Genomic DNA, 53999 nt, shown 5'->3' on the forward strand with positions numbered 1-53999 from the left:
GGTCGCTGATGTCGATATCGATTGGCGCTGCCGATGTGCTTTCCGCGATGACAGTGTCGTTCCCTGCGACCGGAATCGTGACCGCGATCTCGGTATCGCTGCAGCACGAAGCGGTGCTGAGACCGGTGTCGAGAGACGGAGCTGCTTCTGCAATGTCGGTGGTGACGGCGAGTGAATCGCTTGCGGCACTCGGTGCGACGTCGACACTGCCGCTGTGCGGCAGGGGCCGAAGCCGGGTGAACGCCCATTTCACCGCAGGGATGCGGCGCAGCAACGATATCAGTCTCGAAAGCACTGGGAGTTGTCCAAGAGGTACTCGGCGTAAGGCAATCGCTGATTCGTCAGCAATGTGAAAAACTGCCCCGGCCGTCACACCGATGTCAATCTAGGTGGGACCAATTGCAGAACATCCGTGCACCATCGTGCGCGTTGCGCGATCGTCTGACGACGTCCCAGCTCAGTTGGAAGAGCAAATTCCGAAGCGGACGCGTGCGAATTGCGGTGGTTAGCGATCGGCGTGAGCGGGGGGCTCGCGCTTGGCAGCGAACCCCCAGAAATCTTCAAGCTGCGTGCAGCTGCAACGTCTTCTCTCGCGCTATTTCCCGCCGGAGCCCGCACCGCCGCCAGAACCCGCACCGCCGCCGGCCTGGTTGCCCATGTTATTCGTATTGGTGCCGCCTGCGGATGGCGACTGTGCGCCCTTGCTGTCGCTGGCCTCGTTCTGCATGTTCGATGCGCGGCCCGTCGTCATACCTTTGGTCGCGGGGCCACGCGATGAGGGACCGACCTCGCCCTGACTGGATGCGCCTGGAGCGGGTTGTGTCTGCGCGAAGGCACTACCGGTCGCCAGCGCCATGATGCACGCGGATGCCAACATGAACTTCTTCATAGGATTCTCCCTTACTTTGCATCCCGGACAATCCGTCTGCGCCAGCGACGTTCCTGCCGATCTGTCGCCATCTCTTCAACTCTCTGCGGCCTAACGTCGGGGTTCCCGTCCTCATCGCCAGCGGCTATTCAGGACCGTCATTGTTTTGAGGGACGACGCATGAGGAAGATTGTCGCCATCGGAGCGGTTCTGCTCTGGTCCACCATCGCGTTCGCGCAGGATCGCACCATCACCGTGGCCTCGACGACGTCGACGGAACAGTCGGGGCTGTTCGGCTATCTGCTGCCGCTGTTCTCGAAGACCGAGGGCATCGAGGTGAAGGTCGTTGCCGTCGGCACCGGCCAGGCTCTCGACATCGGGCGGCGGGGCGATGCCGACGTGGTGTTCGTCCATGACAGGGCTGCCGAGGACAAGTTCATGGCCGAAGGCCAGGGCGTGAAGCGCTTCGACGTCATGTACAACGACTTCGTCATCGTCGGTCCCAAGAGCGATCCGGCGAAGATCGCCGGCGGCAAGGAAGTCACTGATGCGCTGCGCAAGATTGCGGCTGCGAAAGCGCCGTTCATCTCGCGCGGCGACAAATCCGGCACCCATGCGGCCGAGCTGCGATTGTGGAAGGAAGCGGGTGTCGATATCGCAGCGGGCAAGGACGGCTGGTATCGGGAGATCGGCCAGGGCATGGGACCGGCGCTCAACATGGCCTCGTCGTCGAATGCCTATCTTCTGTCGGACCGCGGCACCTGGCTCTCGTTCAAGAACAGGGGCGAACTTGCCATCCTGACCGAGGGCGACAAGCGACTGTTCAACCAGTATGGCGTCATGTTGGTGAATCCGGCAAAGCATCCGAACGTCAAGGCGAAGGACGGGCAGGCCTTCATCGACTGGCTCATCTCATCGAAGGGGCAGGATGCGATCGCAGGCTACAAGGTCGGCGGCGAGCAGCTATTTTTCCCCAACGCGTCCCACTAGCAAGAATGCGATGGTCGACACCGCGACGCTGAGCGCGAGCAGGATCAGCCCGAGCCCCAACGCCAGCGGCAGGTCGCCCTTGCTGGTCTCCAGCGCGATCGCGGTCGTCATCGTGCGCGTGAAGCCGCGGATGTTGCCGCCAACGATGATGATGGCGCCGACTTCCGCGATGGCGCGGCCGAAAGCCGCGAGAAAAGCCGTCAGCAGCGAGGTCCGGCCGAGTGCAAACAGCAGTGCCATGCTACGCAGGGTCGACAGTCCGTCGATCCGTGCCAGATCGCCATACTCCGCCCACAGCAGGCTGGCCGGACGGTGCACCAGTGCCACCACGATCGGCGTCGCGAGCAGCGTCTGTGCGATCACCATGGCGGTCGGTGTGAACAATAATCCTCCCGCCCCGAGCGGGCCGGACCGCGACAGCAGGAGGTAGAGCGCGAGCCCGACCACGACCGGCGGAAGGCCGAGCAAGGCATTGGTCAGGATGATGATGACCTGACGTCCGCGGAAGCGCGTGATCGCAAGCAGGGCGCCGAATGGTGCACCGATCAGCAGCGCGACGATGCTCGCGGTCAAGCTGACGCGCACCGACAAGGCGACGATGCCGAGCAGCTCGGCGTCGGCTTCGCCGATCAGCGTGAAGGCGGCACCGGTGGATCGTGCGAAATCGTTCATCCGGCCGGGCGCTTCCGCGTCGGGCAGGATGCCTCGGGATCGTCGATGTCGCGCAATCGCATCACGGGTTGGTCTCTGCGAGTCTTTTTGACATCGACAGAATACTCGGACGAGACGATTTGGACAGGCGATTTAGCGGAAAATAACCGTCAAGCGCCGCGTTATGCAGGCTTTCCCGACGCGGTCTGGGCGGCGTTCGGCTTTACAGAGGCTCGGCTCCAAAGCCAGCGCGCCAGCACAACGGCAAGAACTGCCCCGACGAATTGAGCGGCGATGAAGCCTGGCACGTCTCGCGGGGCAATACCCGCGAACGTATCAGACAGCGCGCGAGCGATGGTGACCGCAGGATTGGCGAACGACGTGGATGACGTGAACCAGTAAGCCGAAGTAATATAAAGGCCGACGGCATAAGGAACGGCGGCGGGTGTCCGATGCCGGACGCCAAGGATCGTCGACAGCAGGCCGAAGGTCGCCACGGCCTCGGCCAACCATTGTCCGGTGCCGGCGCGTTCCGTGAGCGAGCGCTGGAGGACTGGAAGCTCGAACATCAGGTGTGCGATCTCAACCCCGGCGATGCCACCGACGACCTGAGCGATAAGATAGATCGCGGCGTCCGTCCATGACATTTCGCCACGCCAAGCCAGAGCCAGCGTCACCGCTGGATTGAAATGCGCTCCCGAGATCGGAGCAAGCATCAGGATCAGCACGACGAGGATTGCGCCCGTGGCAATCGTGTTGCACAGCAGTGCCAGCGCGACGTTTCCGCCGGCGAGCTTTTGCGCCATGATCCCCGAGCCGACGACGGCGGCGAGCAGGAACGCCGTCCCAAGCGATTCGGCGAAGGCACGCTGTCCCAGGCCCGGCATCAGGCGCCGCGATCCAGCCTGACGCGCTCGCCGTCTTCCTTGACGAATTCGCCCTGTTGCGCCGGCAGCAGATCGAGCACGCGTTCGGAGGGGCGGCAGAGCCTGACGCCGTTCGGCGTCACCACGATCGGCCTGTTGATCAGGATTGGATGCGCCATCATGGCGTCGAGCAGCTGATCGTCGGTCAGCGCCGCGTTGTCGAGCCCAAGCTCCGCATAGGGCGCCGCCTTCTCGCGAACGGCCTCGCGCACCGAAATCCCCATGCGCGCGATGAGCTGCTGCAACAGCGCCCGCGATGGCGGCGTCTTCAGATATTCGATTACGTGCGGCTCGATGCCGGCGTTCCGGATCATCGCCAGTGTGTTGCGCGAGGTGCCGCAATCGGGATTGTGATAGATGATCGCATCCATGGTGGAGTCCTCGTGCTCAGCAGCACGCCTGCGACACGCTGGGCGCTGCCTGCGGCGCGCAGCAGGCCGATTGCTGCTCCTGCTTCTCGTGAGCGACCCGCGCCCGGTTCTCACCGCTGCCGTCACCGTAATCGGTGCTCTCGCCCGTGGTGTAGAAGGTTTCCCAGGCGATGCCGGCTGGATCATCAATCCAGGATTTTTCCGACTTGGCATAGCAGCAGGTGGTCTGCCCTTGCTCGACCACGTTGCCGCCGGCCTGGCGCAGCCGCGCATAGACTTCCTGGAGTTCCTCGCCGGTCTCGACCTGGATGCCGAGATGGTCAAGGCCAGCCGCGCGGCCACGCGTCGAGATCGCAAAATTCACGCGGGGGTCTTCCAGCATCCATTTGGCATAGTCGGATTTCACGACCGAGGGCTCGCTGGCGAACAAGGCCGAGTAGAACCCGATCGAATGGGAGAGATCCTTGACGGACACGTGAACGTGCAGGCGCTTCATGGTCGGTCCTTTCAGGCTGGCACTTTGCCGCGCTTTCGCGCGGGTTTCGAAGGCGTGGCCGGAGCGCACGACACGCCGCCGCAGCAGTTCTCGGTCAGGAAACCGACGAGCGCGTTCATGGTCTCGAACCGCGCCGCATAAATCATCGAGCGTCCCTCGCGCCGGACGGTCACGAGTCCGGCCGTCCGCAGCCGGTCGAAATGGAAGGTCAGCGTGTTGGGGGCGAGATCCAGCGTTTCGGCAATCGCGCCGGCGGTCATGCCGTCGGGGCCGGCCTGCACCAGCAGGCGGAAGACGTCAAGACGATTGTCCTGTGCAAGCGCGGCGAGCGCCGCGACGGCATCGTTCGTTTCCATATTTCAGCGATTATGGAAATAATGAGCGGCTGTCAATCGGGATTGTGCTGGGTCTACCCCAATCTCGATTTGATGGTCGGTCGCCGTCCGTTCAGCGCTTGGCGCTTTATTCCCGCCTCGGATGCTTTATGGAAGGGGCACGATCAGGTCGCACCCGCCCGATGGGGGTGCTAGACCCTGGTGCAGGAACAACAGGGCTGGGCCGTCCTGGCCCCCCAAGAATGAAGGATGTGACGCAATGATCCAAACCGTTGGCATCATCGGGGCAGGGACCATGGGGAACGGCATCGCGCAGGTCTGCGCGGCGGCCGGGCTTTCGGTCGTGATGGTCGACATTTCCGATGCTGCGGTGAACCGCGGACTTTCGACCGTCGGCGGCAGTCTCGAGCGGCTGGTCAAGAAGGAGAAGATGTCGGCTGCCGATCGCGAGGCGACGCTCAAGCGCATCACCGGCACCACCGACCGGTCGAAGCTATCGGATTGCGACCTCGTCATCGAGGCGGCGACCGAGAACGAGGAGCTCAAGGTCAAGATCCTGAAGGATCTCTGCGCGACGCTGTCGCCGCGCACGCTGGTCGCGACCAACACCTCCTCGATCTCGATCACCAAGCTCGCCGCGGCAACCGATCGTCCCGACCGGTTCATCGGCATGCACTTCTTCAACCCCGTTCCGGTGATGGCGCTGCTCGAGCTCATCCGCGGCCTGCAGACCTCCAACGACACCCACGCCAAGGCGCTGGATTTCGCCAAGCGCGTCGGCAAGGTGGCGATCACGGCCAAGAACAGCCCGGGCTTCGCGGTCAACCGCATCCTCTGTCCGATGATCAACGAAGCGATCTTCGCGCTCCAGGAAGGCATCGCGACGGCGGAAGAGATCGACGCCGGCATGAAGCTCGGCTGCAACCATCCGATCGGGCCGCTTGCGCTGGCCGATCTCGTCGGCCTCGACACCATGCTTTCGGTGATGGAGGTCTTTTACAAAGGCTTCAACGACCCCAAATACCGCCCAGCCCCTTTGCTCAAGGAAATGGTCGACGCTGGCCATCTCGGTCGCAAGACCGGGCAGGGCTTCTACATCTATAGCGCCTGATGAAGGCAACGGCGGCGGGCACTCAGCGTCCGCCGCCAGATCCCGCAATTTGCGCTGCGACAAAGACGCCGCGCGCAATTGGCTCGACAATGTCGAATGGGCGGCTCGCGGGAACATCGGAACGGATAACGAAGGACATGTCGGATCGACTGAAGGCCGAGCGCGAGGCGGCGGCTGCGCGGCGGAATCTGCTGACCCAGGATGCGATCGAGCGCACCGGGATCACCGAGGAGATGATCGGGGAGCTCGTCACCCGCTTCTACGGACGCGTGCGCGAGGACGCACGGCTCGGTCCGGTCTTTGGGATCGTCCAGAACTGGGATGAGCATCTCGCCAAGCTCAGGGATTTCTGGTCGTCGGTCGTCCTGATGAGCGGCCGCTATCATGGCTCGCCGATGCGGGCGCATTTGCCGCTGAGCCTGGTTGGCGATCATTTCGATCGCTGGCTCGACCTGTTCGAACAGACTGCGCGCGAGGTCTGCCCGCCGGCGGCAGCCGCGCTCTTCATCGACAAGGCACGGCGCATCGCCGACAGTTTCGAAATGGCGTCGGCGACAGTCGCAGGCCGTATCGCGTCTCCGCGTCACGTGCTCCGGTCCTGACGACGATCGGCCTGCCTGCAAAATACGCAGCTCCCTTGCTTCGCTTTTGCGTTGCGCGACTGAGATCGCGGTGCACCAATTCCAACAGCATCGGCCTGATCTGCAAAATCATCATGCCAATCGCGCGGCGTGACGTTGAAATTGCGAAAACGCGCTTGAATACGTTCATTCTCGCTCAATCAAAGCGAGCAAAGCCATATTGATGCACTGCGGCGCCAACTCTTCGCCTTTTTTTCGGCAGAGTTCCAGCGCCTGCTAGTGTGCATGTCGCGCTCATCGTTCACTCCCAATTCTGCATCCTCCGACAATTCCACGGAACCCGAAGTCGACGCGGGCATCGAGCGGACGCGGCGAACGCTGCTGCTCGGCGCGCTTGCGAGCACCGCTTGCCTCGGCTGTTCGCCACCGGCGCGCGCGGGTGAAGATCCGCCCGGCTCCGACGAACGGCCACAAAAGGGTGATGTGCTCGTCTTCTCCGAAGGCGACAAGGAGGGGAAACTCATCACTGCGGCTGATGTGCCGGCCGGCGGACCGCCGGTTCATGCCTGGCCGAAGGATCCCAACACGTCGGTGGTGCGCAGCGCCTCGCGTCTCAACGAGATCCTGATCATCAAGCTCGATCCCGCCGAGCTCGACGAGAAGACCCGTACGCGTGCCGTCGACGGCATCATCGCCTATTCGGCGATCTGCTCGCACGCGGGCTGTCCCGTCACCGCCTGGGTGAAGAGCGATGTCGGCGACAAGGAAGTGTTCAAGTGCATGTGCCACAACTCCGAATACGATCCCCGCGCGGGCGCGCAGGTCGTGTTCGGGCCGGCGCCGCGACGGCTTGCGGCGCTGCCGCTGGCGCTCGCTGACGGTTCGCTCAGCGTCGCCGGCAATTTCATCGGAAAGGTAGGTGGCGCGCAGCCAGGATGACGGACGGTGCGGGCCGTGCCTGCGTCACGAGAGGCCGCATCCGCCGATGGGCGGACGGGACGAACGACAAGAATTCACAACAAGAATTCAAACGGATGAAAAGGGGAACGTCCATGACCAGGAAGCCATGGTTACTGTCCGGCTTCGTCGCCTTCACGTGTCTTGCCTCGACCGCCGCCATATCAGGCCCGATCGAGAATTATTCTCCGGTCACCACGCAACGGCTGGAAAATCCGGAACCCGGCAACTGGATGCTCTATCGGCGCACCTATGACGGGCACGGCTACAGTCCGCTCGACCAGATCAACGCCTCGAACGTGAAAAACCTCACGCCGGCTTGGACCTTCGCTACGGGCGTCGTCGAAGGCCACGAGGCGCCGCCGATCGTCAACAACGGTGTGATGTTCGTGGCGACCCCGATGGGGCAGGTGATCGCGCTGAACGCGAAGACCGGCGACGAATACTGGCGCTACAAGCGGCAGCTCCCCGACGATCTGTTCCAGCTGCATCCGACCAGCCGCGGCGTCGGCCTGTGGGAGGACAAGCTCTATCTCGCCACCACCGACGACCACGTCGTCGCGCTCGACGCCAAGACCGGCAAGGTGGTGTGGGACACCAAGGTGCAGGACTACAAGAAGGGCCAGTACATGACCCTGATGCCGCTGATCGTCGACGGCAAGGTCATCGTCGGCGGCTCCGGCGGCGAATTCGGCGTGCGCGGCTATGTCGCCGCCTACGATGCCAAGGACGGCAAGGAGCTGTGGCGGACCTTCACCATCCCCGGCGAAGGTGAGCCAGGTCACGACACCTGGCAGGGAGAGGACTGGAAGAATGGCGGCGGCTCGGCCTGGATGACCGGCAATTACGACAAGGAGACCAAGACGATCTACTGGGGTGTCGGCAACGCCGCGCCATGGCCCGGCGAAACCCATCCCGGCGACAATCTCTACACCTCCTCGGTGCTCGCGCTCGATCCCAACAACGGCAAGATCAAGACCCATCATCAGTACCACCAGAACGATTCCTGGGACTGGGATGAGGTCGATGCGCCGATGCTGATCGACCTGCAGCGCGACGGCCGCAACATCAAGAGCCTGGTCCATCCGGGACGCGACGCCATCTTCTGGGTGCTCGAGCGCACGCCGACCAAGATTAACTATGTCGCCGGCTGGCCGTTCGTCTCCACGGACGTCTGGAAGGGCATCGAACCGGAGAGCGGCAAGCCGATCGTCGATCCCGCGCACAAACCGGTGATCGGCAAGCGCGTGGAGTTCTGCCCCTCACTCTGGGGCGGCAAGGATTGGCCGTCGGCGGCCTACAGCCAGAGAACCGGCCTCGTCTATGTGCCCGCCAACGAGAATTTCTGCGGCGGATTCACCGGCGAGAAAGTCGCGCTGAAGGCTGGCGAACTCTGGCTCGGCACCAAGCCGGAAGATATCGGCCTCAAGGCGAAGCCCGGCGCGGATCATTTCGGCGAGCTGCAGGCCTGGGATCCCGCGACGGGCAAGAAGGTCTGGCAGCACAACTTCCCGAAGTCGCAGCTGTTCGGATCGGTGACGGCGACCGCAGGCGATCTCGTCTTCGTCGGCGGCACCAACGACCGCAACTTCCGCGCCTTCAACGCCAAGACCGGCGAATTGTTGTGGGAGCAGAAGACCAACTCCGGCATCATGGGCATGCCGGTGTCCTATGAGATCGATGGCACGCAGTACATCGCAATCCAGTCGGGATGGGGTGTGGACGCACAGCGCATCCAGGATGCACTTGCGACCAACAACATCGGCATCGAAGCCAACGTCCCGCAGGGCGGCGTCATCTGGGTGTTCGCGCTGAAGAAATAGCTCCGCAGGCGGATCGAAAGAGGCGGAGCAGCCGGGGGGTGGCGAATGCGGCGGACGGCGACGTCCGCCGCATTTTTGCGTGTGTGATGGAATCGCGTGCGCGCTGAGAATCTCTTCCCTTCTCCCCTTGTGGGAGAAGGTGGCATAGGCGGCCTTCGGCCGCCGTTCTCGAGAACGCCGAAGCGAAGCTTCGGCTATGGCGCCGGATGAGGGGTTCTATCCACGCGCGCACTCATCGCGAGATTGACTCGCGGAGACAGACCCCTCACCCAAGCAAGATCGCATCTGCCAGCGTCGCTGCCCTCTCCCGCAAGGGGAGAGGGCACATCCATGCGCAGCCGTCAGATAATTTACTTGCCCTGGCGCTCGACCTTGTCCTTTTCCTTCTGGTTCATATCCCGAACCTTCGGATCAGGGTTGCGCTTCCCGGTGGTCTGGCTGGTCGAGGCGGGCGGGGCGTTTGCGTTCGGCAGGGAGTTCTGGTCCGGCGCGGTTGGGCGCGTCGCCGTGGTCGGCGGGGCGGTGTTGCTCTGGGCGAACGCGCCGGCGGTCGTCAAAAGAAAGGCGCCCGACAGCGAGACTGCGAGCGCCTTTGAGATGTTGGTCATCGATCCGCTCCTGTCAGATCGATGGAAACGGCCCGAGGCCGCTTGTGTTCCGGTTCACGCTTCCAATTGCTTGCCGATCGGAAGCGAGCGGATGCGTTTTCCCGTCGCGGCGAAGATCGCATTAATCAGCGCCGGCGCGAACGGCGGAACGCCGGGCTCGCCGACGCCGCTCGGCGGCGCGTCAGGTCCGGGCGGCACGATGTAGACGTTGGTCACCACAGGAGATTCGTCGATCCTGACGACCTGGAAGTCGTCAAAATTCTTCTGCTGCACCTTGCCGTCCTTGAAGGTGATCTCGCCGTATTTGGCGAGGCTCAGCCCCATGATCGCGGCGCCCTCGATCTGCGAGGCGATGCGCTCGGGGTTGACATAGGTGCCGCAATCGATCGCCGTATCGACCCTTGGCACGGTCAGCTTGCCCTTGTCGTCGACCGCGACCTCGACGATGGTCGCGATGTAGCTGACGAAGCTGCGGTGCACGGCGATGCCGAGGCCGTGGCCCTTCGGGACCTGACGGCCCCATTCGCCCTTTTCGGCGACCAGCTCGACCACCTTGCGCAGGCGCGCGGTGTCGATCGGGTAGCTGTCCTGGGGCTCGCCGTAGTTCCAGAGATCCTTCACCGCGGGCTTGACGATCCGCGGGCTGCCGATCAGCGCGAGCAGGGTTTCCTTCTGGTCGCGGCCGGTCGCCTGCGCGATCTCGCCGACCATCGACTGCACCGCGAAGGCACGCGGGATGTTCGAGACCGAGCGGAACCAGCCGATGCGGGTATGCGCGGCCGCCTCCGGATTTTCGCAGGAGATGTTGGCGATCTCGAACGGCATGTCGACGAGACCCATGCCGATCTCGAACGGCGCCTGGTGCACGGTGCCGGCGGCAAACGTCGAGGCGATGCTGGGCGCCACGCTGCGGTGGCGCCAGGCGATCACCTTGCCGCTCTTGTCGAGACCCGCCTCGATCCGTTCGACCGAGACGGTGTGCAGGAAGCCGTTGTGAATGTCGTCCTCGCGCGTCCACTGGACCTTGACCGGCGCGCCGAGCTCCTTGGAGAGCAGCGCGGCTTCGAGCGCAAAGTCGCATTTCGATTTGCGGCCGAAACCGCCGCCGAGCAGTGTGACGTTGACGGTGACGTTGCCCTCGGGAATGCCGAGCGTCTTGGCGACATCCTCGCGGGTGCCGCCGGGGCTCTGCACCGGCGCCCAAATCTCCGCCTTGTCGCCCTTAACGTCGGCGACAGCCACCGGCGGCTCCATGCTGACATGGGCGAGATGGGGGATGTAGTACTCGCCGACGATGACCTTGTCGGCGCTCTTCAAGGCGGCGTCCGCATCGCCCTCCTGGCGCAGGACGAGGCCGGGCTTGCGCGAGGCCTCCTCAAGCTCCTTGCGGTAGGCGACGGAGTCGTATTTGCCGTTGGGGCCGTCGTCCCACACGAGCTTAAGCGCGTCGCGGCCCTTGATCGCCGCACCGGTGTTGCGCGCGATCACGGCGACGCCACCGAGCGGCTGGAATTTCGACGGCCATGGCCAGCCGCGCACCTGCATCACCTTCTCGACGCCGTTGATCTTCAGCGCCGCGTCCGGATCGAACGAGACCAGCTTGCCGCCGGTCACCGGCGGGCGGGCGATCACGGCATATTTCATGCCGGGCAGCCGCACGTCGGCGCCATAGCGCGCCTTGCCGGTGGTGATGTCGTGGAGATCGACGATGCCGATCTGGCCCTTGGCGAGATAGCGGAAGTCCTTGGGGTCCTTCAGCTTGAGGCCTTCGATGCTCGGCACCGATTCCTTGGCCGCGTCGGCAGCGAGCTCGCCGAAGCCGAGCTTGCGGCCGCTGGCGTTGTGGACGACCTCGTGATTGACGGCCTTGACCTCGGTCGCCGGCACGCCCCAGCGCTTCGCCGCGGCCTGCTCCAGCATGGTGCGGGCCGAGGCGCCGATCTGGCGCATCGGGATCAAATAATGCCGCGTGCTGCGTGAGCCGTCGGTGTCCTGGTTGCCGAACTTGACCTCGTCGCCATGGGCCTGCTGCACCTTGACCCTGGACCAATCGGCTTCCATCTCCTCGGCCACGATCAGCGGCAGGCTGGTGCGCACACCGGTGCCCATTTCCGAACGGTGCCCGACGATGGTGACGATGCCGTCCGGCGCGACCGAAACGAACACGCGCGGATCGACCACGACGCCATGCGGCATCTTTCCGGCACCGGTTTCATAGGCGAATGCCTGGCGCGACATCACGGGCGCGGCAAGCACGAAGCCGCCGGTGACGCCGAGCCCCTTCAGGATGCTCCGGCGCGAGACTTTCTCGACCCTGACATGCTTTTCGAAGCCGCGAAGCTTGCGGGGATTGTCGATGAAGTTCATATCACACTCCCGTCGATGCGAGATGGACGGCGTTCTCGATGCGCTGGTAGCAGCCGCAGCGGCAGATGTTGCCGGACATCGCCTCGCGGATCTGGTCGTGCGAGGGCTTTGGGTTGTCCATCAAGAGTGCTGCGCCCTGCATGATCTGGCCGGCCTGGCAGAAGCCACATTGGGGCACGTTGAGCTCGCGCCAAGCCTTCTGCACCGGGTGATCGCCGGTGGGGTGCAGTCCCTCGATCGTCGTGACCTCGCGTCCGGCAACGTCGTTCACCGACGTGATGCAAGCGCGGACGGCCTGCTTGTCGACGATGACGGTGCAGGCGCCGCACAGGGCCTGGCCGCAGCCGTATTTGGTGCCGGTCAGTCCGGCCTCGTCACGCAGGAACCAGAGTAGCGGGAGATCCGGGTCGCCGTCCCAGCTCTGTTCCTGGCCGTTGATCTTCACCTTGATCATGATCGTCCCTCGCTCTTCATAAGCCTGTTCAATTCAAAACTAACGACGCCGCCGGGGTGCAATGCCGGTTGCGTCGTGCCGCCGCATATCCCGGCCGCGCTATCCCGCGCGGGCAGGTCCCGGCGGGCGGCAGGAATACGAATCGCAATGTCCGGATGTGCTCGATACCTCCCGTTTTGTTCTTATTTGATTGTTGTTCTTATTTGATTGCATTTCGTGCGGCATCGTGACGGCGCGAACGTAGCAGAGATCGCGCCGGCCCGGCGTTCACAGCCGAGTGTTCTCATCGGAAAAAGATTGCATCGATGGTTTGTCAAAAGCAGGGCGCGGCTTCGTGCCGCGCTGCTTGCGAAACGGGCGCAACCAAAAAAGCTTCGTCCGCGAGGAAGACTGCACGGACGAAGCAGGATGCCTCAGTCGAGGGAGGGAGAACGCAGCACCGCGAACTTCAAGCAGGAAGCCGGCGGCCCTGCGCAGTCATTCAGAGACCAGGACTGAGGAGCTGATGGCCCTCACATACGCGTGGTGCAGAAGCGCGGCATCGCCGCGATGGTCCCGGATGGGGACCGATCCGGTTCGCTGGCGGTGATAGGCACCAGCGAACCGATAGGACTTGAGAGGGCTCGGCGGCCCCGCTCGGGCAGCCTTCTTAGGCGGCTTTGGCTTTCGCCACGTGGGTCGCGATCGCGTCCATCAGCGCCGGCGACAGGCAGTCATAGGGTTCCAGCCCGATCTCCTTCAGCCGCGCACGGATGCCCGCCATCTGCTCCGGCTTCACGCCCGATTCGATCACCGAGGAGACGAAGGCGGCGAATTGCGGCGCCTGCGAGCCCTGCTCCTGGAACAGCTCAGGATGGATGAAGTCGAGCCCATAGAACGGATGGCCCTTGTTCTCGATGCGGCCGTACATGTGCGTGCCGCAGGCCTTGCAGGCATAGCGCTGGATCACCGCGGAGGGATCGACGATCTGGAGCTTGTCGCCGTTCTCGAGCACGGTGACGTTCTGGCGCGGCACCACGGCGACGACCGAGAAGGTCGCGCCCGGCGGCTTCCAGCACTTGGTGCAGCCGCAGGCGTGGTTGTGCGCGACGTCGCCCTTGATGCCGACCTTCACCGGATGGTCCGTGCATTTGCAGACCAGCGTGCCACCGGCGAAGTTGCCGCTGCCTTGTTTGATGCCGCTATCGATCGAGGGATGGAGTGCAACAGTCATGGGTCGATCCTCCTGGGGTGTGATGGCTGTAAGCTAGAACACGACGACGGAACGGATGGATTTGCCCTCGTGCATGAGGTCAAAACCCCTGTTGATTTCTTCGAGCTTGAGCGTGTGGGTGATCATCGGATCGATCTGGATCTTTCCGTTCATGTACCAGTCGACGATCTTCGGCACGTCGGTGCGGCCGCGCGCGCCGCCGAACGCCGTGCCGCGCCAATTGCGTCCCGTAACGAGCTGGAACGGCCGCGTGGCGATCTCCTTGCCGGCTTCGGCGACGCCGATGATGATCGAGGTGCCCCAGCCGCGATGGCAGGCTTCCAGTGCCTGGCGCATCACCGTGGTGTTGCCGGTGCAGTCGAAGGTGTAGTCGGCGCCACCGTCGGTGAGGCCGACGAGGTGTTGGACGACGTCGCCGGTGACCTTCTTCGGGTTGACGAAGTGGGTCATGCCGAAGCGGCGGCCCCAATCTTCCTTGGAATCGTTGATGTCGACACCGACGATCTTGTCGGCGCCGGCCATCTTGGCGCCCTGGATCACGTTGAGGCCGATACCGCCGAGGCCGAACACGACGACGTTGGAGCCCGGCTCGACCTTCGCAGTGTTGACGACGGCGCCGACGCCGGTGGTCACGCCGCAGCCGATGTAGCAGCTCTTGTCGAACGGCGCGTCCTCGCGGATCTTGGCGACAGCGATCTCCGGCAGCACGGTGAAGTTCGAGAAGGTCGAGCAACCCATGTAATGGTAGATCGGCTTGCCCTTGTAGGAGAAGCGGCTGGTGCCGTCGGGCATCACGCCCTTGCCCTGCGTCGCGCGGATCGCGGTGCAGAGGTTAGTCTTCTGGCTGAGGCAGCTTTTGCACTGCCGGCATTCCGGCGTGTAGAGCGGGATGACGTGGTCACCCGGTTTCACCGAGGTCACGCCGGGACCGATCTCGCGGATGATGCCGGCGCCCTCATGGCCCAGGATCGACGGGAAGATTCCTTCGCTGTCGAAGCCGTCGAGCGTATAGGCGTCGGTATGGCAGATGCCCGTGGCCTTGATCTCGACCAGGACTTCGCCGGCCTTCGGTCCTTCCAGGTCGACCTCGACGATCTCGAGCGGCTTCTTGGCTTCGAAAGCAACGGCTGCACGTGTCTTCATCGTAAACTCCTCAAATCTTCGTAGGACGCCAGGACGTCGTCGCGGCGATCCTGGCAACGTTCATTTCTTGCCCATGCAGGCGTCTTCCGCCTTGGTGTAGGCTTCTGTCTTCTCCTCCTTCTTGGAGGGACGCTGCCGGCCCCACGCGTCGGTGGCGCGGGCGCGCAGATAGACGTAGAGATCGTCCATGTAGCAGGCGACGTTCGGGTTGTCGCCGAAGGCCGGCATGACGTTCTCCTGCGCCGTCGAGATGTTCTTGCGACCGGAGGCGATCACGCCGATAAAGTCGCCATAGCTCATCGACTTGACGGAATCCTTCAGCGCCGGTGCGTAGGTGGATCCCATGCCGTCGGGGCCATGGCACACATGGCAGTCTGAGTGATAGCGGCGGTATCCGGAATAGGTGAACCAGTCCACGGTGCCGTCGGCCGAAATCTTGTAGGTCGGGTTTCCTTCCTTATCGAGCCACTTCCCGTCGTCTTCCTTCTTCACCGCGGTCGGGTCTCCCGGACCGTCCGCGACCGCAACTCCTCCGGACGCAACGAAGATCATCACAGCAATGACAGAGCAGATTTTACGCAAGAGATTTTTCCTCGAAGGCGTTCGGTGGAGACGAGCCGGCGCGTGGAGTTGATCCACGCGCCGGAGCGATGCTGAGCGGGGCCTAGTTCGGCAGCGAGAACACGGTCAGCGTGCCGCCGAGCGCCGTGTAGTTGCTGAGGGCCGCGTAGCCACCGACGGCGCCGAGACCGGCGGTCGGATCGGTCAGACCTGCTGCCAGACCGATGCCGGCCCAGCCACCCACGCCGGAGAGGACGGCAACGTACTGCTTGCCATTGTTCTCATAGGTGGTGACGTTGCCGATGATGCCGGAGGGAGTCTTGAACTTGTAGAGCTCCTTGCCGGACTTGGCATCGACTGCCTTCAGGTAGCCTTCGAGCGTGCCGTAGAACACCACGCCGCCAGCGGTTGCGAGCGCACCCGACCAGACCGAGAACTGCTCCTTGTTCGACCAGACGATCTTGCCGGTCTTGCCGTCCCAGGCGATGAAATTGCCCATGTGGCTTTCACCCTGCGGCGGATACATCGAGAGCGTCGCACCCACATAGGGCTGGCCCGCGGTGTAGCTCACCTTGAACGGTTCGTAGTCCATGCAGACGTGATTGGTCGGAACGTAGAACAGCTGCGTGTCCGGCGAGTAGGCTGCCGGCTGCTCGTCCTTGGTGCCGAGCGCGGCCGGGCAGATGCCCTTCACGTTGACGTCCTCGCCCGCCTTGTCGGTCGAAGCTGCGTCGAGCACCTTCGGACGGCCGTAGGTCGGCGAGCTCTTGTTCATGTCGACGCCGGAGGTCCAGTTCACCTTCGGATCGTACTTTTCGGCGACCAGCAGTTCGCCGTTCTCACGGTCCAGGGTGTAGGCGAGACCGTTGCGGTCAAAATGGGTCAGGAGCTTGCGAGGCTGCCCATTGATCTGCTGATCCGTGAGGATCATCTCGTTGACGCCGTCATAGTCCCACTCGTCATGGGGCGTCATCTGGTAGACCCACTTGGCCATGCCGGTGTCCGCGTCGCGCGCGAAAATGGTCATCGACCATTTGTTGTCACCGGGACGCTGCTTCGGATTCCAGGTCGAGGGGTTGCCCGACCCGTAATAGACCATGTTCAAAGCGGGATCGTAGGAGATCCAGCCCCAGGTGCAGCCGCCGCCGATCTTCCACTGATCGCCCTGCCAGGTCTTCAGGCTGGAGTCAGCTCCGACCGGCTTGCCGAGCGACGTCGTCTTGGCCGGATCAAGCTTGATCTGGTCATCCGGACCTTCGGAATAGGCGCGCCAGACCTGCTTGCCGCTCTTGAGATCGTAAGCGGTGACGTGGCACTGGACGCCGAATTCACCACCGGAGATGCCGACCAGGACCTTGTCCTTGACGACCAGCGCGGCCGACGTACCGGTCTCGCCCTTCGCAGGATTGCCGTTGGTTGCCGACCAGGCCACTTGGCCGGTCTTGGCGTCGAGCGCGACGAGGTTGGTGTCGGCCTGATGCAGGATGATCTTGCCGTCGCCGTAAGACAGGCCGCGGTTGACCGTGTCGCAGCACATCACCGGGATGACGTTCGGATCCTGCTTCGGCTCGTACTTCCAGATGATCTTGTTCTCGTTGGAAAGGTCAAGAGCGTAGACCTTGTTCGGGAACGGCGTGTGGACGTACATCACGTTGCCGATGATCAGCGGGCCGCCTTCGTGACCACGCAGCACGCCGGTCGAGAAGGTCCAGGCGACCTGGAGCTTGCCGACGTTCTGTGCATTGATCTGGTTCAGCTTGGAATAGCGGGTATTGGCGTAATCGCCCGCCGGCATCACCCAGTCTTTCGGGTTCTGCGACATCTTGATCAGCTCGTCATTGGCTGAGGCGCTGCCGACGGCGAGAGCCGCCGCGGAGCCAAGATAGGTCGCCAGTAGCACCTTGCGCATAGTTAATTCCTCCGTTGGTCGTTTATTGTTTCCGAAGCATTGCTTAAATCACCGGGCTTCTCGTCCGGCGTCTGCTCGTGCAGGGCGGTCACGATCGAGACCAGAAACGATGCTGTGCTGTTTCCTCCTCCTGATGAGAGCCACGGGTCCGTGTGCAGGGGCGGCCCGTTCTTGTTGTTCCTGCCGCAATCCCTAACGACTTCGTCAATGGGAAACTTGCCCAAGAGAGAAGCCGGTTTGCTCGACAGCGCACGGGCGCGAAGATTTTGATTTTGCAGTAGCGAATTCAGCAGTTTCCGCGCCGGCTTGCGCGGCGGCCCGCGCCTATGTTCCCCTTGACGGCGCTGCAACTAAGGCGGAGGATTAAGTTTCAAAGGTGGCAGTGGAACGGAGGCGCAAGTTCCAAAAGATCGCCTAAGTTTGAGGTAAACGTCACGCAATCACGGCTGAGGGCTCCAGCAGCGCTGGTCGCGATTCGCGTCGAATCTCCGGATCAAACCAGTGGCTGGATCAATGTCCGACACAATTCACACGCTCTCGACGACCGGGCTGACGCCGAAGCGGCAGATCCAGAGCTGGATCGATGGGCTGACGAGCCTGTGCGGCTATTTCGACGTCGATCCGCTGGAGGCCTCCTCGCTCGAAGGTCGCATCGACTACACCACCGTCTCGCGCCTGAAGCTCTGCCAGATCGAGGTGAGCCAGCACCGCATCGCGCACACAATGGCGCGCGCCAAGGCCAACGAACATCCCTACATCAAGATTCACTTCCAGACCTACGGCGTGTCCTATTTCGAACAAGAGGGCCGCCACATCGAACTCAACCCTGGCGACATCATCGCCTATGACGTCTCCTGCCCGCATTCGATCATCAGCCCCGCCTTCACCCGCCACGACGTGGTGATCGTGCCGAAGGCGCTGCTGCGCGACCGCGGCTTTCCCTCGCAGCGGATGCCGGCGTGCAAATTGTCGGCGAAGACCGGGACGGGGCGGATTGCCCATGATTTCGTCCACGCCACCTTCGACGAGGCGGCGAAGCTGTCGGCGAACAGCGCGGTCGGCGTTGCCGATTCGCTGATCGACCTCTTGCTGCTGCCGCTGCGCGAGGCCGACACGATGTTCGACCGTGTCGGACCGGAAGCGATGTATGTGCGTGCGCAGTTCTTCATCCGCGAGCATCTGCGCGATCCGGATCTGTGCATCGATCAGATCTCGACCGAGCTCGGCTGCTCCAAGCGCTATCTGCACATGCTGTTCTCGGAGCGCGGCACGACGGTGAGCGACTACATCTGGCAGGCGCGCCTGCAGAACTGCCGCCAGGAGCTCGAGGCCCACGCCGGCAAGACCATCACCGACGTCGCGTTCTCCTGGGGCTTCTCCAGCTCATCGCATTTCAGCCGCGTGTTCCGGAAATATTTTGGCGTGGTGCCGTCCTCGATCCACAAGGCGCAGCAGGGCACCGCGAGCTCGAACGAGCATTAGAGCATGATCCGGAAAAGTGTGCAGCGGTTATCCGAAAAGATCATGCTCAAACAACAACCTCAAGTGCGACGACGACTCGTCCTAATCCAATCGCGCTTTGGGCTCGTCGCGCTGCGGCCGGTCGCCGACAATGTTGTGCCGGCCGCGTAGCGTCGGCTGCGACGTCTGTCACGCCGACATGGCGATATAGGAAAGGCTGGCCAAGAGAGCGGCAAGCAAGCGCGACCGCGCCTTCTCCCGGTTCAAGCCGGCTCGAGGCCGAGCGACTTCGCGCTCTCGATCCAGACCGGCAATTCGCGCTGATACAGCGCATTGGTTTCCTTGAACCCCAGAGCCGGTTCGAGCACGAAGGTCGCGAGAACCTCCTTCACCTTCGGATCGTTGTTGGCCGCGACGCAAAGCTCGGCTAACCGGTCGACGACCGGCTGCGGCGTCGCCTTCGGCACCGCCCAGCCGGTGAAGCCGCTCACGGTGAAGAATTTCGACGTCGCGCCCTGTTCGGGGAGCGTCTTCACGGTCGAAATCGCGTCGACCTTCTTCGAATGCACCGCGAACACGGTGCCGCGGTCGCTTTGCAGGACTGATTGCGCCGCCGTATAGCTGCCCATCGCGGCATCGAGCGTGCCTTCCAGCATTCCGGTCCACATCGGGGCTTCGCCGCGATAGTGGACGGGCTCGATGGAAAGACCGTATTGCTTGTTGAGCTCGTTGATCGTCATGTGCGGGGCCGATCCGGCGCTGTAGGTGCCGAAATTCACCCTGCCACTCTTGCGCGCGAAGGCGACGAAATCCTCCAGCGTCTTGACGCCGGTCTTGGGGTTCGCGACCAGCAAGAGGCCAGCGCCGGGAATGACGCTGGCGAGGGTCAGGTCCCTGTCCATGTCGTAGCCCGGATTCTTCATCACCACCCGGTTCATGATGTAGGTGGTCGAGATCGAGCATAGCACGGTGTGGCCATCGGGCTCGGCGCGGGCGACCTCTGCGGTGCCGATTGCGCCCGAGGCTCCGGGCTTGTTCTCGATGACGACGGTCTTGCCGACCTGCTTGGCGATGAATTCGCCATAGGCGCGCGCCAGCAGGTCGGTCTGTCCGCCGGCGGGATAACTGCAAATCATGCGGATCTGCCGCGACGGCCACGCAGCTTGCGCCGAGGCGCCGCGCGAGACGAAAGGCATCGCGAGGGCGCTGGCGCCGGCTGCGACGAAGTGGCGGCGATCGAGCTTTGCGGACATGGTTCTCTCCCCGATTTGCTCCGAGGGTACTGCATCAAGCCGTCGCTGCCATGGCCGACAGGCGAGACAGATTGGCGCATTGGAGGAAGGCTGTCCTGTTCGGCTCGGGATGAACACCCAATTGCCGAGCGTGCAGAAATGTTCGCCATAGCGCGTCGCCGCCACCGCAAGGAAGCCGGCAAGTGCCGTCAGCATTACGAATAGCGGCTTGATGGGGCTTGCGAGGAAGAGAGCAGCAAAGGTGACGATACTGCGTGGCGGTCGTGGTTCAATCGATGGGCCGCGGCGTACTGGATTCCCCGCCTTCGCGGGGAATGACAGCGGAGTTGATGGATAGGCCCGCGTGCCATCGCTCTTCGCGACGAACACTCACCGCTGAATGATCTTCATCCAGACATCGCCGAGGATCGCAGGCTCGCGCGGCGGCAGATAGGTGAGGCCGGCCTGCCTACCGAATTCGGCGATCTTTCCCTCCGCGGCAAGCTCCGTCAGCGCCGTGTTGACGGCCTCGATCAGCGCGGGATCGCTGGCAAGCCCGACATAGCCGCGATTGGCGCCGATCGGATAATAGTAGCCGGACGCGGTGATCGCCGTATCGGGGTGCGCGGCGCGATGGGCGTCGAAGCGCGCAAGATCGACCAACGTCGCGTCATGGTCGCCGCGCTGGAGCGCGCCGAGGAGGTCGTCGCGGCCGGGCACGAGATGAGTGATGTTGTCGATCAGGCGGCCCTTGTCGAAGGTCATCAGGATGGCATCGCCGAGCGAGCCGCTTTCGATGACGAGGCGAAGGCCGGCGAGATCGCCGATGTCGCCGATCTTGCGGCCCTTCGCCTTCGGCCCGAGCACCACCGTCATCGGCGAATAGACGTAGGGCTGGCTCGGCGCGAGCACGCCGAGCGCGACGCGGCGGCGCCGGTCCTCGCGCGTGGCGCCGGCGAAATCCGGCAGGCGCGCCGTTTTCATGCCGGGCTTGACGAGCGAATCCTGCGTCAGCGCGTAGCCGCCGACCAACGCGCAGCGCCCGTCCGAGAGCAGCGCATTGGCCTCGAGCTGTGGGCTGGAATCCTCATCGAGCTTGCTCTCGAACCACTGGATCGTCACCGGCCGTCGCAGGCGCTCGGCGACCGCCTGCGCCAGCAGCATGTCGAAGCCCGCATCCGGCTTGCCCTTTTGATGCACCGAGAGCGGCGGCCGGCCTTCATCGAGGCAGATCCTCAGCGGATCATCCGCTGCGCGTGCAACCGTAGGCGCCGCCGCGAGGATCGCGGCAACGCTCCATGCGGCGAGCCAACGCCTCATGGCCGTCTCCGGCTGGAGATAAAGGCCCAGAGATCTCCGATCTGGTCGTCGCTGAGGATGTCGCCCCAGGGCGGCATCTTGTTGTTCTTGCCGTTCTTCACCGTGGTGACGAAGCGCGTCTTGTCGTCAGGGATCGCGCGCAGGTCCGGCGTGATGGTGCCGGAGTTCATCAGGTTGGGGCCGTGGCAGTGCGAGCACTTTTCGGCATAGGTCGATTTGCCGTGGTCGATCTGCGCCTGCACGGGACCACCGGTGGCGTCATCGGCGGCACGAACGGTCGCCGCGAACGCGACCGTCAGCACCGCGACGGCGGCGAAGATCGCCGCCGCCTTGTGAGATATCTCTTTCAGCATCGTACCTGTGGTCACTGCTTGACTGCAAAGACCCACAGCGAGCCGCCGGGCGGCACCTTGGCCAGCCGCTCGTCGCCGGAGAACAGCGAGTAGACGCCGCCATAGCCGCTCGTCACTGCGACATATTGCACGCCGTCCTGCTGCCAGGTGACCGGCTGTCCCTCGATGCCGGAGCCGGTCTGGAACTGCCAGAGCTTCTTGCCGCTTTCGGCATCGAAGGCCTCGAACTCGCCGGTCAGCGCGCCCGTGAACACGACGTCGCCTGCGGTCGATAGCACGCCGGAGAAGCGCGGGATGTCGACGGGAGCCTCCCACTTCGCCTTGCCGGTCAGGGGATCGATCGCCTTGAGATGGCCGCGCGGGCCGTCTCCGTACTCCCAGAGGTCGGTCAGGTCCATGCCGAGATACCATTCACCCTGCTTGAAGGTGACGGGCTCGGTCTTGTACCTGCCGCCGAAGGCGAGCGTGTTGGCATAGGCCAGTCCGGTCTGCGGATTGAACGACATCGGCTCCCAGTTCTTGCCGCCGAGGATCGACGGATAGACGGTCACCTTCTTGCCTTCGCGCGCGTCCTTCGAAACGTCGGTCTCGATCGGACGTCCGGTCTTCATGTCGATGCCGGTCGCCCAGTTGACCTTCACGTACGGGTTGGCCGCGAGCAGCTTGCCGTTGGTACGGTCGAGCACGTAGAAGAAGCCGTTGCGGTTGGCGTCCATCAGCACCTTGGTCGGCTTGCCCTCGACGTTCATGTCGGCGAGCACCATCTCGGCCACGCTGTCATAATCGAACGGATTGTTCGGCGAGAACTGGTAGTGCCACTTGATCTTGCCGGTCTTGGGATCCATCGCCAGCACGGAGCATGTGTAGAGATTGTCGCCGGGCCGCACCGCCGAGTTGAACGGGCCGGGATTGCCGATGCCCCAGTAGACCGTGTTCAGCTCGGGATCGTAGGACCCGGTGATCCAGGTCGAGCCGCCGCCGAGCTTCCAGGTGTCGCCCTTCCAGGTGTCGCCGCCGGGCTCGTCCGGCGAGGGGATCGAATGGGTGCGCCAGAGATGCTTGCCGGTCGCCGGATCCCAGCCGTCGATGAAGCCGCGCGTGCCGAACTCGGCGCCGGAGATGCCGGTGATGACGACGCCGTCGGCGACCAGCGGGGCCACCGTCATCGAATAGCCTTCCTTGATGTCGGCGGCCTTCTGCCGCCAAAGCTCCTTGCCGGTCTTGGCGTCCAGCGCGATCACGTTGGCGTCCAGCGTGGTGCGGTATACCTTGCCGTCGTAGAGCGCGGCGCCGCGATTGATGATGCCGCAGCAGACGATGCGCGGCGTCTCGGCGGGATACTCGACCTTGGTTTTCCAGATCTGCTTGCCGGTCTTGGCATCCACCGCCATGGTCGCATTGTGCGAGGTCACGTAGATCACGCCCTGGTACACCAGCGGCTGCGATTCCTCGCTGCGATCGTCGTTGAAAGAGTAGTTCCAGACCGGGACGAGGTTCTTGACGGTGTCCTTGTTGATCTGGTTCAGCGTCGAGAAACGCTGGAGATTGTAGCCCATCCCGTAATTGAGAACGTTCGATGTATCGGTCGCGCCCTTGACCAGTTGCTCGGTGGTCTGTGCGCTTGCACAAGTCGATGCAAGCATGACGAGGCTCGCGGCCATCGCAAAGCGTTTCATCCGTTCCTCCCAATATGCGCGTCTTTTGACGCTGCGGAACAACACTCCGCCCGAATGCAAAACGCGTCAATACGAAAGTCGCGAATGCGACGCCAACATGTTGAACGCCGGAGCCCAGTCACCTGACGGAAACCTGACAACCCGCTCTCACTTGTGCGCAGACGCTGGAGAATTCCGTGACGCGAAGCGGCCCGGACGGAAGCGGCTAGGCTGGCGTGGCCAGGTTTCGTAAGTTGTAGCGCGCGCTGGTTGTAGTTTCCGACTTGAACCGGGGCTCGCTTATGGACTTATGTCGGTTCGATCCGCTCGAACCGAGTTCTCAGGAGGTTTCGATGAGGTCACGTCGCTCAATTGCGTTTGCGCTCACGATCGCGTTGCTGTCCGGTCCGGCCCTCGCGGCATCCGGCAACGCGGTCAAGATGTTCGATACCGACAATGACGGCACGCTCGATCTCGCCGAGGTGAAGAAGGCGGCCAGCGCATTGTTCGCCAAGCTCGACCCCGATCACGACGGCACGCTCGATGCACGCGAGTTGCGCGGGCGGTTGTCGGCGAAAGAGCTCGCCGCCGCCGATCCCGATCGTGACGGGACGCTTACGCTCGACGAATACCTGTCCGTGGTGGAGCAGCGCTTCAACGCGGCCAATCCGGACAAGGACGGCACGCTCGATGCAAAAGAGCTGAACGCGCGGGCCGGCCGCGCGCTGCTGCGGCTGCTGCGCTGAGCGCGTACGCCCGGAACGGACGTGGCGCGGCATTGCGATTAATTCCGCTCCGACACTCGGAACATCGGGCTGCCGGGCCTGTTCTCCCCGAAATGGCCTGCCTGGCGTTGTGGGGCTGCGCGGCGGGAGGAGAGGAGATCATGCAGATGAACACCAAACGATCCGTTCTTGCTGCCTGCGCGATCCTGACGTTGAGCGCCGGTGTCGCCGTCGCGGGCCCCTGCAAAACCGGCAGTGCAGCCAGTGACAAGGATGCCGGGTCTGGCCCGGTCACGGTGGGCTCGGCGCAATCCCATTCATCGAGTTCGCCGAGCGACACCAGTCAGCATCCGCCGACCAGCACGATGAATCGTGCGAGTGGCGAAACGCCGGCTTCATCCGAGGATGCGCAGCGGCAGATGCAGAGTGAACCGACGGCGGCTCAGCAGGCCGAAGGTGCCAAGCCGAATCCGGCAATGGCCGACAAGGACTGCTGACGACGCGGCGCTGGTCGTGCCGATTCGAGGCACGGTGTGTCGCGCAAGGTGATGTCCTCCAGGTCTGTGCTTGACCAAGAGGGAACTGGCTTTGCCCGAGAGAGAAATGCAGCCGCGAAGAATCGACACAGACGCGTTCGGCATTCGAATCGGCGCTTGAACTATAGGGGACCGAGCCCTAGGTTTTGCCCCGCGCGATGTCGCGCTCAATACCTTGGGAGACCCCGAATGGCTTGGAAAGCTCCGAAGATCGTGGAAGTGCCGGTCGGCATGGAAATCAACATGTACGCCTGCGCTTCGCGCAAGTAAGACTAACGACCTGCCGCGGCTTCGATGGCAAACGCCGTCGAAGCCGTGGCAGTGTCGGATCCTCGCCCGCCGTAGGCATTACGCGGTGTGGTTGACGCGCTTTGCCATAGATGCAAAGCCACACACGAGCAGCGCTTCACTGCTCTCCCCATCAAAATCTCGACCATGCTCCGCGGCGGTGTGTTACGATGACGCCGGGTCAGCGCTGCTGCCGCATCAAAGCGCGGGGGGCGCCTTTAGGGCACGGGATGCGCGGCGGAGCTCGCAAATTTTGGCTGATGATTGCGTGCGCGGGCGTGCTGGCACCGGCTTCTGCGTACGCCGAGGAGGGCTTCGATACCGAGCACATCTTCGGCTTCATCATCGGCACCGATGTCGGCACTGTCGGCGAGCGCGAATTCCAGAGCGAGACGACGGGACGATTCGGTAAGGGCGGGGGGAGCTATCGCGCGCTCGCGCAGGAGGTCGAGATCGAGGTGGTGCCGCTGCCGAACTTCCGCATCGAGGTCGGCGGCACCGCCAGCTTGCACGACATCACCGGCGTCCCCGACATCGACGATCGTCGCCAGTTCAACTTCCAGGGCGCCTCGCTCGACCTGCGCTATCGCCTGCTCGACCGCGAGCACGCGCCGTTCGGCCTGACTGTCGCTGCCGAGCTCCATGGCGAACGCATCGACGAGACCAGCGGCGCGAAGGGACGGATGTACGGCACCGATTTCACGCTCGCGTTCGACCGCGAGCTCGTGCCGAACTTCGCCATCGTTGCGCTCAATCTGATCTATCAGCCGGAATGGGCGCGCTTCGAGGTGGCGGGACTCTCCGAGAAGAGCTCGACGATCGGGGCGGCGTTCGCCGGCATGGTGCGGGTGCGGCCCAATGTGCTGCTCGGCGGGGAGATGCGCTACTTCCGGCAATACGAAGGCATCGGCCCCGGCGAGTTTTCGGGCCAAGCCCTCTTCGTCGGCCCGACCGCCTACTTCCAGCTCTCCGAGCGCTCGCGCCTGACCTTGAGCTGGAGCATGCAGGCCTGGGGACGTCCGGCCGGGTCATCCGCCAATCTCGACCTCGTCAATTTCGAGCGCCACCAGGCGAGGGTTGTGTTCGGGGTCAACTTTTAGGGCGCAAGTGCGCAAGGGAACGAAAACACTTCAATTTCAGCCCCGGTTTGAAACTTCCCGCTCCTTGGAACGTATCCTTTCGTGCTAATCTCCATCGCCTTTTGCGACAGGATCCCGGCATGAACCCGATTGACCTGGTGGTGACTGTGTGTGCGGTGCTCTCGCCTGCGACCTGCGAGGAGCAGCATCTGGTGTTCAACTATTCCGGGTCGCCGCGGCAATGTGCGATGGCTGCGCCGCCCTATATCGCGCAATGGGTGGGCGAGCATCCGAAGTGGCATGCGGTGCGGTGGCGCTGCGAATATCCGCACCCGAACGACAAGGCGTGAGCCGCGAGGGTCTATTCGCCGGCTACTTGGTGCAGTCCTTCAGATCCTTGTCGGCGATCGAGAACACCGCATCCGCCCTGATCTCGATGTCGCGGACGATGCATTGGCGTGAATTGGGGTAGCTGACCTTGGCATCATAGCGGCCCGGCTCGACGCCGGTGATGCGCAGCCGCTCGTCGTGGTCGACCTCCTTGTCCTTGTCGTTCAAGCATTGGTTCGGACCCCAGTCGGTCCTGCCGGCGGGAGCGAGCTGGAAGCCGGAGATCGTCTCTGTCGTCAGATTCCAGAGCCGGATGCCCTTGCCCTTGGCCTGTGCGGCGGCTTCGCCGGCAAGCGTCAACAACGCGATCAAAGCTAGAACCCAACGCATCAGCCAGTCCTCCCAAAGGCGGGCCGTCATTCCCTGATCAGGCGCTCGCGGTTCTTTGCCTTGTCGAAATTTTTGGCGCGGTCAAGGCCGTTCGGTGCGATCAGCTTCGCCGAGACGAGATCGGCGCCGTCGAAATCGGCGTCGATGACGATGGCGCCGGTCAGATCGGCTCCGCCGAGTTCGGCGTTTTTCAGTGATGCACCGCTCAGGTCGGCGCCCCTGAGGGCCGCGAATTGGAGGTCGACGCGCGACAAATCGGCGTTGCGCGCATTCAGTCGTTCCAGATTGGCGGATCTGAGCACCGCGCGCATCAGCCCCATCGACTGGTTGCGCATGTCGGCGCCGAGCTTCGCGTCCGCGATCGAGGCGCCGACCATGCTTGCGCCGGTGAGATCGGCAGCGATGCGTGCTCCCGACAGGTTCGCGCCGTCGAGACGCGCGCGGGCCATTTGCGACGCGAACAGATTGGCGCCCTTCAGGCTTGCGCCGGTAAGATCCGCATCCAGCAGCCACGCCTGATCGAGGATTGCACGGTCAAGCTTGGCGTCTCGGAGTATTGTCTTGTTGAGCCGCGCGGCGCGGAGAACCGCGTTGGACAGGTCCAGCCCCGAGAGATCGAGGCCCGACAGGCGTTTGCCGGTGAAATCGGCAGGCTGCGCGGCGCTCGCTTTGGCCAGCACGGCCTCGACCTCTGGCCTGGTCATTTCGGCCGAGACCATCGCGGGGGAGGTGAGGTCGACGTCACGCATCATGTCCTGCGCGCCCGCCGGGATCGTGACGAGTGCAAGACCAAGCATTGCAAGCGTTGAGAGGGCGACCGTCCGCGTCATCATCAACTCCGCCGCCGGCCAATCTAGCACATCCGCCAAGCGACCGGCTATGAGATATCTCGCTCGGCGCGGTCGCCTTGAGTTCGTTGGGCGAGGCCGGCCTTGATCGCCGCAATCTCGGCTTCGCCGCGAGTGTCGCGCGGGATGTCGATAGGTACCTCTGCCACGATCCGCGTTGGCCGGGCCGACAGGAAGAACAGCCGATCGCCCAGGTGCACTGCATCGTCCAGGCTATGTGTCACCAAAAGCGTCATCACTGGCCGGCTCGCGACGAGCGTCGCAATCTCATCCCGCAGGCGTCCAGCGAGAGCGTCATCGAGCGATGCCAGCGGCTCGTCAAGCACCAAAATATCCGGCTCGACGGCAAAGGCGCGGGCCAGCGCGACGCGCCGGGCAAGCCCCAGCGACAATTCGCCGGGGAAATGGCTGCGATGTGCCTCCAGCTCTAGGATTTTGAACAGCTCCGACAGCTTGGCGTCGCTGACATCGGGTGCAGCGAGCCGCACATTCTGCTCGACCGAACGCCACGGCAGCAGCCGCGGCTCCTGGAATACCATGCCGATCCGCGCCTGCGGCGGCCGTTCGATCCGCCCCTGAAACTCGTGATCGAGCCCCAGGATGATGCGCAGCATCGTGCTCTTGCCACAGCCGGAGGGGCCGATCAGCACGCCGACCTCGCCGGACTGAAGCGTGAACTTGACCGGCGCCAGCACCTCGTGCGTTCCGCCGGCGGCACTTTTGAACGTCTTGCCTGTGATCTCGACCTCAAGCCGCACGGGGCCGCCACCGTGTTGCGCGGGCTTCGAACGGCTGCACCAGCAAGGTTTCGATGACGAGCACGACTGCGGCGAAGGTCAGCGAATAGGCGAGCAGCCGCGGCGTGTCGAACAGCTGGAAGGCGACACCGATCTCGAAGCCGACGCCGTTCGGACGGCCCAGCAGCTCGGCGACCAGCACGATCTTCCATACCAGCGACAATCCGGAGCGCGCGGAGGCTGCGATATAGGGCGCAAGCTGCGGCAGCACGACGTGGCGGAAGGCGCGCCAGCGCGGCATCGCAAACACGCTCGCCATCTCGTCGAGCGAGCGGTCGAGCGCGCGGGCGCCCTCGCGCAAGGTGACGATGGCGGTCGGCAGCTTGTTGATGGCGATTGCTGCGATCGCAGCGGCCTCGGTGAGGCCAGCCCAGATATAGGCCAGCACGATCACGACCAAGGCGGGTAAATTGAGCAGCAGGATCAGCCAGGGATCGCCGAGCCGGTCGGCAAGCTTCACCCGTCCCATCAGATAGCCGATGGCGCTGCCGAGCGACATCGCCAGCACGAAGGCGAGGGTGACGCGCGCCAGCGTGGCGCCGAGATGCAGGAACAACGCGCCGCTCGCGGCCTCCGCGATCATCACCTGGAGCACGGCGGGCGGGGAGGGCAGCTTTGCGCCGCCGGCGAACAGCGCGGCGATCCACCAGACTGCGAGGAATAGGACAAAGGAGAGAAGACGCAGCACCTCAGTCTCCGGGGACCGCGTGATAGAAGGTGCCGGGATCGAGCTCGGCCGCCGGCCCGACGAGGTCGCGGCCACCGGTCTCGGCGAGCACGCGGTAGAGCACGCGCGCATCCGCCTCCTCGTCGGCAATGCTCCGGCGCGGGATGCCGTCGCGATAGCGGTCGCGATAGGTCTTGAGCATGGCCGGATCGATGGTGCCGGTAAGCGGTGCGATCTTGTCCCAGGCCGCGTCCGAGGTCACCAGCAGCTCTTTGGCCTTGCGGGTCATCGCGATGAAGCGCGCCACGGCGTCACGATGGCTTGCCGCCCAACTCTCGTCGAAGACATAGCCGACCGCGGCGACCGCGCCCTTGGCGCCGAGTTTTGGCAGGATGTCCTCGATGCCGGCGAGGCGGCGAAAGCCCTTGGCCTCGAGCTGCGCGCAGAAATTCCAGAAGTTGAGGCTCGCATCCATCTCGCCGTCGAGCGCCTTGGCGGCGATCAGGGGTGGGGCGCCATAGACGATGGTCGCCGCAGACTTCAGGTCGATACCGTCCTGCTTCATGCGAGCCTGGAGCAGCAGCCAGCTCTTATCGATCGCTCCGCCGGCGACGGCGAGCTTGCGTCCCCTGAGGTCGGCGAGCGTCTTGATTGGCGAAGCCGCCGGCACCATCACCGCGCCGAGCGCGCTGGAATAGGGATAGAAGGTGAGCTTGGCGCCGAGCGCGCGCTCGCGCGACACCCACAACCAGTCCGACAGGATGATGTCGGCGCTGCCTGCGCGCATCGCGATCTTGCCCGCTTCCGTGCTCGCGAGCTCGTTGACCTCCAGCGACAAATCGGCCTGCTTGTCCAGACCGCTCGCGCGGATCGCGGCCAGCTCCCAGGAGAATGTTCCGGTTTTCTGCACCGCAAGGCGGATGGTCTCCGCGGCGCGGCCGGGTGCGGCTAGCGTCAACGCCAGCGTCACCGCGAGCGCCAATGTTCGACCAAGTACCTTTATCGCACCAAGTGCTCTCATCACCTTATGAGCCGTTTCCTCTGACGGAGTGCTTTTCAGGACAATACGCATAGCATAGCTTTGGTCGCAACCACCGGGAGGATACGCATGAAACTGGCGGGACAGCTACGACCGATTGTCGCCGCAATGGCGGTATTGGCGGCGACCGCATGTGGGGCGCAGGCCGAGGACGCCAATGATTATCCGACGTCGGCACGCGCCGAGTACGTCTACGGCTGCATGAAGGCCAATGGCGAGACGCGGTCTACGATCGAGCAATGTTCCTGCTCGATCGACGTGGTCGCCTCGATCGTGCCCTATGCGCGCTACGTCACCGCGGAGACCGCGCTCAGCATGTCCCAGGTGCGCGGTAATCTCGGCGTCCAGTTCCGCACCTCGGAGCAGGCGAATTCGGCCGTGAATGATTTGAGGCGCGCGCAGGCGGAAGCCGAGGTGAGGTGTTTCTAGCTGCCTCACGCTTTGTACTCAACGTATCCGTCATGCCCGGGCTTGTCCCGGGCATCCACGTTCTTATGGTCGGCGCGAAGTTCGTGGATGGCCGGGACGAGCCCGGCCATGACGTCCGAGGGACTTAAGTCCCCGGCTTCTCCACGTCCCATTCATTGCGGAACACGTGCCCATCGGTGTCCTTTGCCTCCGCGCGGAAGCGCTTGGCGCCGTTGGAGACGTAGGTGAAGCGCAGATTGGGATCTTCCGAGATCGAGATACCGCCTTCCATCGACAGCACGGGGCTGTCGTCCTGCGTCAGCTTGAGCTGGTTGATGAAGAAGGCCGGGATATAGAGCTGCGTGACCTGGTCCATCTGCAGGCCGGAATTGTTGGGATGGCCGATCATGATCTGCGCCTCGCGCACGCGGCTCGCCGGCGCCTCCTCGCGTGCGAATTGCCGGTAGCGCATCTGGCCGAGCCGGTTCCTGGCTTCCTCGATGTTCTTGCCCGCCGGTGCCGAGCAGCCGCCGGAGGCCTTCACATAGACCTTCGAGACATAGAGCTGGCCGTCGCTGAGCTCGGCCACCGCATGCACGTCGGTGTAGTTGTTGACGCGCACGCGCGTCGAGATCTCCGTGACATTGGCATCCGGCCCGAGCTCGAACTTCGCGGCCATCGGCGCCGGGTTGCGGTCGATCACCAGCGTGATCGAACGGATGCGGCGCGCATCGCCGGGCGACAGCTTGCTGCGCAACGTCACCGGCACGATGGCCGCGTCCTCGGCGCGATAGGGCATCTCGATGCCGATCACGGCGCTGCCGTCGTTCATCGGACGGCTATTGAAGATGTCCTGCACCAGGCCCGGCCAGGGATCATAGGCCTCTTCCGCCTGCGCCGGCACGGCGAAGGCGATGCCGAGCAGTATGGCGGTCAAGGTCAGGCGGCGAGTGCATGCCATCATGGTCACGGTCCTGCGGGCGTTTCGCCATCCTAGCGCGCCCGCTACTCCCATTCAATTTCCGAAAATGCTGCGGTTGCGTTGCGGGCATTGTAGTCCTCGAACAACTCCCAGCGCGGCCGTTCCGACGCGGCAGCCTTGTCGGCGGCGGTTCGGATCGGTTCGCCCTTCTTGTTCAGAGCGCGGACGTCGGACAGCAGCGTCGACAGATAGCGTCGCTCATCGGTCAGTGCGGCAGGCCAGTCGCTCACGGGGCCGTGACCGGGAACGACGCGCAGCGCCGGAATAGCCTCCAATCCCTTCAGCGTGTCGAGCCAGCCGCGGATGCTGCCGTCCATGACCGGAATGTGGCGGAGAAAGACAAGGTCGCCCGCGAACAGGGTTTTGCTCGTCTCGTCGAACACGGTCAAATCAGCGTCGCTGTGCCCGGCCGGCCAGGCGCGCAAGATCAGTCGGCGCGACCCGAGATCGAGGGTCGTCATGTCCGAAACGAGCAGGGTAGGGGCAATGATCTTCACGGGATCGATCAGCTCACTGCCCATGATGCGGCGGAAATTGTCGAGATAGAAAGGCCCGCGCGCCGCGAGCGCCTGCGGAAGCTTGCTATGGCCGACGAAGGTGGTGTTTCCGGCGGCGAAGGCCGCATTGCCGAAAATATGATCGGGATGACCGTGGGTGTTGATGACGTAGCGGATCGGCTTGGGCGTCGTCGCCCGCACGGCGGCCAGCAGTGCCTCGCCTTCGCGTAGGCTCCCGCCGGTATCGATCACAGCCACCGCATCATCGCCCACGATGAAGCCGACATTGGCGATGTCGCCCTCGTTCGCGCGGGTCATCAGGGCGATGGTCCCGGAGTGTACGAAGATTCCCGGCGCGACTTCGCTCACAGGCAATTCGGATGCCCCGGCGCGTGCTAGCGTGGCGATCCCCAGCAGGGACAAGGCTGCGATCATTGAAGCGATGAAAGACACTTTTCCGCCTCAGTTCAGAGGGTTTGCGCGCATTGCGCTGCAACAAAGCAAAGCCAACACCAAGCTGGCAAAACTTGGCGCGTCATGCGTTGCATGGATAACATTCAAACAAAACGAGGAGGAAGCGCGATGACGGAGGCCGGACGACATCGTCGCTGGTTGTTTTCACTGTGGATCCTGATGGCATCCTGCGCGTTTGGCGATGCTGCGATCGCGCAGACCAACGACACCGGCGACCTCTCCTTCGAATTGGTGGACCCGAAGGTGCTGCGCGTCTGCGCCGATCCGCGCAATCTGCCATTCTCCAACGAGAAGGGCGAGGGGTTCGAGAACAAGCTCGCCGAGTTCTTGGCGGACAAGCTCCAGAAGAAGCTCGACTACGTCTTCTTCCCGCAGGCCACCGGCTTCGTGCGCATGACGCTGGGTGCGCATCGCTGCGACGTCATCATGGGCTTCCCGCAGGGCGACGACCTCGTGCAGGGCACCAATCCCTATTACCGCACGACTTATGCGCTGGTCGCCAAGGCCGGCAGCGGACTCGAGGACGTCGATACGCTGGAGGACGCCCGCCTGAAAGGCAAGCATGTCGGCATCGTCGCCGGCACGCCGCCGGCGACCAACATGGCGATCGCCGGTCTGATGGGCGATGCAAAGCCTTATCCGCTCATGATCGACACCCGCTTCGACAATTCGGCTCAGGCGATGATCGACGATCTCGCCGCCGGCAAGATCGACGCCGGCGTGCTGTGGGGCCCGATGGCCGGCTACTATGCGAAGAAGATAGGCTCTTCGCTCCACGTTACGCCACTGGTGAAGGAAACCACCGGGCCGAAGCTGGTCTATCGCATCGGCATGGGCGTGCGTCCGGCCGACCAGAACTGGAAGCGGCAGCTGAACAAGCTGATCCAGGAGAACCAGGGCGAGATCAACAAGATCCTACTCGACTTCGGCGTCCCGCTGCTCGACGAGAGCGACCGGCCGCTCGGCGCGGAGACGGTCAAGAAGACGCCATGAAACGGCATCTTGCCGTTGCGCTGCTCGCCGCTGTTCTGGCAGGGCCGGCATTGGCGCAGCAGCAGGAGCCGTTCGAGCCCGAGGGATATCGCACCGACAATTACCGCGCGCCGGTGCCAGCGACGCTTGTGGGCGCGCGTGTGCTGACGACGGCGGAAGCGGAGGCGATCTGGCGCGCGAGGAGCGGTGCGTTCATCGACGTGATGCCGCGGCCGCCGAAGCCGAAGAACCTTCCCGCAGGCACCGTCTGGCGCGATGCGCCGCGCAAGAACATTCCGGGCAGCCTGTGGCTGCCGGACACGGGCTACGGCGCGTTGCCGCCCGCCATGGACGCCTATCTGCAGCGCGGCCTCGCGCTTGCCTCGCGCGGCGACAAGGCCGCGCTGCTCGTGATCTATTGCCTTGCCGATTGCTGGATGTCCTGGAACGCCGCCAAGCGCGCGCTGGCGTACGGCTACTCCAACATCGCCTGGTACCCTGACGGCACCGACGGCTGGGAGGACGCAAAACTCCCGACCGAGGAAGCGCAGCCCGAGCCGCGGCCGGAGCAGTAACGATTGGGCGCAGGTACGCTCCCTCGCCACGCTCGCGGGGAGAAGGTTGGGGGGCTCCGCTATCACGCGGTTAGCAATAGATACACAGCTCCCTCCTCGTCATTGCGAGCCAACGGGTCCGCGCGAAGCGCGGCCCGATGACAGGCTCCGCGAAGCAATCCAGAATCTTTCCGCGGAACTCTGGATTGCTTCGCTTCGCTCGCAATGACGGTCTCGCAATGACGGTCTGGACCAGTGCTACGGCTTCTGCTTCTCCAACTTCGTCAGCGTGCCGGTGCCGTTCGTCTCGGTCGCTGTATAACTCACCCTGTCGCCGGCATGGACGGCGTCCAGCATTGCAGCGTCCTTCGCCTTGTACTCCTGGAGCGCACCGGCGCTGCCTGAGCTGGCGCCGACCGTGCCTTTCTGCGTCTGCTGGATCGAGATCGTGCCATTGAGCCGATCGATCCGCGTGATCATTCCGGTCATGTCGTCGGCAAAGGCGCTGGATGCGAGCATGGTGATGACCGCAGCGCCGGCGAAGATGAATTTCATTGTTCCCATCGAGGCCTCCGGATGTCCTGGATTGGATGTCTTGGATTGACTTCGACAAGACATCCTAGAGCGATTTGGTTCCGCCAGTTAGCGCGGCGAAAGGTTAACGATCGCGCTGATATCACGGGAACTTTGGTGAGCCGTCAGCGCGGTTGACGCTATTCCATTTCCTGCTGGATCACGCGCCCGAGCGCGAACATGCGCTGGTCGATCGTGGTCGGAACCTCGCAGACGAATCGCACCACTTTGTGACGATCCTCGAAAATGCGGGTCTTCCAGATCAGTTCGTTGCTGAGCGCCTCGACCTTGGCATCGTCGCGCGGCGTTGCGCCCTGGAGCGACTGGAGCGCCAGCGTCTCCTCGCGGATCTTGTCGGCGGCCTCGCGCTGCTTGCGGCTGACGCGTTCGAGCCCATTCATCACCTGGGAGCGTTGGGCGTTGAGCGTGTCGAACAGGCCGGCGAACAGCAGTTTGGCATTCGCCGTCTTGTCGGACGCGGCGGAGGCGGCCAGAAACTCCTTCACCGACTTCTCGGCCTCGTCGAGCGGCGTCTTGCGCGCCGACAGCTTTGCGACCAGCGCGCTGATCTTGGCATCGTCCTTCCATTTGTTCTGGACGTCGTCGAGCGGCGGGCCGGCCCAGACGGCCGCCAGCGAAATCTCCGGCACCTTGGCCTGGGTGCAGGGCCAGTCCGGGTAGCGCGGATCGACCGCGCGCGCGGCCGTGCTCGACAGCGCAATTGCCATGGCAGCCAGGACCAGAACCTTCATCCTTCGCCTCCCGCAGGCCCGCGTCGCGCCAGCCCGCGCGACGGATCATAGGCGAAAATCGCACCGATCATGAAGACGATTGTGCAGATCGCGACCACCGCCAGCGAGACCCAGTTGATCTGTCCATACAGCGCAAATCGTATCAGCTCGACCGCATGAGTGAACGGATTGGCCTCGCAGAGATAATACAGGTAAGGGCTGCCCTCCTGCACCCGCCAGAGCGGATAAAGCGCGGAGGAGGCGAAGAACATCGGGAAAATAACAAAATTCATCACGCCGGCGAAATTTTCCAGCTGCTTGATGCCAGAGGAAATCAGCATGCCGAGCGAGCCCAGCATCAGCCCGGACAGGATCAGCGCCGGCAGCACGGTGAGATAGCCCGATGGGGGCGGGGTGATGTCCCAGAACCAGGCGATCAAGAGGAATGCATAGACCTGGAGCAGCGACACCGCTGTGCCCGCGAGCAGCTTGCAGAACAGCAGGAACCCGCGTGGCAGCGGGCTGACCAGCAGCGTGCGCATATTGCCCATCTCGCGGTCATAGACCATCGAGAGCGAGGACTGCATGCCGTTGAAGAGCTGGATCATCGCCATCAGTCCGGGCGCGATATAGACCTCATAGAGGATGTAGGTCTCGTAGGGCGGGATGATGGAGATGCCGAGCACCTGGCGGAAGCCGGCGGCGAAGATGAACAGCCACACCAAAGGCCGCACCAGAGCCGAGACGAAGCGCTCGCGCTGATGCAGGAAGCGCAGCCCCTCGCGCCAGACGATGCCGGTGAGGCAGGTCATGTACTCGGCGAACGAGAAGCCGCGCGGCGCTTCGCGCGTGGTGATGCTGCTCATGCGCCGCCTCCCGGCATGGTTTGCACGCCGGTCAGGCGCATGAAGGCGGTGTTGACGTCCTGCGCGCCAGCTTCTGTGACGACGCGGCTCATCGGGCCCTGCGCCAGCACCTTGCCCTGGTGCAGCACCACAAGATCGTCATCGGGCATGATCTCGTCGAACAAGTGCGTGGCCCAGAGCACGCCAATGCCTTGCTCGGTCACGAGCTGGCGGACATGGCCGATGATGTCGGCGCGCGCCTTGACATCGAGGCGACGGTCGGCTCGTCCAACAACAGCAGCCGCGGCCGGTGCAATAGCGCCCGTGCGATCTCGAGCCGCCGCATCTGCCCGCCCGAGAGATCGCGCACCTTGCTGCCGGCGCGCTCTTCGAGCCCGATACGCCCGAGCAGCTCGGCGCTACGTGCAGCCGCCTCGCGCCGGCTGATGCCGTGCAGCGCGGCGTGATAGAGCAGGTTCTGCGTCAGCGAGAGGTCGAGATCGAGCGTGCGCGGCTGGAACACGACACCGAGCAGCCGCAGCGCCTCGCCGGGGCTCTTGCTGATGTCGTGACCGAAGATGCCGATGCGCCCGGCCCGGATGCCGAACAGGCGCGTGATGAGCGAGAACAGCGTGCTCTTGCCGGCGCCGTTGAGGCCGAGCAGCGCCGTGAAGCTCGCCGGCTGCACGTTGAAGGAGACGTCGGTCAGCGCCCGCCGCGGCCCGTAAGAATGGCTGACGCCATCAATCGACAGCGCCGGCACCGCGGCCGCTTCCGGCCTCGGTGTCTCGCGCGGCTCAGCGGTGGGGGCAGGGCTGGTCATGGCGCGATCGCGACGCCCCAGGGCAGTTCGCCCACCTGAATGGTCTTGATCACTTTTTGCGCGGCGACGTCGATGACGGACACATCGTTCGACACGCCGTTGGTGGTGAGCAGGTATTTTTCATCCGGCGTGAACGCCATGTGCCAGACCCGCTGCCCGACCAGCAGATATTTCGTCACCTTGCGCGTGGCGACGTCGACCACGGCGATGCGGTTGGCCGGACCGAGCGCGATGAAGGCGGTCTTGTCGTCCTTAGTCATGCCGATGCCGACCGGCTGGATCGCCTCTTTCCGCAGGCCCGGGATCTCGAAAGTGACCTTGCCAATCACCTCGTGCTTCCCGGGATCGATGATCGAGACGGTGCCGCCAATCTCCGAAGACACCCACAGTTCCGAACTGTCATGCTTGAACTCGGCAAAGCGCGGCCGCGCATCGACCAGCACGTTGGCAACGATCTGGCGCGAGGATGTGTCGATGAAATGCGCCATGTTGGTCGTCTCGGACGTGTTGATCAGCGTCTTGCCGTCGGGGCTGATGGTCATGCCCTCGGGCTCGACGCCGACCTGGATGTCGCTAAGCCGGGCGCGCTTCTCGAGGTCGATCACGGTCACCGTGTTGTCGTTCTCGTTGGCGACGTAGAGGACCTTTCCGGCGGCATCCTGGGCAAACAATTCCGGGTCGGGGCCGGAGGGCAGGCTGTCCACCACGCTTTGCGTCTTGGCGTCGATCACTTGGATGGTGTCGTCGTCGCCGACCGCGACCATCACGAACTTGCCGTCGCGGGTGAAATCGATGCCGCGCGGACGCTGGCCGACCTTGATGGTCTTGGTCACGGTCCAGCTGTCGGTATCGATCACCGACACCGTGTTGCTCTTCTCGTTCGAGACATAGGCGATGAACGCATGCGCGGGCGCTGTGACAAGCGCTAGAGCCACAAGCAACGCAGCCCCCAGCATGCGTGACATCTGTCCGCGGGCTGGCTTCACCTCCCCCGCTTGCGGGGGAGGTCGTATCGCATCGTGAGATGCGATACGGGAGAGGGCTCGCTCCGCTTGGGGAGTCTTCTTCGTGGCGACACCCTCTCCCCAACCCTCCCCCGCAAGCGGGGGAGGGGGCGCAGCGTCGTCGCGGTGGCAGCTCCAACTCATCTCACAGTGCTCATTTCAGCTTGCATTTGCTCTCCGGACGGTCGTAGCCGAGCGTGTCGAGCTCGGAGACTTGGTGCAGGAAACCCTCTTGCGGCGACACCGACACCACCATGCGGCCGTCGACCAGCAGGATCGGCTGGCGAAGCTGGAGATTCCAGTCGCGCAAGGTGAGCCGCGTGCCCTTGAAGGCGGCGACCGAGAAATCCGGGCCCTTGATGAAGTCGGCGACCTTCTTGACGTCGCCGGAATTGGTGCGCGAGGTGGCTTCGCCGATCATGCGCACCGCGGTCCAGGCCTGCATGTCGAGCGCGGTCATGCGCCGCGAATTCAGCTTGACGAAGCGGTTCTGCATCTGGATCGCGCCCCACTGGTCCTGCGCGGCGTCCCAGCTGCGCGGCACAAGTCCGGCCGAGCCCGCGACGGGGCGCGGATCCCAGGTGCGATAGGGCAGATAGGCGCCGAATACCTCGCTCTCGTCGGCGACGACGAGCACGTCATACGCCGGGGCCTGCTGCGTGAACACCGGCATCTGGCGCTGGATCAGCGTCACGCCGGAGTCAGTCCGGCGCGCGCCGCCTTTGTCCTCGAAGGTGCGCTCTTGCACGATCTTGGCGCCGAACCGCGTTGCGGTGCGCCGGAGCGCATCGGCGAACAGCTTGTCCTCGTCATGCGAGCCGACCACGAGCAGCCAGCGTTTCCACTGCTTCCACACCAGATATTGCCCGAGCGCATCCGCCAGCATCGCGCGCGTCGGGGCGGTGTGGATGACATTGGCGCGGCAATCGGTCTCGCGCAGCCGCTCGTCGATTGCGCCGACGTTGAACAGCAGCGTGCCGCGATCGCGCAGGGCATCCGAGACTTTCAGCAGCGCATCGGCCGGCAGGTCGGCGATGACGAAGCCGTTCTTCTCGGCGAGCGTGGTCGCGGCCTGGACCGGATCCTCACCTTCCTTGATGCGGCGCTCCTCCAGCGTAAAGCGCTGGCCCAGGAATTTTCCGGTGGTGTTGTTGTCCTCGATGGCGAGACGAGCGCCGGCGATGCCGTCATTCTCCGCGGGTTGCTCGACCAGCGACAGCGTCGATCTGGTGCCGGCGACGCCGAGATAGCCGACGCCGATCGCGACAGGGTCCGCCGCGAGCGCGCTCGTTGCGGCAACACCCAAGCCGATCAGGCCGACCAACCATCGGATCATGTTTCCTCCGGACGATCTCTCCGGCTTGACCGCCGTTGGAGAATTGTCTCTGCTAAAGCATGACCAATTTGTCAGGGCATGCAACCCCGCATTTCGTCCTCGCGCGCATGGGGACTGGAATCACGATCGTGCGAGCGCTGATATGTCTGGCCGCTTTGCTATTGACCGGATCGGTCGCGCTCGCCGACCCGCCGAAACTGGCGGTGTTCGATTTCGAGCTGATCGACACCAGCCTGCCTGGCGAATTCTACGGCTCGAGGCCCGAGCTGGCGCGACTGGAGCGCATCAGCGAGCAGCTGCGCAAGGAGCTGGCTGATTCAGGCAGGTTCCAGGTGCTCGACATCGCCCCAATCAGGGATGCCGCCCGTCACGCGAACTTACAGGCTTGCGGCGGCTGCGACCTCAAGCTCGCCGGGCAGCTCGGCGCCGATTTGGAGATCACCGGCCTTGTGCAGAAAGTCTCGAACCTGATCATCAACCTGAACATCTATCTGCGCGACGTGAAGACCGGCACCATGATCACGGTCGCCAGCGCCGACATGCGCGGCAACAGCGATGAATCCTGGACGCGCACGATGAGCTATCTGATCCGCAACCGCTTGCTGGCCCCGAATTACGGCAAGCCGGAGTAGGGCGCTTACCCTCCCCCTCCAGGGAGGGTAAGAGAGCTCACCCCTTCAATCTCTCCGCATGCCAGTGCAGGTGATCGCTCATGAAGGTCGAGATGAAATAATAGCTGTGGTCGTAGCCCGCCTGACGCCGCAGCGTCAGCGGGATGCTCGCCTTTGTGCAGGCGGCTTCAAGCAGCTCCGGCTTGAGCTGCTCTTTCAGGAAATTGTCGGCCTCACCGACGTCGACCAGGAAGCCGGAGAATTTCGCGCCGTCCTCGATCAGCGCCACCGTGTCGTGGCTGCGCCAGCTATCCTTGTTTGACCCGAGATAACCGGTCAGCGCCTTGATGCCCCAGGGCACGAGCGAGGGCGCGACGATCGGGGCGAAGGCGCTTGCCGCGCGGTAGCGGTGCGGATTGCGCAGCGCCACCGTCAGCGCGCCGTGGCCGCCCATCGAATGGCCCATCACCGATTGCCGCTTGGCATCGACCGGAAAGTTCTCCGCCACCAGCTTCGGCAGCTCGTCGGTGACGTAGCTCCACATGCGATAGTTGCGTGCAAACGGCTCCTGCGTCGCGTCGACGTAGAAGCCGGCGCCCAGGCCGAAATCATAGGCGTTGTTGGCATCACCAGGCACGTCGGGCCCGCGCGGCGAGGTGTCGGGCGCGACGAAGATCAGGCCGAGCTCGGCGCAGGCTTTGCGGAATTCGCCCTTCTCGGTGACATTGGCATGCGTGCAGGTGAGCCCGGAGAGGTACCAGACCACGGGCAGCTTGGCGCCGTCGGCATGCGGGGGGACATAGACCGAGAACACCATGTCGGTTCCGGTCGCCTGGCTCGCATGGCGGTAGACGCCCTGCACGCCGCCATAGGATTTGTTCGTCGAGACAGTCTGAATCGTCATGCCCAAAAGCTCCGTGGCATCTCACCACATCAAGATTGCAACGCTTGTGTGACCGAAATTTGTGGCGATGTCAGGCAACGCCGCTGTCGATCGCCAGCCGCACCAGCTCGACCGAGGTCTTCACCCCGAGCTTCTGTCGCATGATCGACGACGTGTTGGCCACCGTCTTGTAGGACGATTGCACCAGCCAGGCGATCTCGGACAGGCTTTTTCCGGCGCTGAGCAGCCGCAGGATTTCCATCTCGCGCGCGTTCAGCTTCGAAAGCGGGCTTTGCGCCAGCGTCGGTCCCGCAAAGGCAATGCTGCGCGCGATCGCGCTCGGCAGATAGGTGCCGCCGCCGCCGACGGCGCGGATCGCCTCGACGAGGTCGTCGGGGTCGCCGGTCTTGGAGACGTAGCCCTTGGCGCCGCATTCGATCGCGCGCGCGGCAAAGGCAGGGTCGTCGTTCATGCTGAACATGATGATGCGGGCCTCCGGCGCGCGCTCGAGGATGCGGCGCGCGAGCTCGAAGCCGGAGACGGTCGGCAGGTTGATGTCGATGATGCAGAGGTCGGGGCGCTCGACGATGAAGACGCACTCGCCGTCTTCGGCATCGGCGGCCTCCAAAATCTCGATCTCGCCCTCGTCGGCCAGCACGGCACGGCAGCCGGAGGCGACGATGGGATGATCGTCGACGATCAGAATGCGCATAGGCGTTCCCCGCGACAGCCTCGGCCTGTTTTGCGCCGCATGAAGCCGACCAGGCAAGACGCGCGCGTCTCATGTCGCCTCATGCAACCCGGCCGGGATTGCTGTACGCTTCCGATTAGATATCCGCCGCTTCGCCTCTGTCAACGTCATCGGACAGGCGCGGGCAAAACCTTCGCGGGGCACGAGCGATACCAATGTGGCAAAATCTATCCTTGCGCGGGCGCATCAACCTGTTGCTGGCGCTGCTGCTGGCACTCGGGCTCGCGGTCAATATCGGCCGCCAGGTTGCGGAGGCGGGGCCGCGCGTGCAGGCCGAGGACCAGAGCGTGATCCGGCTCGCGCGCGAGTTCATCGAAATGATCGTGGCGGACCTGAACGAGGCGCCCGATCCGGACGCCCGGCTGAACCAGATCGCGCGCGATCTCAGCCGTCTGCGCCATGTCAGCATCGCGCTACGGGATGCCGGGGGAAATCCGCTGACACCGCCCCGGGCCGACGCTGATGCCGACACGCGCGGGCCGCCGGCCTGGTTCGTCAGCCTGGTTCATCCCGAGCAGACCGCGGTCAGCGTGCCCGTCTCGATCCATGGCAGGCCCGGCTCGCTCGTGATCACCTCACATCCGAACGACGAGATTGCCGAAATCTGGGACAGCATCGTGACCCAGCTCGAGGTCGGCTCGGTCATCGCGGTCGTGCTGTTCCTGGTGATGATGAATGTCGTCGGCCGGGCGCTGGTGCCGCTCCAGTCGTTGGCCGAGACGATGGCCGAGATCGAGGGCGGGCATTATGACGCGCGGGTCACGCCGGGTGGTGCGCCCGAGCTCGCCGCGATCTGCGGCAAGCTCAATCATCTCGCGGCAGCGCTCGGAGAGGCGGTGGAGGACAAGCGGCGGCTTGCCGAGCGTGCAGTGTCGCTCCAGGACGTCGAGCGCAAGGAGATCGCGCGCGAGCTGCATGACGAGTTCGGGCCGTATCTGTTCTCGCTGCGCGCCCATGCCAGCGCGCTGGCGAAGCTGGCGGACGGACGCGCGCCGAGTGCGGAGGCCGTCCGAAAGCACGGCAGCGCCTTGCTGGAGCAGATCAATGCGCTCCAGCAGTTCACCCGCCGCGTGCTGGAGCGACTGCGGCCCGTCGGCCTTGCCGAGCTTGGCCTGCGCCAGGCGCTCGAATCGCTGTCGCGGCTATGGCGGGAGTCGCATCCCGAGGTCACGATCGAGACCTCGATCTCGCCCGCGCTGGGCACGACCGGCGAGACCGCCGACCTTACCATCTACCGCATTGTGCAGGAGGCGCTCACCAACGTGTTCCGCCATGCCGGCGCGACCTCGGTCAACGTCGTCATTGAACCGGCGGAGCACGCGACGCGCGATGGCCGCGTCTGCGCCCGGGTGCGGGTCAGCGACAATGGCCGCGGCATGGAGCCGGGGCAGAAGCTCGGTTTCGGCCTCGTCGGCATGCGCGAGCGGATCCTGGCGCTGGGCGGCACGCTCAATGTCGTCTCTGGCGAGAGCGGTTTGACCGTCGAGGCGCTGGTTCCGACGGCGGCGGCCTGATCGGGCCCGAAACAATCGGGAAAAACTCCCGATTTGGTCGGGAAAACGGGTGCGGATATCTCCCGATCTTTTGTGGCTGGCGCACCCATCGCGGCCGAATAAACTCGTCTCGACCAAACGGCGAAAATCAAAACAGCCGGTGGTCACGGATGGGAAGGCGGGGATGGGCAAGGGTCTTTGGTTCAAGCGTCGTTTGTTGATGGCCTCGCTGTCGACGGGGCTGATGTCGGGATTGGTCTTTGCAGGCCCTGCCGGGGCGGCGCAGGACGAGGAGACCAACGTTCAGAACCTGCCGCCGGTCGAGGTGACCGCACCACCGCCATCGACGGCGAGGCGCACTGCGCCGTCGCGACCGGTCGCGCGGGTGGGGGCGCCGTCGTCCGCGAGCCCCAGGACACGCATTTACGTCTATCCGACCGCGCCGGGCACCGGCCGGGGTCTCGATGTCGACAAGGTCCCGTCGGCGGTCAATGCCGTCGATGCCAGCCAGATCAAGCGCACCGGCTCGCTGAACGTCACCGATGCGCTGCGCGACAACATCGCCGGCGTCAACATCAGCGAAGTCACAGGCAATCCGTTTCAGCCCGACGTCGAGTTCCGCGGCTTTGTCGCTTCCCCCGTCACCGGCACGCCGCAAGGCCTTGCCGTGTACCAGAACGGTGTCCGCATCAACGAAGCCTTCTCCGACGCCGTCAATTGGGACCTGATCCCCACCGCCGCGATCAGGTCGGTGACGCTGGTGACCAACAACCCCGCTTTCGGCCTCAACGCGCTGGGCGGCGCCATCAATCTGCAGATGAAGGACGGCTTCACCTATCAGGGTGCGGAGCTCGATGTCATGGGCGGCTCGTTCGGCCGCATCCAAGGCGCGGCGCAATGGGGCAAGCAGGTCGACAAGAATTTTGGCGTCTATGCCGCGCTCGAAGGCTTGCACGACAACGGTTTCCGCAATTTCTCCCGATCGGACGTGCGGCGCTTCTACGGCGATGTCGGCTACAAGGCGGGCGACAGTGAATTCCACGCCAACATGGGCGTCGCCAAGAACGATTTCGGCGCCAGCGCCACCGTTCCGGCCGAACTGCTCGACAAATATTGGGGCGCGACCTACACCACACCGCAGACCACGAGCAATCGCGTCGGCTATCTCAACCTCACCGGCAAGGTCGATGCGACGCCGACCTGGACGCTCGAAGGCACCGCCCATGTGCGCCGCTACGAGCAGAAGCTCGTCGATGGCAATCCGACCGATGTGCAGGAATGTGCCATTGCAGGGCTGCTGTGCTTCGGCGACGATACGACGCCGGCGAACGGCACGAACGGTCTTCAGCTCGCCAATCCCTTTGCTTCGGGGACTATCCTCGGCGAGATCGACCGGAGCACGATAAGGTCGACCACCCTCGGCGTGTCGGGGCAGGCCACCAACACCGATCAACTGTTCGGCCACGACAACCGCTTCGTGATGGGCGCAACCTACGACGCCAGTGTCACGCGCTATACTGCGACCGCCGAGATCGGCTCGATCGGAGAAAACTACGTCGTCAGCGGCAGCGGCGTCTTCTTGGGAGCGACCGGCACGCCAGACCCGGTTGCCGGTCCTGTCTCGCTGCGGACCGTCAACCAGTATAACGGCATCTACGCGATGGATACGTTCAACGTCACGGACGCCTTCGCCGTCACCGGCGGCGGCCGCTTCAACGTGGCGCGCATCACGCTGGAAGATCAGCTCGGGACCAACCTCAACGGCGATCACACCTTCACCCGGTTCAATCCGGTGATCGGCGGCACCTACAAGATCACGCCCGAGCTGACCGCCTATGCCGGCTATTCCGAGGCCAATCGCGTGCCGACGCCGCTCGAGCTCGGTTGTGCCGATCCAGCCCGTCCCTGCCTGCTTGCGGCGTTTCTCGTCTCCGACCCGCCGCTGAAGCAGGTCGTGTCGAAGACCGTGGAAGCGGGCCTGCGCGGTACCAAGGAGCTGAACATCGGCACGCTCGGCTGGAAGATCGGCGGCTTCCGCGCCACCAACTATGACGACATTGTCGCGGTACCCGCCGTCGGGCGTACCGGCTTCGGCTATTTTTCCAATGTCGGCCGGACGCGCCGGCAGGGGTTCGAAGCCGAAGTCAACATCAAGTCTCCCACGCTCCAGTTTCAGGCGAGCTACGCCTTCCTCGACGCGCGCTTCCTTGACCCGCTGGAACTCGGCTCGGAGAGCCCGTTCAGGGATCCTGTCACCGAGACCATCCAGGTCTCGCCCGGCAACCAAATCCCCGCGATCCCGCGCCACCGCGTCAAGGTCGGCGTCGACTACGCCGTGACCGACGTCTGGAAGGTCGGCGGCAACGCGCTGTTCGTCTCCAGCCAGTATCTGGTCGGCGACGAGTCCAACCAATATGCGAAGCTGCCTTCTTATACGGTCTTCAATCTCCACACCTCCTACCAGGTGACGAAGAACGTCCAGCTCTACGGCCGCGTCGACAACATCTTCGACAAGCGTTACGCGACCTACGGCCAGTTCTTCGACCGCGAAGCCTTGCCCAACTTCACCAATGGCGGCGCAGAATTCACCGACCCGCGCTCGCTCAGCCCGGCACGGCCAAGGGCGTTCTATGCAGGCATGCGGGTGACGTTCTAGGCGTGCTCGGCGCACTGCCTTCCGCTACGGCCTGAGGCGGACTCGCACCGGCGCTGCGTCATGTCTGCTTTATCCAAAGCAGACGCGTGAGCTTCGGCAAACTAAATCGGACGCGTTCGGATATCAGTGCTAAACACGGGGATGATGAAATTCCTTATGGTCGCGCTGGTCACCACATTTCCGGTCCTCGCTCAAGTCAGCTCCACTCAAAAGCCGCCGCTTACCGATCGCGAACAGGTTAAGGTTGACCGCGCGAAAGCGGCCGAGGCCGAGAAGAGTGCGCCCACAACGCGGCCTTGGGATCGTGACGCCGACGGCAAGCGCCCCTGGGATCAAAAGCCCTTGAAGCCCTGACAGAACAATGTCGCGCCCGCGCCATGCGCTCGAACTCCGTTCGATGCTTCTGGAGATAGCTGAAGGCCTGCTTCTGCGTGTTGAATGTCGTCGCGAGCCGGCACGTCTGCCGATTTGCGCCGGACGCGAGCAAGAAAGTGATGATTCCGCAGTCTGGCTTGATTCTAGGCACGATCTGCACTTTTCGGCATGTGATCGGCCCCTTTAAGTTTCGTCGTTGGCCTTAAAGGCAATTTTCGCGCCGGCGTCTTGAACGCTTCTTGGGCGCCGGCAAAGCTATTCGAGGCGCTTCGCGCGCCTCTGTCGACATGCACGCAAGACGTTATCGATTGACAGCGCTGGACGAGAGTGGTCACGTGGATGCCACCAAGCTGCATCGCTGTGACAAGCAGATCGGCTCAGCCGCGACGAATGTCGCCGCCACTATCCTCAAAAGTCGCAATGAAGCTCCTGCGCAATTGGCTGCCAGCAGGACGTGTCGCATCCGCAGCCCTGAGCGAGGAAGATCAATTGCACGTACTTGTCAGAGACAACAACGTCGAGCAGGCACTTCGTGTTCTCAAGAAGAAGATGCAACGCGAGGGCGTCTTCCGGGAAATGAAGCAGCGGCGTTCCTACGAAAAGCCGTCCGAGAGAAAGACCCGCGAGAAATCTGAAGCCATTCGCCGGGCCCGCAAGCTCGCTCGGAAGCAGGCGATCCGAGAGGGCTTGCTGCCCGCGCCGCCGAAAAAGAAACCGTTTGAGCGCAAGCCACCCTTGCCCGAGATCAAGGCACGGGCGGAATAGAGAGCGCCGTCATTGCCGTCGGGCTATGGTCTGAAATCGATGCCTCGCAGCACAATGCCCGGCGGCGTGCCTTCGAACTCTGTCGCGCGATATTTGCTGGCCGCTCGAGCTTCGATGCGATCCCGCAGGCGCGTGAATTGGGCTTCCCGCTGCTCGGGTCGGACTTGCGGCCCGCGCTCGAGATAGTCCATCGCAGAGGTGGAGATCGCGCAAGGAATCTCCCTGGCACCGTCATGCATCGAGAACCGGACGATCATCCGGTCGTATTCGTGGCTGATAAAGCGGCCGCTGGTCAATGTCATGGCTTGCTCCGTTACCTGATTGCGACCCGGCACGATCGTGCCTCCAATCATCGCCCGCGACGGGCCGCCCGCTTCCCGGTCGCCCGAGCATGGCACGCGTCGCGAATGCAGGCGGCCGTCGTTCGCCTCAGCCCTCCCCCGAGAGCCGGGCGAAATCGTCGAACAGTGCTGCCACCAGCGCGCGATGGCGCGTATCCTCGGCAGGCAGACTCGCAGCATAGAGGTTGAGCAGATGGCGCGCCTTCACTGCCGCCTCCGGCCAGGACGCGGCAGGCACCGTCATCATGCGGTTTTCGAGATCGGCTTCGCGCTCGCGCAGCTCGCGGAGATTGGCCTCGACGTCAGCTAACGCGCGGCGCAGGTCGGTCGCCTTCTGCGCGGCCATGCCGCGATGCTTGTCGAGATCGACAGTGTGGTCAGTCATGGGCGGATGCTCGCATCCGCGGCTTGCGCGTTCGCAAGATCGATCGAGGCGATCGACAGCATCTCCGTGGTGCCGCAAGCGCCTTCGGCGGGCACGGTGATCATCGTGGCAATGCGGCGATAGGCCGAGAAGGTCAGGCCCTCGATCGTCTCCTCGTCGGTGACGACCTCATAGGCGCCGGCCGGCAAGACGCGCTCGATGCCGCGGATGCGGAACGGATGCTTGAAGTTGACGGTTTCTCGCCGCGAACGGATGGTCATGCACGCCTGCCTTTCGCAAGTGAAGCCCCAACCGATGCTGGCTGTCGCGACCATGCGCCCTTCGCGCGGCAATAGCCAGCGCTATCGTGACCCGCCGGCAAACGAAGATGTCACAGCCGTCGCCCGTGCGGCATTTAACGCTCGCTATTGGCTCGGCACGGGCGTAGGCTCGCCGCCATCACCGCACATCTCAACGGCTTCGACCGGTGACTGAGGGTCACGTGTGCTCCCGCCGAAGGCCTCGCAGGAGCATTCGATGTCTCGTGTTCGCATCTCGGAATGGATCGTGCCGCCGGTGATCGTTCCGTTGTTTTTGCTGCTTCTCGTGTGTGGAGCTGCCATCCTCAATGGCTAGGGCAACCCGCGTGCCGTATCTGGTCAGTGGGACCAAAGAATACGGAAGCTCCAATGTCGGCCGCGGCAGTGCAACGGTCGCGCTGCGGCTCGCGCGAAAACTGCTGCGCGAAGGCTACATGGACGTCAGGGTCTGCACTCCGCGTGGACGGGTGCTGCAGTCGAACGAACTCGACGAACTCAAACCACCAAAGGAGAGCGACATGGCGAAGGGCCAGCAACGCGGCAATCGCGAAGCCAAGAAGCCGAAGAAGGAAAAAGCCAAGGTGATCGCCGCGGCGCCGAGCCGCAAGGAAGTCGCTTGGCAGCCGGATTTCGGGGCGGTGAAAAAGAAGTAGCGAGGAACGAAGCCGAGCGTTCGAGGCGCGCCCGAATTGATCCTCCCAACCGGCAGCTTTGATGTCGCCTGTTCGTCCGTAGCGGACGGCGCGTCGGCGTTCCACGTCTGCTTTTCCAAGCGACATGGCTTGATTGAACGAGGCCGGCCCTCCGGCGATCGGGCGGATGGCACGAGATCGGCTGCACCCTGAATTCCTCGCCGCCGCATTGCTCGTTTAACCAAGCAGAAACCATCGCAAATGATCCGAAAATTTTAACGAAACTCCCTGGCCATCTCTGCGTCGGTTCGTCGGAGGGCCCGTCTGATGACAGAGCACCAGTTGAAAGAGCAGGAATTCCAGATCGCGCGTTACAGGCGCCTGGAGCGGGAAGTGACAGATCCGCTCGCCGCGTGTCTGCTTCACAGCATCATCGAGGAGCTTGAAGCCGAGCTGCGGAAGGACCGACCGGATTGGCACGGGCCGCGCGATTAACGCTTTCTTAGCGCTAATGATGCGGACTATCCGCTTGGGAATACCAGGGGGAGACGGCTCCCATGCTGAAGGACGGCACTTACGCGGCGTGGTACAACACGCCGCTCGACCAGGGTACCGGCATCGTCCATGTCGCAGACGGACAGATCTGGGGCCGCGACAGCCTGATGACGTATCATGGCTCCTGTCAGGTCGATGGAGATCGCTTCACCGCCACCGTATCGACGAAGCGTCATACCGACGGCCGCGCGACGGTGTTCGGCAACGACGATGAGCTGACGCTGACCATCGAAGGAAACTGCCCCGGCAAGATCGCGACCTACACTGCGACGGCCGTGCAAGTCCCGGGAATGGTCCTCCAGGGAACGCTCATCCTGACCGAAAAGCAGCCACCGGCACCTGAACGAACCGAGCAGATGCCGGCGTTCAATCCCGACAAGCTGCCGAAGTTGCCGAAGCGCTCGCGCTGAGCGAGGAGAGGCATCGCGCTGGCCTCCGCTACCCGGGCTGATAGCGGCAAACGGCAGCGGGACAGCCTTGAGGGCGTGAAGCCACTTTACAGATCTTCGAGGACGAGAGCGACAGACATGCGCAATACCGGTGCTCGGTCATTGCGCACTTCGACTGCTATCCGCTCGGCTGCGATCGGCCGCACGTCCGTTGACATTATGAAAATCAATCATCGCGGATTGACGAAGCTTAGACTTGCCGCGTCGTCTGTCGATGCTCGCTGTTGGTTGCGAGCGTCCCGCATCGGCAGAGGAGACGCTCGCCGGGGCTGGAGCCTGTACCAAGCCACCTGACCGGGCTCGAATTGGGCGCGGTCATGCCTCGACCAGAACGGCGGAGCATGGTCGCCGACCACCAGGATGTCGGCCGGCGCCACGGCTGGGTCGCGCGCAATCTTTGCGACGACGGCAAATACGTCATGCCAAAGTTCGGCCATCCTGCAAACCTTGGGTCGACCGAAGACGTCGCCGTCGGTCTCGCAATGAAAATCCGTCAGAGCTTGACCAGGCGCGACCGGAATATGAGTATTCAATGTGAGCCAATAGATGAAGCGTGGCTTGCCTTGCTTTCCCGCTTCGCGGGAGGCCGCAGAAATCACGGGCGCAAGATCTGCATCGCACGCGCCGGCGAAGGCGCTGCCGCATACGCGATGGGTCGTTTTGACCAGCTCGTCGCGGAAGAGTTCCTGGTCGAAGCCGATTGTCGGATACCACTGCTCACGTTCGAACATACCTCCAGCGAAGCCGTGCACGGCGATGTTGCTATACCCTTGCGCGGCCAGCAGATCCGGCAGGCAGGTGTTAGTGTCATTCTGAACGTACTCTGTGTAGAATGTGCGCGTATTGCATAGTTCCCGCATCTCGCCCGATGTCGTCGAACCGAAATAGACCGTTTTTCCGGAGGTGATGGTGTAGTCCCTGGTCAGATTTTGATCATACAGGGGTTCCGCTATGCGCGTTCGGGCGTTCTGGTCCTTCAGGTAGCCCAAGCTCTCGACGATCACCAGGACGACGTTATTTCCGTCGGCCCCGGCTGCCTGCCTAAAACCCGACACCTCAGCAGCGGATTGCATCGGCTCGTTGCGTCCCATCGTGGAGCCGAAATGGTAGTGTGGCGACGCGTTGCTGACATAGTCGAGCACGCTGAACGCCTGTGCCAAGAAGAAGAGAACCGGTATGTTCGCGTTCATAAGCATGGCGCGCGGCCTTAAGCATGCCAGGCTTATGCCCGTGGTTGTGACGAGTGTGACGATCAAAGCGAAATAAAGCGGTGAGGCGAAGAAATTGATGCGCCTCGCGTGGTCGACAGCTGCCATTAGGTCACTCAGCCCGATGCCGAACATGAGAGACAACGTTTGCACAACGTCGAAGGTGAGCACGGCAAGAAACAGCGCGACCGTGAGCATGAAGGGAATACGCCGCGCCAGGATGGCAATGCTGGCATAGAGAGCGATAGCGATGGTCCGCGGCGGCAAGCCGATATCGACCAATGAAGCCATCGTTGCCAGCGAGATTAGGTTTGGTATCAGCAGCCCGCCCGCGAGGAGCCGCACGTTGGGCGAATCGAGCGTGCCAAAGAACGTGGACCACTTTTCGCGACCTTGCGCGGCCTGTCGCGGATTGGCGGCAATTGACGATGGAGGCATTTTCGCAACCAAAAAGGGACTGTTTTTTCTGAGTGCAGCCTATAGGCGAGACCTGAAGCCTAGATTAATTGCGCTGCGGAAAAGGCGTTGAATGAGTTAACTATGTGGAGGCGGCCCCGGCTTGCCGACTTTCCAGGACGTCGAAGCCGGACATAATGCCTGAGCGTCCGCGCCGAAGCGTCGGGCGTCTGGCCCAAACCATCTCAGGAGGCAGCATCAATGTCGGACAAGGTCTCGCGTCGCCAATTCGCGAAAATCGCGGGGCTGTCCGCAGCCGGAATCGCAAATCCCGTTGGGGCGGTCGAGGTCAACCCGGCACCGCCGCCGCGCGCCGGCACCGGCTTTCCGGCGGGCTTTGTCTGGGGCACGGCGACCTCGTCCTATCAGGTCGAGGGCGCGGTCAACGAGGACGGGCGAGGGGCTTCGATCTGGGACAAGTTCGTGCGCGTCCCCGGCAAGATCGAGGACGGCACTACCGGCGACCGCGCCAATGAGCATTATCACCGCTACAAGGAAGATATCGCGCTCATCAAGGAGCTCGGCTGCAAGGCCTATCGCTTTTCGGTCGCCTGGCCGCGGGTGTTTCCGGATGGCGATGGCAAGCCGAACCCGAAAGGGCTCGACTTCTACAACCGGCTCGTCGACGAGCTCCTCAAGAACGGCATCGAGCCGTGGCTGACGCTCTATCATTGGGACCTGCCGCAATCGCTTCAGGATCGCTTCGGCGGCTGGCGCTCGACCGAGACCTGCAAGATCTTCGGCGACTATGCGGCCTATGTCGCCGAGCATCTGACCGACCGGGTCAAGAACGTGTTCACGCTGAACGAGAGCGGCCGCTTCGTTTATTTCGGTTACGGCATTGGCATCGACGCGCCGGGCCTGACGCTGCCGCAAGCCGAGATCAACCAGATCAGGCACAACAGCGCGCTCGCGCACGGGCTCGCGGTGCAGGCCGTGCGCGCCCATGGCCGCCACGGCACCAGGGTGGGACCGGCCGAGAATATCGATGCCTGCGCGCCCGCGATCGACACGCCGGAGAACGTCCGCGCCGCCGAGATCGCGCTGCGTGAGATGAATGGCGGCTATCTCAACGTCATCATGACGGGCCAGTATACCGAGGCGTTCCTGAAATTCGCGGGGGCCAACGCGCCGAAATACACCGATGCGGAGCTGAAGATCATATCCTCGCCGGTTGATTTCCTCGGCCTCAACATCTACGCGCCGCAGAACTACGTGGTGGCCTCCGACCAGGGTGCCGGCTTCATGCCGCTGCCGATCCCGAAATCGTTCCCGCACATGAATTCGGACTGGCTGCGCGTCGGACCCGAGACGATCTATTGGGTGCCGAAGCTGGCTGCCAAGATCTGGAAGACGGACGCGATCTATATCAGCGAGAACGGCACCTCCGGCGACGACGTCGTGAGGCCCGACGGCAAGATCTATGACACCGACCGCATCATGTATCTGCGCAACTATCTCGCCCAGCTCCAGCGCGCCACCAGTGAGGGCGTGCCGGTGCGCGGCTACTTCCTCTGGAGCCTGATGGACAATTTCGAATGGGTGTACGGGCTGAACAAGCGCTTCGGCCTCTACCACGTCAATTTCGACACCCAGGTCCGCACCCCAAAGCTCAGCGCCAGCTTCTATCGCAACGTGATCGCGACCAACGCGGCGGGGGTGTGATGTCTTCGCCTCTCCCCGCCTACGGGGAGAGGCCGGAATTTGCGACAGCAAATTCCGGGTGAGGGGACTCTCCGCGAGTCCATCTGTCACCGCCCTTGCTGAAGCTCCCCCTCACCCGGATTTTCCGCTGCGCGTAAAATCCGGCCTCTCCCCGCAAGCGGGGAGAGGCGAGGCGAGCCACCACGCATTGACTCTCCTCTCCCCCTTATTCAGAACCGTCCCCAACACCCAACAATAAGAGGACAACGCCAATGGTTGACGCGCTGATCATCGATGCCTGCCGCACCCCACGCGGCATCGGCAAGGCCGGCAAGGGAGCCCTCTCGGGCATTCATCCGCAGCAGCTCGGCGCAACCGTGCTGCGCGCGCTCGCCGACCGCACCGGCATCGACACCGCCGATGTCGATGACATCGTCTGGGGCTGCAGCGCGCAGGTCGCAACGCAAAGCGGCGATCTCGGCCGGATGTCGGCGCTCGATGCCGGCTACGACGTGCGCGCGAGTGCGGTGACGCTCGACCGTTTCTGCGGCTCCGGCATCACCAGCGTCAACATGGCCGCGAGCTCGATCATGGCGGGCGCCGAAGACCTCGTCATCGCCGGCGGCTGCGAGATGATGTCGATGGAGGGACGCCGCGGCGGCGGTCCGATGATGATGGACAACGGCAATCTGCGCCTGCGCGCGCGGCACCCGCAGTCGCATCAGGGCGTCTGTGCGGACGCGATCGCGACGCTGGAAGGCATCACGCGGCAGGACGTCGACGCGCTCGGGCTGGAGAGCCAGAAACGTGCGGCGCATGCCATGGCGAACGGCCACTTCAAGAAGAGTCTCGTGCCCGTCCACCGCGAGGACGGCAGCCTTGCGCTCGACCATGAAGAATATCCGCGCCCGCAGACCACGATGGAGGGTCTGAGCAGCCTGAAGCCGGCGTTTCCGGCGATCGCCGACTACGCGCTCGACGACAAGGGCACGACCTATCGCGGCCTGATCCTGCAGAAATACCCCGATCTGAAGATCGACTTCGTGCACCACGCCGGCAACTCGTCCGGCGTCGTCGACGGCGCCGCCGCGATCCTGCTGGCCTCGCCGGCCTACGCCAAGGCGCATGGCCTCAAGCCGCGCGCCCGCGTGGTGGCGATGGCGAACATGGGGGACTCGCCGACTCTGATGCTGAACGCGCCGGTACCGGCGAC

At 63.7% G+C, this 53999-nt stretch carries 61 protein-coding genes and 1 pseudogene (2 of these 62 cut by a window edge); 25 read left to right on the plus strand and 37 right to left on the minus strand.

Going from position 1 to position 53999, the window contains the following annotated elements; all coding sequences use genetic code 11:
• Nucleotides 1–274, minus strand: partial view of a hypothetical protein gene (locus CWO91_RS00255; protein WP_165405151.1) — the 5' end (the start) only. It extends 968 nt beyond the left edge of the window; the window shows 274 of its 1242 coding nt (coding positions 1–274); it begins with the start codon at nucleotides 272–274; its stop codon lies beyond the left edge, outside the window.
• A gap of 321 nt (nucleotides 275–595) precedes the next feature.
• Nucleotides 596–889: a hypothetical protein gene (locus tag CWO91_RS00260; protein ID WP_130211736.1), complete on the minus strand. Its 294-nt coding sequence runs from the start codon at nucleotides 887–889 to the stop codon at nucleotides 596–598.
• Nucleotides 890–1048: 159 nt separating this feature from the next.
• Here CWO91_RS00260 and CWO91_RS00265 point away from each other — a divergent pair, with 159 nt between their 5' ends.
• A complete protein-coding gene (locus CWO91_RS00265) occupies nucleotides 1049–1858 on the plus strand; it encodes an extracellular solute-binding protein (protein WP_130211737.1) in 810 nt (269 codons plus the stop codon).
• Here the strand turns inward: CWO91_RS00265 and CWO91_RS00270 are convergent.
• The 5 genes from CWO91_RS00270 to CWO91_RS00290 all read right to left on the minus strand — a co-directional run bounded on the left by CWO91_RS00270 (nucleotide 1832) and on the right by CWO91_RS00290 (nucleotide 4658).
• Entirely contained in the window at nucleotides 1832–2530 is a 699-nt protein-coding gene (locus CWO91_RS00270; protein WP_130211738.1) for an ABC transporter permease, read from the minus strand. The genes CWO91_RS00265 and CWO91_RS00270 overlap by 27 nt on opposite strands.
• A 161-nt stretch (nucleotides 2531–2691) precedes the next feature.
• Nucleotides 2692–3396: an MIP/aquaporin family protein gene (locus CWO91_RS00275; RefSeq protein ID WP_130211739.1), complete on the minus strand. Its 705-nt coding sequence runs from the start codon at nucleotides 3394–3396 to the stop codon at nucleotides 2692–2694.
• Nucleotides 3396–3806: an arsenate reductase (glutaredoxin) gene (gene arsC / locus CWO91_RS00280; protein ID WP_130211740.1), complete on the minus strand. Its 411-nt coding sequence runs from the start codon at nucleotides 3804–3806 to the stop codon at nucleotides 3396–3398. Before arsC ends, CWO91_RS00275 begins: the two co-directional genes overlap by 1 nt.
• 16 nt (nucleotides 3807–3822) lie before the next feature.
• Nucleotides 3823–4302 (minus strand): ArsI/CadI family heavy metal resistance metalloenzyme, encoded by a 480-nt coding sequence (locus tag CWO91_RS00285; protein WP_130211741.1) that lies wholly within the window; start codon nucleotides 4300–4302, stop codon nucleotides 3823–3825.
• Nucleotides 4303–4313: 11 nt separating this feature from the next.
• Nucleotides 4314–4658, minus strand: a complete 345-nt coding sequence (locus CWO91_RS00290; protein WP_130211742.1) for an ArsR/SmtB family transcription factor — start codon at nucleotides 4656–4658, stop codon at nucleotides 4314–4316.
• A gap of 238 nt (nucleotides 4659–4896) precedes the next feature.
• Between CWO91_RS00290 and CWO91_RS00295 the strand changes: the two genes are divergently transcribed.
• The 4 genes from CWO91_RS00295 to CWO91_RS00310 all read left to right on the plus strand — a co-directional run bounded on the left by CWO91_RS00295 (nucleotide 4897) and on the right by CWO91_RS00310 (nucleotide 9109).
• Entirely contained in the window at nucleotides 4897–5748 is an 852-nt protein-coding gene (locus CWO91_RS00295; RefSeq protein WP_130211743.1) for a 3-hydroxybutyryl-CoA dehydrogenase, read from the plus strand.
• 137 nt (nucleotides 5749–5885) lie between these two features.
• Nucleotides 5886–6350, plus strand: coding sequence for a group III truncated hemoglobin (locus tag CWO91_RS00300; RefSeq protein ID WP_130211744.1), 465 nt, complete (start codon nucleotides 5886–5888; stop codon nucleotides 6348–6350).
• A 264-nt stretch (nucleotides 6351–6614) separates the two neighbouring features.
• Complete coding sequence (locus CWO91_RS00305) at nucleotides 6615–7268, plus strand: ubiquinol-cytochrome c reductase iron-sulfur subunit (protein WP_130211745.1); 654 nt, start codon at nucleotides 6615–6617, stop codon at nucleotides 7266–7268.
• A 113-nt stretch (nucleotides 7269–7381) separates the two neighbouring features.
• The gene (locus CWO91_RS00310; protein ID WP_130211746.1) at nucleotides 7382–9109 is read left to right on the plus strand and encodes a methanol/ethanol family PQQ-dependent dehydrogenase; all 1728 of its coding nucleotides are present in this window, start codon (nucleotides 7382–7384) and stop codon (nucleotides 9107–9109) included.
• A 350-nt stretch (nucleotides 9110–9459) separates the two neighbouring features.
• On the opposite strand, the gene CWO91_RS00315 is transcribed toward CWO91_RS00310, so the two are convergent.
• The 7 genes from CWO91_RS00315 to xoxF5 all read right to left on the minus strand — a co-directional run bounded on the left by CWO91_RS00315 (nucleotide 9460) and on the right by xoxF5 (nucleotide 17364).
• A complete protein-coding gene (locus CWO91_RS00315; protein WP_130211747.1) occupies nucleotides 9460–9717 on the minus strand; it encodes a hypothetical protein in 258 nt (85 codons plus the stop codon).
• 54 nt (nucleotides 9718–9771) lie between these two features.
• On the minus strand, nucleotides 9772–12084 hold the full coding sequence (locus CWO91_RS00320; protein ID WP_130211748.1) for a xanthine dehydrogenase family protein molybdopterin-binding subunit: 2313 nt from the start codon (nucleotides 12082–12084) through the stop codon (nucleotides 9772–9774).
• A 1-nt stretch (nucleotide 12085) separates the two neighbouring features.
• Entirely contained in the window at nucleotides 12086–12538 is a 453-nt protein-coding gene (locus CWO91_RS00325; RefSeq protein ID WP_130211749.1) for a (2Fe-2S)-binding protein, read from the minus strand.
• Between the two features lie 649 nt (nucleotides 12539–13187).
• The gene (gene gfa / locus CWO91_RS00330; protein WP_130211750.1) at nucleotides 13188–13751 is read right to left on the minus strand and encodes an S-(hydroxymethyl)glutathione synthase; all 564 of its coding nucleotides are present in this window, start codon (nucleotides 13749–13751) and stop codon (nucleotides 13188–13190) included.
• A 33-nt stretch (nucleotides 13752–13784) separates the two neighbouring features.
• Entirely contained in the window at nucleotides 13785–14894 is a 1110-nt protein-coding gene (locus tag CWO91_RS00335) for an S-(hydroxymethyl)glutathione dehydrogenase/class III alcohol dehydrogenase (protein WP_130211751.1), read from the minus strand.
• 60 nt (nucleotides 14895–14954) lie between these two features.
• A complete protein-coding gene (locus CWO91_RS00340; RefSeq protein ID WP_130211797.1) occupies nucleotides 14955–15446 on the minus strand; it encodes a c-type cytochrome, methanol metabolism-related in 492 nt (163 codons plus the stop codon).
• Nucleotides 15447–15558: 112 nt separating this feature from the next.
• Entirely contained in the window at nucleotides 15559–17364 is a 1806-nt protein-coding gene (xoxF5, locus tag CWO91_RS00345) for a lanthanide-dependent methanol dehydrogenase XoxF5 (protein WP_091896396.1), read from the minus strand.
• A gap of 513 nt (nucleotides 17365–17877) precedes the next feature.
• On the opposite strand from xoxF5, the gene CWO91_RS00350 reads away from it, so the two are divergent.
• Nucleotides 17878–18846, plus strand: coding sequence for a helix-turn-helix domain-containing protein (locus tag CWO91_RS00350; protein WP_091896399.1), 969 nt, complete (start codon nucleotides 17878–17880; stop codon nucleotides 18844–18846).
• A 242-nt stretch (nucleotides 18847–19088) separates the two neighbouring features.
• Here the strand turns inward: CWO91_RS00350 and CWO91_RS00355 are convergent, their stop codons facing one another.
• From CWO91_RS00355 to CWO91_RS00370, 4 genes are all read right to left on the minus strand, one after another.
• Complete coding sequence (locus CWO91_RS00355; RefSeq protein WP_130211752.1) at nucleotides 19089–20078, minus strand: Bug family tripartite tricarboxylate transporter substrate binding protein; 990 nt, start codon at nucleotides 20076–20078, stop codon at nucleotides 19089–19091.
• 369 nt (nucleotides 20079–20447) lie between these two features.
• Complete coding sequence (locus CWO91_RS00360) at nucleotides 20448–21377, minus strand: substrate-binding periplasmic protein (RefSeq protein WP_130211753.1); 930 nt, start codon at nucleotides 21375–21377, stop codon at nucleotides 20448–20450.
• Nucleotides 21374–21730 carry a c-type cytochrome gene (locus CWO91_RS00365; RefSeq protein ID WP_130211798.1) on the minus strand — a complete coding sequence of 119 codons (357 nt, stop codon included), beginning with the start codon at nucleotides 21728–21730 and terminating at the stop codon, nucleotides 21374–21376. Before CWO91_RS00365 ends, CWO91_RS00360 begins: the two co-directional genes overlap by 4 nt.
• 11 nt (nucleotides 21731–21741) lie before the next feature.
• Nucleotides 21742–23406 (minus strand): methanol/ethanol family PQQ-dependent dehydrogenase, encoded by a 1665-nt coding sequence (locus tag CWO91_RS00370; protein ID WP_130211754.1) that lies wholly within the window; start codon nucleotides 23404–23406, stop codon nucleotides 21742–21744.
• A 332-nt stretch (nucleotides 23407–23738) separates the two neighbouring features.
• On the opposite strand from CWO91_RS00370, the gene CWO91_RS00375 reads away from it, so the two are divergent.
• The 5 genes from CWO91_RS00375 to CWO91_RS00395 all read left to right on the plus strand — a co-directional run bounded on the left by CWO91_RS00375 (nucleotide 23739) and on the right by CWO91_RS00395 (nucleotide 26363).
• A complete protein-coding gene (locus tag CWO91_RS00375; RefSeq protein WP_130211755.1) occupies nucleotides 23739–24131 on the plus strand; it encodes a calcium-binding protein in 393 nt (130 codons plus the stop codon).
• A gap of 140 nt (nucleotides 24132–24271) precedes the next feature.
• Complete coding sequence (locus tag CWO91_RS00380) at nucleotides 24272–24607, plus strand: hypothetical protein (RefSeq protein WP_130211756.1); 336 nt, start codon at nucleotides 24272–24274, stop codon at nucleotides 24605–24607.
• Between the two features lie 228 nt (nucleotides 24608–24835).
• Nucleotides 24836–24916, plus strand: coding sequence for a pyrroloquinoline quinone precursor peptide PqqA (gene pqqA, locus CWO91_RS00385; RefSeq protein ID WP_008562446.1), 81 nt, complete (start codon nucleotides 24836–24838; stop codon nucleotides 24914–24916).
• Between the two features lie 278 nt (nucleotides 24917–25194).
• Complete coding sequence (locus tag CWO91_RS00390; RefSeq protein WP_245471079.1) at nucleotides 25195–26034, plus strand: hypothetical protein; 840 nt, start codon at nucleotides 25195–25197, stop codon at nucleotides 26032–26034.
• A 119-nt stretch (nucleotides 26035–26153) separates the two neighbouring features.
• The gene (locus tag CWO91_RS00395) at nucleotides 26154–26363 is read left to right on the plus strand and encodes a hypothetical protein (RefSeq protein WP_130211758.1); all 210 of its coding nucleotides are present in this window, start codon (nucleotides 26154–26156) and stop codon (nucleotides 26361–26363) included.
• 22 nt (nucleotides 26364–26385) lie between these two features.
• On the opposite strand, the gene CWO91_RS00400 is transcribed toward CWO91_RS00395, so the two are convergent.
• Genes CWO91_RS00400 through CWO91_RS00420 form a run of 5 tightly spaced genes read right to left on the minus strand, consistent with a single transcriptional unit; the run spans nucleotide 26386 to nucleotide 30066 of the window.
• The gene (locus tag CWO91_RS00400) at nucleotides 26386–26733 is read right to left on the minus strand and encodes a hypothetical protein (protein ID WP_130211759.1); all 348 of its coding nucleotides are present in this window, start codon (nucleotides 26731–26733) and stop codon (nucleotides 26386–26388) included.
• Between the two features lie 26 nt (nucleotides 26734–26759).
• Nucleotides 26760–27563 (minus strand): pentapeptide repeat-containing protein, encoded by an 804-nt coding sequence (locus tag CWO91_RS00405; protein WP_165405153.1) that lies wholly within the window; start codon nucleotides 27561–27563, stop codon nucleotides 26760–26762.
• Between the two features lie 47 nt (nucleotides 27564–27610).
• Entirely contained in the window at nucleotides 27611–28339 is a 729-nt protein-coding gene (locus CWO91_RS00410) for an ABC transporter ATP-binding protein (protein ID WP_130211761.1), read from the minus strand.
• Nucleotides 28329–29066 (minus strand): ABC transporter permease, encoded by a 738-nt coding sequence (locus CWO91_RS00415; RefSeq protein ID WP_130211762.1) that lies wholly within the window; start codon nucleotides 29064–29066, stop codon nucleotides 28329–28331. Before CWO91_RS00415 ends, CWO91_RS00410 begins: the two co-directional genes overlap by 11 nt.
• 1 nt (nucleotide 29067) lies before the next feature.
• A complete protein-coding gene (locus CWO91_RS00420) occupies nucleotides 29068–30066 on the minus strand; it encodes an ABC transporter substrate-binding protein (RefSeq protein ID WP_130211763.1) in 999 nt (332 codons plus the stop codon).
• A gap of 87 nt (nucleotides 30067–30153) precedes the next feature.
• Here CWO91_RS00420 and CWO91_RS00425 point away from each other — a divergent pair, with 87 nt between their 5' ends.
• Complete coding sequence (locus tag CWO91_RS00425; RefSeq protein ID WP_130211764.1) at nucleotides 30154–30513, plus strand: hypothetical protein; 360 nt, start codon at nucleotides 30154–30156, stop codon at nucleotides 30511–30513.
• A gap of 124 nt (nucleotides 30514–30637) precedes the next feature.
• Here the strand turns inward: CWO91_RS00425 and CWO91_RS00430 are convergent, their stop codons facing one another.
• Nucleotides 30638–31456, minus strand: a complete 819-nt coding sequence (locus CWO91_RS00430) for a quinoprotein dehydrogenase-associated SoxYZ-like carrier (protein WP_165405154.1) — start codon at nucleotides 31454–31456, stop codon at nucleotides 30638–30640.
• A 41-nt stretch (nucleotides 31457–31497) separates the two neighbouring features.
• The gene (locus tag CWO91_RS00435; protein WP_130211766.1) at nucleotides 31498–32424 is read right to left on the minus strand and encodes a quinoprotein relay system zinc metallohydrolase 2; all 927 of its coding nucleotides are present in this window, start codon (nucleotides 32422–32424) and stop codon (nucleotides 31498–31500) included.
• Between CWO91_RS00435 and CWO91_RS42590 the strand changes: the two genes are divergently transcribed.
• Genes CWO91_RS42590 through CWO91_RS00445 form a run of 3 tightly spaced genes read left to right on the plus strand, consistent with a single transcriptional unit; the run spans nucleotide 32372 to nucleotide 33992 of the window.
• A complete protein-coding gene (locus tag CWO91_RS42590) occupies nucleotides 32372–32557 on the plus strand; it encodes a hypothetical protein (protein ID WP_165405148.1) in 186 nt (61 codons plus the stop codon). The genes CWO91_RS00435 and CWO91_RS42590 overlap by 53 nt on opposite strands.
• Nucleotides 32554–33438, plus strand: coding sequence for a substrate-binding domain-containing protein (locus CWO91_RS00440; RefSeq protein WP_130211767.1), 885 nt, complete (start codon nucleotides 32554–32556; stop codon nucleotides 33436–33438). Before CWO91_RS42590 ends, CWO91_RS00440 begins: the two co-directional genes overlap by 4 nt.
• Nucleotides 33435–33992 (plus strand): PQQ-dependent catabolism-associated CXXCW motif protein, encoded by a 558-nt coding sequence (locus CWO91_RS00445; protein WP_130211768.1) that lies wholly within the window; start codon nucleotides 33435–33437, stop codon nucleotides 33990–33992. The genes CWO91_RS00440 and CWO91_RS00445 overlap by 4 nt, the downstream gene beginning before the upstream one ends.
• 237 nt (nucleotides 33993–34229) lie before the next feature.
• Here CWO91_RS00445 and CWO91_RS00450 read toward each other — a convergent pair whose 3' ends face one another.
• From CWO91_RS00450 to CWO91_RS00475, 6 genes and pseudogenes are all read right to left on the minus strand, one after another.
• Nucleotides 34230–34535 (minus strand): copper-binding protein, encoded by a 306-nt coding sequence (locus tag CWO91_RS00450; RefSeq protein ID WP_130211769.1) that lies wholly within the window; start codon nucleotides 34533–34535, stop codon nucleotides 34230–34232.
• 149 nt (nucleotides 34536–34684) lie between these two features.
• Nucleotides 34685–35296: a hypothetical protein gene (locus CWO91_RS00455; RefSeq protein WP_130211770.1), complete on the minus strand. Its 612-nt coding sequence runs from the start codon at nucleotides 35294–35296 to the stop codon at nucleotides 34685–34687.
• Nucleotides 35293–36141, minus strand: coding sequence for an ABC transporter permease (locus CWO91_RS00460; RefSeq protein WP_130211771.1), 849 nt, complete (start codon nucleotides 36139–36141; stop codon nucleotides 35293–35295). The genes CWO91_RS00455 and CWO91_RS00460 overlap by 4 nt, the downstream gene beginning before the upstream one ends.
• Nucleotides 36138–36943 (minus strand): annotated as a pseudogene (locus CWO91_RS00465) (ABC transporter ATP-binding protein). The gene CWO91_RS00460 and the pseudogene CWO91_RS00465 overlap by 4 nt, the downstream one beginning before the upstream one ends.
• Complete coding sequence (locus CWO91_RS00470; protein ID WP_130211799.1) at nucleotides 36940–37908, minus strand: YVTN family beta-propeller repeat protein; 969 nt, start codon at nucleotides 37906–37908, stop codon at nucleotides 36940–36942. Before CWO91_RS00470 ends, CWO91_RS00465 begins: the two are co-directional and overlap by 4 nt.
• Before the next feature lie 193 nt (nucleotides 37909–38101).
• Complete coding sequence (locus CWO91_RS00475) at nucleotides 38102–39283, minus strand: ABC transporter substrate-binding protein (protein WP_130211772.1); 1182 nt, start codon at nucleotides 39281–39283, stop codon at nucleotides 38102–38104.
• Between the two features lie 59 nt (nucleotides 39284–39342).
• On the opposite strand from CWO91_RS00475, the gene CWO91_RS00480 reads away from it, so the two are divergent.
• Nucleotides 39343–39915: a DUF3280 domain-containing protein gene (locus tag CWO91_RS00480; protein WP_130211773.1), complete on the plus strand. Its 573-nt coding sequence runs from the start codon at nucleotides 39343–39345 to the stop codon at nucleotides 39913–39915.
• 37 nt (nucleotides 39916–39952) lie between these two features.
• On the opposite strand, the gene fghA is transcribed toward CWO91_RS00480, so the two are convergent.
• Both fghA and CWO91_RS00490 read right to left on the minus strand, forming a co-directional pair.
• Nucleotides 39953–40798 carry an S-formylglutathione hydrolase gene (gene fghA, locus CWO91_RS00485; RefSeq protein WP_130211774.1) on the minus strand — a complete coding sequence of 282 codons (846 nt, stop codon included), beginning with the start codon at nucleotides 40796–40798 and terminating at the stop codon, nucleotides 39953–39955.
• A 70-nt stretch (nucleotides 40799–40868) separates the two neighbouring features.
• Nucleotides 40869–41489 (minus strand): response regulator, encoded by a 621-nt coding sequence (locus CWO91_RS00490; RefSeq protein ID WP_018320706.1) that lies wholly within the window; start codon nucleotides 41487–41489, stop codon nucleotides 40869–40871.
• 194 nt (nucleotides 41490–41683) lie between these two features.
• On the opposite strand from CWO91_RS00490, the gene CWO91_RS00495 reads away from it, so the two are divergent.
• The 4 genes from CWO91_RS00495 to rpsU all read left to right on the plus strand — a co-directional run bounded on the left by CWO91_RS00495 (nucleotide 41684) and on the right by rpsU (nucleotide 46817).
• Complete coding sequence (locus tag CWO91_RS00495) at nucleotides 41684–43042, plus strand: histidine kinase (protein ID WP_130211775.1); 1359 nt, start codon at nucleotides 41684–41686, stop codon at nucleotides 43040–43042.
• 163 nt (nucleotides 43043–43205) lie between these two features.
• Nucleotides 43206–45677, plus strand: coding sequence for a TonB-dependent receptor (locus tag CWO91_RS00500; protein WP_208752960.1), 2472 nt, complete (start codon nucleotides 43206–43208; stop codon nucleotides 45675–45677).
• A gap of 156 nt (nucleotides 45678–45833) precedes the next feature.
• Nucleotides 45834–46031, plus strand: a complete 198-nt coding sequence (locus CWO91_RS00505) for a hypothetical protein (protein ID WP_245471080.1) — start codon at nucleotides 45834–45836, stop codon at nucleotides 46029–46031.
• 510 nt (nucleotides 46032–46541) lie between these two features.
• Nucleotides 46542–46817 carry a 30S ribosomal protein S21 gene (gene rpsU, locus CWO91_RS00515; protein ID WP_027572522.1) on the plus strand — a complete coding sequence of 92 codons (276 nt, stop codon included), beginning with the start codon at nucleotides 46542–46544 and terminating at the stop codon, nucleotides 46815–46817.
• Nucleotides 46818–46840: 23 nt separating this feature from the next.
• Here the strand turns inward: rpsU and CWO91_RS00520 are convergent, their stop codons facing one another.
• From CWO91_RS00520 to CWO91_RS00530, 3 genes are all read right to left on the minus strand, one after another.
• The gene (locus tag CWO91_RS00520; protein ID WP_130211800.1) at nucleotides 46841–47119 is read right to left on the minus strand and encodes a DUF1488 domain-containing protein; all 279 of its coding nucleotides are present in this window, start codon (nucleotides 47117–47119) and stop codon (nucleotides 46841–46843) included.
• 127 nt (nucleotides 47120–47246) lie between these two features.
• Nucleotides 47247–47543: a hypothetical protein gene (locus CWO91_RS00525; protein ID WP_130211778.1), complete on the minus strand. Its 297-nt coding sequence runs from the start codon at nucleotides 47541–47543 to the stop codon at nucleotides 47247–47249.
• Nucleotides 47540–47803: a hypothetical protein gene (locus tag CWO91_RS00530; RefSeq protein WP_130211779.1), complete on the minus strand. Its 264-nt coding sequence runs from the start codon at nucleotides 47801–47803 to the stop codon at nucleotides 47540–47542. Before CWO91_RS00530 ends, CWO91_RS00525 begins: the two co-directional genes overlap by 4 nt.
• Before the next feature lie 347 nt (nucleotides 47804–48150).
• On the opposite strand from CWO91_RS00530, the gene CWO91_RS43635 reads away from it, so the two are divergent.
• The 3 genes from CWO91_RS43635 (at nucleotide 48151) to CWO91_RS00540 (ending at nucleotide 49439) form a co-directional block, all read left to right on the plus strand.
• Nucleotides 48151–48495: a hypothetical protein gene (locus tag CWO91_RS43635; protein WP_208752961.1), complete on the plus strand. Its 345-nt coding sequence runs from the start codon at nucleotides 48151–48153 to the stop codon at nucleotides 48493–48495.
• Between the two features lie 306 nt (nucleotides 48496–48801).
• Nucleotides 48802–48969, plus strand: coding sequence for a hypothetical protein (locus tag CWO91_RS42595; protein ID WP_164939438.1), 168 nt, complete (start codon nucleotides 48802–48804; stop codon nucleotides 48967–48969).
• A 62-nt stretch (nucleotides 48970–49031) separates the two neighbouring features.
• On the plus strand, nucleotides 49032–49439 hold the full coding sequence (locus CWO91_RS00540; RefSeq protein ID WP_130211780.1) for a hypothetical protein: 408 nt from the start codon (nucleotides 49032–49034) through the stop codon (nucleotides 49437–49439).
• 209 nt (nucleotides 49440–49648) lie between these two features.
• On the opposite strand, the gene CWO91_RS00545 is transcribed toward CWO91_RS00540, so the two are convergent.
• The gene (locus CWO91_RS00545) at nucleotides 49649–51124 is read right to left on the minus strand and encodes a sulfatase-like hydrolase/transferase (RefSeq protein ID WP_130211781.1); all 1476 of its coding nucleotides are present in this window, start codon (nucleotides 51122–51124) and stop codon (nucleotides 49649–49651) included.
• A gap of 219 nt (nucleotides 51125–51343) precedes the next feature.
• Between CWO91_RS00545 and CWO91_RS00550 the strand changes: the two genes are divergently transcribed.
• The gene (locus CWO91_RS00550; protein WP_130211782.1) at nucleotides 51344–52807 is read left to right on the plus strand and encodes a GH1 family beta-glucosidase; all 1464 of its coding nucleotides are present in this window, start codon (nucleotides 51344–51346) and stop codon (nucleotides 52805–52807) included.
• 251 nt (nucleotides 52808–53058) lie between these two features.
• A protein-coding gene (locus CWO91_RS00555) for an acetyl-CoA C-acetyltransferase (protein ID WP_130211783.1) crosses the window boundary here: on the plus strand, nucleotides 53059–53999 show its 5' portion. It continues 292 nt past the right edge of the window; 941 of the gene's 1233 nt are visible here — the first part of the coding sequence; it begins with the start codon at nucleotides 53059–53061; its stop codon lies off the right edge, out of view.

Source organism: Bradyrhizobium genosp. SA-3 (genome assembly GCF_004212635.1).
GTDB lineage: Bacteria > Pseudomonadota > Alphaproteobacteria > Rhizobiales > Xanthobacteraceae > Bradyrhizobium.

Bases quoted from the DNA above. Each gene is read 5' to 3' on its own strand.
- CWO91_RS00260 (WP_130211736.1), bottom strand. From the start codon at position 889: ATGAAGAAGTTCATGTTGGCATCCGCGTGCATCATGGCGCTGGCGACC.
- CWO91_RS00265 (WP_130211737.1), top strand. From the start codon at position 1,049: ATGAGGAAGATTGTCGCCATCGGAGCGGTTCTGCTCTGGTCCACCATC.
- CWO91_RS00270 (WP_130211738.1), bottom strand. From the start codon at position 2,530: ATGAACGATTTCGCACGATCCACCGGTGCCGCCTTCACGCTGATCGGC.
- CWO91_RS00275 (WP_130211739.1), bottom strand. From the start codon at position 3,396: ATGCCGGGCCTGGGACAGCGTGCCTTCGCCGAATCGCTTGGGACGGCG.
- arsC (WP_130211740.1), bottom strand. From the start codon at position 3,806: ATGGATGCGATCATCTATCACAATCCCGATTGCGGCACCTCGCGCAAC.
- CWO91_RS00285 (WP_130211741.1), bottom strand. From the start codon at position 4,302: ATGAAGCGCCTGCACGTTCACGTGTCCGTCAAGGATCTCTCCCATTCG.
- CWO91_RS00290 (WP_130211742.1), bottom strand. From the start codon at position 4,658: ATGGAAACGAACGATGCCGTCGCGGCGCTCGCCGCGCTTGCACAGGAC.
- CWO91_RS00295 (WP_130211743.1), top strand. From the start codon at position 4,897: ATGATCCAAACCGTTGGCATCATCGGGGCAGGGACCATGGGGAACGGC.
- CWO91_RS00300 (WP_130211744.1), top strand. From the start codon at position 5,886: ATGTCGGATCGACTGAAGGCCGAGCGCGAGGCGGCGGCTGCGCGGCGG.
- CWO91_RS00305 (WP_130211745.1), top strand. From the start codon at position 6,615: ATGTCGCGCTCATCGTTCACTCCCAATTCTGCATCCTCCGACAATTCC.
- CWO91_RS00310 (WP_130211746.1), top strand. From the start codon at position 7,382: ATGACCAGGAAGCCATGGTTACTGTCCGGCTTCGTCGCCTTCACGTGT.
- CWO91_RS00315 (WP_130211747.1), bottom strand. From the start codon at position 9,717: ATGACCAACATCTCAAAGGCGCTCGCAGTCTCGCTGTCGGGCGCCTTT.
- CWO91_RS00320 (WP_130211748.1), bottom strand. From the start codon at position 12,084: ATGAACTTCATCGACAATCCCCGCAAGCTTCGCGGCTTCGAAAAGCAT.
- CWO91_RS00325 (WP_130211749.1), bottom strand. From the start codon at position 12,538: ATGATCAAGGTGAAGATCAACGGCCAGGAACAGAGCTGGGACGGCGAC.
- gfa (WP_130211750.1), bottom strand. From the start codon at position 13,751: ATGACTGTTGCACTCCATCCCTCGATCGATAGCGGCATCAAACAAGGC.
- CWO91_RS00335 (WP_130211751.1), bottom strand. From the start codon at position 14,894: ATGAAGACACGTGCAGCCGTTGCTTTCGAAGCCAAGAAGCCGCTCGAG.
- CWO91_RS00340 (WP_130211797.1), bottom strand. From the start codon at position 15,446: ATGATCTTCGTTGCGTCCGGAGGAGTTGCGGTCGCGGACGGTCCGGGA.
- xoxF5 (WP_091896396.1), bottom strand. From the start codon at position 17,364: ATGCGCAAGGTGCTACTGGCGACCTATCTTGGCTCCGCGGCGGCTCTC.
- CWO91_RS00350 (WP_091896399.1), top strand. From the start codon at position 17,878: ATGTCCGACACAATTCACACGCTCTCGACGACCGGGCTGACGCCGAAG.
- CWO91_RS00355 (WP_130211752.1), bottom strand. From the start codon at position 20,078: ATGTCCGCAAAGCTCGATCGCCGCCACTTCGTCGCAGCCGGCGCCAGC.
- CWO91_RS00360 (WP_130211753.1), bottom strand. From the start codon at position 21,377: ATGAGGCGTTGGCTCGCCGCATGGAGCGTTGCCGCGATCCTCGCGGCG.
- CWO91_RS00365 (WP_130211798.1), bottom strand. From the start codon at position 21,730: ATGCTGAAAGAGATATCTCACAAGGCGGCGGCGATCTTCGCCGCCGTC.
- CWO91_RS00370 (WP_130211754.1), bottom strand. From the start codon at position 23,406: ATGAAACGCTTTGCGATGGCCGCGAGCCTCGTCATGCTTGCATCGACT.
- CWO91_RS00375 (WP_130211755.1), top strand. From the start codon at position 23,739: ATGAGGTCACGTCGCTCAATTGCGTTTGCGCTCACGATCGCGTTGCTG.
- CWO91_RS00380 (WP_130211756.1), top strand. From the start codon at position 24,272: ATGCAGATGAACACCAAACGATCCGTTCTTGCTGCCTGCGCGATCCTG.
- pqqA (WP_008562446.1), top strand. From the start codon at position 24,836: ATGGCTTGGAAAGCTCCGAAGATCGTGGAAGTGCCGGTCGGCATGGAA.
- CWO91_RS00390 (WP_245471079.1), top strand. From the start codon at position 25,195: ATGATTGCGTGCGCGGGCGTGCTGGCACCGGCTTCTGCGTACGCCGAG.
- CWO91_RS00395 (WP_130211758.1), top strand. From the start codon at position 26,154: ATGAACCCGATTGACCTGGTGGTGACTGTGTGTGCGGTGCTCTCGCCT.
- CWO91_RS00400 (WP_130211759.1), bottom strand. From the start codon at position 26,733: ATGCGTTGGGTTCTAGCTTTGATCGCGTTGTTGACGCTTGCCGGCGAA.
- CWO91_RS00405 (WP_165405153.1), bottom strand. From the start codon at position 27,563: ATGACGCGGACGGTCGCCCTCTCAACGCTTGCAATGCTTGGTCTTGCA.
- CWO91_RS00420 (WP_130211763.1), bottom strand. From the start codon at position 30,066: ATGAGAGCACTTGGTGCGATAAAGGTACTTGGTCGAACATTGGCGCTC.
- CWO91_RS00425 (WP_130211764.1), top strand. From the start codon at position 30,154: ATGAAACTGGCGGGACAGCTACGACCGATTGTCGCCGCAATGGCGGTA.
- CWO91_RS00430 (WP_165405154.1), bottom strand. From the start codon at position 31,456: ATGATGGCATGCACTCGCCGCCTGACCTTGACCGCCATACTGCTCGGC.
- CWO91_RS00440 (WP_130211767.1), top strand. From the start codon at position 32,554: ATGACGGAGGCCGGACGACATCGTCGCTGGTTGTTTTCACTGTGGATC.
- CWO91_RS00445 (WP_130211768.1), top strand. From the start codon at position 33,435: ATGAAACGGCATCTTGCCGTTGCGCTGCTCGCCGCTGTTCTGGCAGGG.
- CWO91_RS00450 (WP_130211769.1), bottom strand. From the start codon at position 34,535: ATGGGAACAATGAAATTCATCTTCGCCGGCGCTGCGGTCATCACCATG.
- CWO91_RS00455 (WP_130211770.1), bottom strand. From the start codon at position 35,296: ATGAAGGTTCTGGTCCTGGCTGCCATGGCAATTGCGCTGTCGAGCACG.
- CWO91_RS00460 (WP_130211771.1), bottom strand. From the start codon at position 36,141: ATGAGCAGCATCACCACGCGCGAAGCGCCGCGCGGCTTCTCGTTCGCC.
- CWO91_RS00470 (WP_130211799.1), bottom strand. From the start codon at position 37,908: ATGTCACGCATGCTGGGGGCTGCGTTGCTTGTGGCTCTAGCGCTTGTC.
- CWO91_RS00475 (WP_130211772.1), bottom strand. From the start codon at position 39,283: ATGATCCGATGGTTGGTCGGCCTGATCGGCTTGGGTGTTGCCGCAACG.
- CWO91_RS00480 (WP_130211773.1), top strand. From the start codon at position 39,343: ATGACCAATTTGTCAGGGCATGCAACCCCGCATTTCGTCCTCGCGCGC.
- fghA (WP_130211774.1), bottom strand. From the start codon at position 40,798: ATGACGATTCAGACTGTCTCGACGAACAAATCCTATGGCGGCGTGCAG.
- CWO91_RS00490 (WP_018320706.1), bottom strand. From the start codon at position 41,489: ATGCGCATTCTGATCGTCGACGATCATCCCATCGTCGCCTCCGGCTGC.
- CWO91_RS00495 (WP_130211775.1), top strand. From the start codon at position 41,684: ATGTGGCAAAATCTATCCTTGCGCGGGCGCATCAACCTGTTGCTGGCG.
- CWO91_RS00500 (WP_208752960.1), top strand. From the start codon at position 43,206: ATGGGCAAGGGTCTTTGGTTCAAGCGTCGTTTGTTGATGGCCTCGCTG.
- CWO91_RS00505 (WP_245471080.1), top strand. From the start codon at position 45,834: ATGGTCGCGCTGGTCACCACATTTCCGGTCCTCGCTCAAGTCAGCTCC.
- CWO91_RS00520 (WP_130211800.1), bottom strand. From the start codon at position 47,119: ATGACATTGACCAGCGGCCGCTTTATCAGCCACGAATACGACCGGATG.
- CWO91_RS00525 (WP_130211778.1), bottom strand. From the start codon at position 47,543: ATGACTGACCACACTGTCGATCTCGACAAGCATCGCGGCATGGCCGCG.
- CWO91_RS00530 (WP_130211779.1), bottom strand. From the start codon at position 47,803: ATGACCATCCGTTCGCGGCGAGAAACCGTCAACTTCAAGCATCCGTTC.
- CWO91_RS43635 (WP_208752961.1), top strand. From the start codon at position 48,151: ATGGCTAGGGCAACCCGCGTGCCGTATCTGGTCAGTGGGACCAAAGAA.
- CWO91_RS42595 (WP_164939438.1), top strand. From the start codon at position 48,802: ATGACAGAGCACCAGTTGAAAGAGCAGGAATTCCAGATCGCGCGTTAC.
- CWO91_RS00540 (WP_130211780.1), top strand. From the start codon at position 49,032: ATGCTGAAGGACGGCACTTACGCGGCGTGGTACAACACGCCGCTCGAC.
- CWO91_RS00545 (WP_130211781.1), bottom strand. From the start codon at position 51,124: ATGCCTCCATCGTCAATTGCCGCCAATCCGCGACAGGCCGCGCAAGGT.
- CWO91_RS00550 (WP_130211782.1), top strand. From the start codon at position 51,344: ATGTCGGACAAGGTCTCGCGTCGCCAATTCGCGAAAATCGCGGGGCTG.